This is a genomic window from Clostridium sp. MF28 (genome assembly GCF_002969175.1).
GTDB lineage: Bacteria > Bacillota > Clostridia > Clostridiales > Clostridiaceae > Clostridium > Clostridium beijerinckii.
Genome location: NZ_CP014331.1, coordinates 3,255,553 through 3,313,223, shown reverse-complemented (window position 1 = coordinate 3,313,223; position 57,671 = coordinate 3,255,553). Strand labels below are relative to the sequence as shown.

The window sequence follows — 57,671 nt, the reverse complement described above, 5'->3', positions numbered from 1 at the left end:
TTATTGTTTTAGGAGCTCAATGGGGAGATGAAGGAAAAGGAAAGATGACAGATTACTTAGCAGAGGAAGCTAATGTAGTTGTTAGATTTCAAGGTGGAAATAATGCTGGTCACACAGTAGTGGTTGGTGATAAAGAATACAAATTGCGATTAATACCATCTGGAATTTTATACGAAGATAAATTAAATGTTATAGGTAATGGAGTAGTTGTAGATCCAAAGGCTTTATTTGAAGAAATAGAATACTTAGAAGGTGTTGGAGTTAAAATATCGCCTGAAAAGTTAATAGTAAGCGATAGAGCACAGCTTATAATGCCATACCATAAGGTACTAGATAAATTAAAAGAAAAAGCTAGAGGAAAAAATGATATAGGTACTACAGGTAGAGGAATCGGACCTTGTTATACAGATAAATTTGAAAGATGTGGAATCAGAGTTTGTGATTTACTGCATGAAGATGTTTTTATAGAAAAATTAAGAGAAAATGTTGAAATGAAAAATGCTTATATTACTAAAGTATTAGGTGGAGAAGCATTAAATTTTGATGAGATACTAGATGAATACTTAGGTTTTGCTAAGAAATTAAGACCATTTGTTCAAGATACATCAGTTAAGGTATATGATGCAATTAAAGCAGATAAGACAGTTTTATTTGAAGGCGCTCAAGGAATGCTATTAGATATTGATTATGGTACATATCCGTATGTAACATCATCTAACACAACTGCAGGAGGCGTTTCAAGTGGTTCTGGTATAGGACCTAATATGATTACTAATGCAGTAGGTATAACAAAAGCATATACTACAAGAGTCGGTAAAGGACCATTCCCAACAGAATTACTTGGTGAAACTGGAGACTGGATTAGAGAAAAGGGACACGAATATGGTGTAAATACAGGAAGATCAAGAAGATGTGGATGGCTTGATTTAGTTATAATTAAAACTGCAGTTAGAGTGAGTGGATTGACATCATTAGCTGTTACTAAGATTGATACTTTAGCTGGTCTAGAAAAAATCAAAGTATGTGTTGGATATAAATTTAATGATACAGTTATAGATTACTTCCCAGCAAGTTTAGAAGACTTAGCAGAGTGTGAACCAATTTATGAAGAATTTGATGGCTGGGATGATAGTGTAGCTGATGTTAGAAGTTATGATGAATTACCTGAGAATGTTAAGAAGTATTTAGCAAGAATATCAGAATTCACAGGGACTAGAATTTCTATAGTTGGAGTTGGACCAAAGAGAGATCAAACTATGAGAATAGATAATCTATAGTTTAGTATTATGCTCGGGTATTGACTTTATGTTTTGTATAAAATATAATTTTATTGTAGACAATAATTACATAAAGTTATATTAAAGAAGGTGAAAGTATGATAACTAAAGATATGACAATTGGTGAAGTAGTTAGTGCAGATCAATCTAAAGCTCAAGTTTTAATGAGTTTCGGAATGGGATGTGTTGGATGTCCATCAGCTCAAGCTGAAACTATAGCAGAAGCTGCAACAGTACATGGATTAAATCTAGACGATTTATTAGAAGCATTAAATAGATAAGATAATTATTTTAAAAGGATTTTCTTTTTAGGGAATCCTTTTTTACTTATTAAAAAATATATTTATATCGTTTATGTTTTTTATGTGTAATTTAATTTTTGTGATTATAATAGATTATAAGATTAAATAATTCATTAACAATATTATTGATAATTTTTTATAATAATAAATATAAGATATAGTAAAGGAGGGGAGGAGTTGTAAATCAAAATAGATGCCATTTAGCTATAATTTATTCGTTAAATAAAAATGTTTCAAATTTAGCTTGAGATTTATTTTTGCATTTTACAATTGTTAATTATGAGTAAGAAGTTTACAAAAAAATATGAAATACATTATTATGAAGTAAATTCTAATTTAAGATGTAAATTGTCATCTATAATAGATTTTATATGTGATGTAGGCACTCAACAATCAGAAGCCTTAGGTGGAGGAATTGATTACTGTACGAAAAATAACTGCGCTTGGGTATTTTATAAATACGATATAAAAATGTATAGATATCCAATGTTTGGTGAGGTAATAAGCGTCACAACAGAAGCTATAGGCTTTAAGAAATTCTATGGATTAAGAAAATATACAATTAATGATGAGAATAATAATGTTATAGGGGAAGCACTAGCATTATTTTTTCTAATTAATATAGATAAAAGAAGGCCAATGCGAATACAAGATGAACAATATCATATATATGGAGTAGATGGTGATGTTGATTACGATATAAGCATGGATAAAATAGAAAGAACAAATGATGCACAATACTATAAGCAATTTAACATAAGATACAGTGATATTGATTCTAATAACCATGTTAATAATGTCAAATATGTTGAGTGGGCAATGGAAGCTGTTCCTCTCGATATCATTAATAATTATACTCTTAAAAGAATTAAGGTAGTATTTGAGAAAGAAACAACATATGGGGATAAGATTTCATCAACTGCTGCTATAAATGTAATTGATGAAAATAGTTTAAAATCATATCATACTATAAAAAATGGTGAGGGAACTGAACTAACGCTATTACAAGCAGATTGGAAAAAATAATAAAGGTAAATATAGAAAATTAGCTGTTGCAAGAATCTAGGTAATATTAATAATTACGACAGCTAATTTTATAGTATTATTTTTATAGATAAGTTAATAATTTTTAGCTATTGGCGGCGGACTTAGCTGCTAAATATCCAGAACTCCATGCCCACTGAAGGTTGAAACCTCCACAATCTCCATGCACATCTAAAATCTCTCCACAGAAATAAAGATTTTTAACTAACTTAGATTCTAAGGAAATATTATTTACTTCAGATGTATTTACACCACCAACTGTAACTTGTGAATTGTTAAAGCCATTAGTGCCAATACATTTAAAATCCCATTTTTTAAACTTATCAATTAATTTGCTGGTAGTTCTCCAATCAATACTACTGCACGGTATATGTATATCTTTTATCCCAACATCTTTTAAAATTGTAGAAATTAATTTTTTATTTATAACCCCAATTAGGGCTGTTGATATCTCTCTGTGACCAAACATAGAAAAATGTGTGGTAAAGAAACTTTCAATATCATCTTTACTTTCTAGTGGAAACATATCTATTCTTATAGTTACATTTAGATTTTCATAGAGAGCTTTAGAAGCATAAGATGATAATTGCATTATAGGGGGGCCTGAAATTCCATAATCGGTAAAAAGTATTTCACCAAACTCTGTTCGAATAACTTTATTATCAACTAAAATAGAAGCAGAGCCATCAAATTTTACTCCTGATAGAGCTTTTAAATAAGGATAATCTAATTTTAATTGAACAATGCCAGGAATAGGCTCTATAATACTATGACCCAATGACTTGCATAGTTTATAGCCAGATCCATCAGAACCTGTTTTAGTAGCTGATTTCCCACCACAGCTTAAAATAAGTTTTTTACAAGAAAAATTTTTAAAGTCATCATTATTACTTGTTAAAATAAAGTTATTTTTTTTACTTGTAGAATCAATTTTACAATTTGTATATAGAGGTATTTGTCTATCCTCTATTGCCATTCTGAATATATCTATTACAGAAGAGGCCTGAAGAGATTTTGGATACATCTTTCCGTTTTCCAATTCAATTAATGGCAATCCTAGAGATAAAAATGTGCTTTCAGTATCTTTAACAGTAAAGTTATCTAACGCCGCTTTAAAGAAATCTTGATTTTCACTATGGAAACACCCAAATGGGCGAGATATATTCTTATTAGTAATATTACATCTTCCATTGCCAGTTACAAGAATTTTTTTGCCAATTCTATCGTTGCTCTCAATAATTGCCACATCAAGTCCAAAATCTTTGGCTATTATTGCAGCCATTAGGCCAGAGGCACCACCGCCGACAATCATTAAATCGTGATAAATCATTATAACAATCACTCCCTATGTATGTTTTATTGACCATATAAAATTAAATCACATATTTTACCCAGTGCTAAAATAAACTGAATATTTTAAGTATACCATTAATTTATTAATTACTACTAAAATAAAAGGATTCAAATCATATTATTCAATATTTTATAATACTTTTAATAAATTTTATCATAGTAATATTAAGGTTAAAAGAAAGGAATACTAAAAATGAGGTGATTTTATAATGGAAGTAAAGGTAATTAATATGAATTCGGGAGATTTCGAAAGAGTATTTAAAGTGATCAGAATGAACTTTGATAATATAATGGTTAATTATCCCAATATGAGTGGGGTAAAGAGTTTTTCTTTTAATGATGTGGAATGTATAAGTGAAAGTGATATAGATAAATTTTTAATTAATAATAGAAATTTCTTGAAAATTAAATTAAAAAGAGGGATATCAGTACTTTTTTACAATGCACTATATGAATCATTAAAGTTAGAAATTAAAGAAGAGGTAAAAAATCTAAGTATTTTAAGAGATAAATATAAACTGTACAAAAGTAAAGTATGGGAAAAGGAAATGCTGTTATTTATAAATAATAAATTTCCTTTAGAAGTTAAGCTTCAGGAAAAAATTTTAAAAAGAATGGATATAGTATAAATATTAATAAAATAGATAAAGAAGATTTTTTAGAAATATGTTGTGGTGAAATAAAAAATATTGAAGAGCAAATTAATTTAAAAAAAGATCTTTTATCTAGTCTGAAGGAGGCTAGAGATTATATTTAAGGAACCTCTGAAATGTAGATATAATGCCACTTTATTAAAAATAAATAATATAAAAATAAAAAAAATGAAAAAATGTGTTGACAGGGAATCTAATTTTGGGTATTATAGTCTATGTGGTCAGCAGCTTGAATAACTCAAGGACATCTAGTTAAGACATTTAAGCGAAAGACAATATAGCATGGCTCCTTGGTCAAGCGGTTAAGACACCACCCTTTCACGGTGGTAACAGGGGTTCGATTCCCCTAGGAGTCACCATTTATATCTATCTTATGGGCGCATAGCTCAGCTGGGAGAGCACCTGCCTTACAAGCAGGGGGTCACAGGTTCGAGCCCTGTTGTGCCCACCATAAGATGGCTCAGTAGCTCAGTTGGTTAGAGTGCCGGCCTGTCACGCCGGAGGTCGAGGGTTCGAGCCCCTTCTGAGTCGCCATTTAAAATATGCTGGCATGGCTCAACGGTAGAGCAGCTGACTTGTAATCAGCAGGTTGTAGGTTCGATTCCTATTGCCAGCTCCATTTTAAATAAACATAACAAAACTTAATATGGCTCCTTGGTCAAGCGGTTAAGACACCACCCTTTCACGGTGGTAACAGGGGTTCGATTCCCCTAGGAGTCACCATTTTATCTATCTTATGGGCGCATAGCTCAGCTGGGAGAGCACCTGCCTTACAAGCAGGGGGTCACAGGTTCGAGTCCTGTTGTGCCCACCATAAGATGGCTCAGTAGCTCAGTTGGTTAGAGTGCCGGCCTGTCACGCCGGAGGTCGAGGGTTCGAGCCCCTTCTGAGTCGCCATTTAAAATATGCTGGCATGGCTCAACGGTAGAGCAGCTGACTTGTAATCAGCAGGTTGTAGGTTCGATTCCTATTGCCAGCTCCATTTTAAATAAACATAACAAAACTTAATATGGCTCCTTGGTCAAGCGGTTAAGACACCACCCTTTCACGGTGGTAACAGGGGTTCGATTCCCCTAGGAGTCACCATTTTATCTATCTTATGGGCGCATAGCTCAGCTGGGAGAGCACCTGCCTTACAAGCAGGGGGTCACAGGTTCGAGCCCTGTTGTGCCCACCATAAGATGGCTCAGTAGCTCAGTTGGTTAGAGTGCCGGCCTGTCACGCCGGAGGTCGAGGGTTCGAGCCCCTTCTGAGTCGCCATCAAAGAACAAGTTCTTATAGACTAGAACTTGTTCTTTTTTTATTGTTTAAAAAATTATAATCAAGTCAGATCTGTGGGTAAATTTTGAAAGTATTATAAGAACAAGTTATTAAAGGGAATTTAAATATAAATAAGATGTTAACACAGAATAACATAGTTTGCGAAACAGATTTTTCAAATAAATATGATTTATAATATCAATTTGTAGTAAAAATGAAAACTCTAATATGATAGTCATTAAGAGAATAAATATCATATTAGAGTTTAGTTTATTTAGATTATCTATTTTTTTCTAAATTTTTCTTAATCCTTATATCTTCAGAATAAAATTTGCAGAGCTTAAATTCTCCAATTAGTCTAGAAGCGATTCGCTCGCTATACTGCTTAGTTATTCCTGGCAAAGTTAAATTGGTTGAGATAAGCATTTTCTTATTAGCAAGAATTCTCTTGTTAATTATATTAAATAATTCAGTTACTGAAAATTCATTGAGGTGTTCTGCGCCTAAATCATCTATAATTAGTAAGTCACATTCTAGTAATAGTGATTCTAAACCTGAGTCATTATTGAATCTTATTTCCCTTAAATTCTTAATTAACTCATCAGAGGTTTTATAAATTACTAAGAATCCCATATCTAACACAGCTTTGGCAATACAATATGATAAATATGTTTTACCACTACCTGGATTTCCGAAAAATAATAAATTTGTTGATATTTCTGAAAAGCTAGGAAGATAGTCTTTTAATATATATTCTAAATTATTCTCCATGTTTTTTTTAGGAGAATATTTTTCATCTCCAAGTTTATGACTTGAAAACAAATTTAAATCAAAATTATCAAAGTTATTATACGATGTGGTATTTTCTAATTCTGAATTTTTATAGTATAACTTAATCAACCTTTGTTTATAGCAAGTACATTTTATATTGCCTATAAAGCCTGTATCCTTACATTTATTGCATTGATATCGCAAATTTAAATATTCAGGATCATAACCTCTTTCAACTAACATTTCGCACTTTTTTATTCTTAAATCTGTTATATTTTCCTTATAATCATCTATTGTCTTTTCACTATCTTTAGATTTGAGAATTGATACTGCCATTTTTAAAGATAATCGTTGAATTTTATTATCCAATTCAATAATCTCAGGATATTTCTTTGATATTTCTTCTTTCCTAAATTTCAAATTTCTAGCTTCATCTTCTCTAAGTTTATCATATATTTTTAAAATTTCTGTTTGATAACCTTTAATCATCGCTATCCCATCCTAAAAGTTTTTTTTCTAATGAATCATAGTCATACTCTCGAGCCTCAAAGTTATTAAATTTGAGAGATGATTTATCATTATTATTAGTAGTATAAGTTTTTTGATACTTATTATTTTTTGGATTTTTATTATCTTTAAGAGCTATATCTTCCAAAGTTCTAATATTATTTTTATTCCAATTACTTAAGATTCCATCGATATACTTGAAATCCGCCCTATTCAATCTTTCAAAGCATACATCACAAGCTTTAAATATAATTTCGTTTGAATACTTATAAATAAGAAGCCATTTTTCTATTAAATCCTGTTGTGGTTTCATTATGTCTGTATTATTTATACCTAAGTAAGTGAGAATTTTTCTTATATTAATCCACTTATCCTCTGCTTTTTTTATTAAGTTCTGAGCTTGCTCGATAGTAGTTATTTTTTGATCATGCCAAGCTATAGCAACCTTTTCTATATATCTAGAATCGCTTTTTCCCTTTGATATACAGTATTCCATTAAAATCAGAATTAATTCAGATGAAAAACCGAATTCCTTTTGCCAATTTAAGTAAAGTGACATTTCGTTTGGCGATAGAGGTCTAGCTAGAAGAGTTTCAATATCCTTTAGCATATCTTTAGTATTTGTACTATCCAAAGCTTCTAATAAGTCAATTTGTTTAGTAGATTTGGAGGGTTCTTCAACTAAATCTACGAATTCTACATTAAAATTACCCATCTTATCTATCTGAGTTAGCTTTATAGCTCCTTGATCATTCCAATAATTAAATGCATTCATAATGTCTGATTCTAACAAATTAAGCGAGGAAGCTAGTATTGATGAGCTAACGCCTAATTCACCTGAAATAGTATACTTTAGCATCAATAAATAAACTTTTACAAATTCGCCTCTAGCCTGTGGCATGTATTTTTCTATAAATACATTGTTAACAGGAGTGAACCCTAGAGATCTATTCTTTAACATAAATGTGCTCATTCCGTTTACTACCTACCTTTCAAAGTTTTTAATATATATTATAAAAACAAAACTCTATCTAATAATATTAGATTAGCATAATCGTTTATAATGTAAGTTATATAATAACCTAATGTATGTAAAATAATTATAGCATATTATCACCTTAATAAAGCGAAATATTAATCAACTAATACTTGGGATTAATTACTTTTATATAAGATTTGAGAGAATATAAAGAGCACGCATTTGTCTTTATAAGAAATTAACTAATTTAATAAAACAAATGCATGCTTCTAAATATGGATAATATTCATTAAAATAAATAATCATATGATGAGTTTATTTATATTTACAATACCTTCACCTTGAATTTGATTGGATATCTCATCAATAGGATCACATGCAACCTTTAATAAGGAAATCATATCTTTGAAAGTTATTGATGGATTTTTCTCACATAATAACGCACATAATCCGCTAATATAGGCTGTAGCAATAGATGAGCCTGTAAAAGTTTTATATGGTACTTCAAGTTTATTTGGGTAAACCTTAATTCCGTTTTTTTCTGAAATATAGTTATTATCAGAATTTAAAGATATAACACTAACGCATGCAGCAGATAGATCAGGTTTTAATAATTTACCATATGGTCCTGCAGAAGAATAAGTATAAGGCTTCATTATGGAGGTAGTTGAATTTAGACCACCTATAGTGATGCAGCTTGGTAGCGTAGCAATTCCCATAATAGAATTTTTTTCACTCAGGTTACTTCCGCTAGGAACTATCGGAATTAATCCTTTTGATATAGCATACTTAAATGTCAAATCAAAGCAAGAGATAATGAATGTATTATGAGTTAAAAGTTCAAAAGGCAAACATAATACCTTTATGTTATTTTCTTTAGATATATTAGATAAACTTTCTATAGAATATAATATATCCGAAGCAAATCCTTTACCGAGTTTATCAAATGCCTTGTAACAGAATAGCTTACTTTTATTACAAATTCCTTTATACATGTTATTTGATGAGATACCACTACTACACAAAATTCCGGCCATGGAGGTACCATGTCCATTATCATCATAAGGATAGCGAAAGTTATTAATTAAATCTTCAAATAACTCTATTTTAGTGCTAGGGGAAGTTAGGTCTTGATGAGGAAATATTCCGCTATCTACAAGTCCTATTCCTACTCCTGCACCAGATAAACTAAACTTTTCCGAAAAGTGGATTTTATTTGCAGTAGTCACGCTCATTCCGCACAAAAACAGGTATTCATCCAAGTAAATTTTTTTTATTTCAGGATATTCAGAAATTCTATCTATGCCTCTTGAATTTAGTTCGGCACTTATAATATTAGAGGATTCAATAATGTGATGTACAGTACCTTTATATGAACTGATTTTTTTTACTATTGAGGATTGAAAGTCTTTATATTGTATAAGTATTCTATAACTTTTATAAGCATTTTTTGATATATAATCTTTTAGATTATGGTCTAGCTTACTTTTAGATGAAAACATATATTTCTCCAAAATATTATTACTTCAATATATTATATGAAAAAGAATTTTATTGTTAATAAAAAATGAAGGATTAAAAAAATTTTTGCTATACAATATTTCTTCATCTATTGAATAAATATTGTATAGCAAAAATTAAATAGTAGATTGATTATTAAAAATAAATACAAGTATGAAACTTGAATAAAAATAATAATCAATCTACCATTTAAAAACTGTAGGTCTCCCCTATGTCTATAATTTTTATAGCTTTATCATTTAAATTTAATAATGATTCTTCAGTTTCCTGAAAATTCTCTAATGAAATTTTAAAAGTTTTATAATGAATTGGTATCATTGTAGGGCAAGACATCATTTTAAACATTTCATAACTCTGTTCTGGCGTACAATGCATATACGAAAATCTATCAGGTTTATAACAACCTACAGGCATTAATGCAACATCACAGGATATATTCTTAAAATTATTGGTGAGAGCTGTATCGCCTGCGAAGAACACGCTTTTATTTTCTCTTTCGATTAAATATGAAATACTTTCATCATCATGTCCAAAATAGAAGCGTCTCCCATCATGATTAGCTTGGTAAGCAGTAATTTTTATAAAGTCATCTCTATATACATCTCCAGGATGTAATAAAAATACATTTTTAAAACCAAGCAGTCTAGCAATACGAGTATATCCTTTTGGAACAATAAAGACAGCATCTTTATTTAATTTTTTTAGAGATGAAAAATTTAAATGATCCATATGTCCATGTGATAGTAGTATATAGTCTACTTTTAAATCATTTATGTATACTGGTTTTTTTACAAGTCTCTTAAAATATCCTAAGGAATTGGAAAATACAGGGTCAGTTATAATAATTTTATTTGATAGATTAATAATTGTGGTAGCATGACCAAACCAATTAATTGAATTTTTCATAATTTTATCAGATTTTATTTCAGCGCTTTTTTTTACATATTCTTTTATATTGTTAATTGTTAAATGGAATAAAAAATTAATGTTAGAAAAAAGATTCAAGTCCTCTCCGTCCTCTCCTAATGATTCCACTTAAATATTACAATACCAGCAATCATAATAGCAATACCTAAAAAATGATTTAATGAAAATCTAAGTCGTTCACTGCCAAATAACCCAAAGGCATCTATAAGTGCAGCAGCAAGTAATTGGGATATTAATATAATACCAATACCGAAGGTAGGTCCCATTGAGCTAACACTTTTTATTACGGTAAAGGTTATAACAACCCCTAGTGCGCCACCTAATAAATAAAGCTTGTTGGAATCCTTCAAATTAGAATAATTACCATCACCTAAAAATAAAAAAATGATAAGGCTTAAGACAAGGGCAATTATCTGAACTAATAATGTAGTTTCCCATACTCCGATTTTCTCACCTAGTCTGGTATTAAATACACCTTGAATACTCATAGCAATTCCAGAAATTATTGCACATATTATTCCAAACATAACATCACCTCAGAATTATTATTCCCCTAAGAATATTAAATATTATAAAAAATAAAAATGGTGTTATGTAATTAGCATGAATGCATTAATTAAAGTATAACCAAGTTGTCTAAATCCTTAATAAATTGATTTTGTATTTGAGATTCTGAAAAACCTAATGTCAATCCTAGACTTAATAGGTCTTCAAATAAAGTTAAGTAGTGATCTATAGATGGGAAAGCAATTAAATCATTTATGTCAATATATAGGTTTAGAAACTGATCACTTAAACAATAGTCATTAGGTGCCATAGATACTGCAATTAAATCTGTATATTTATGATCAATACCTAGTGTTAAGACTTGAGAAATACAAGTTATATATTTATCGAATATAGCACTGATGTTAACAGGTCTAGATTTTTTTAGTAAGTAGCTAAAACAATTAGTTTCACTAGCTAATGCACCAAGAGAGATTTCAAATTCTAGGTTTTTGCGTACTCGCAATTTGTGGGAGTCTAGCTCTTCATTTATAGATAAACTATCATTGTATTTTTTTTGTACTTTAAATAGTGGCTGAATATTCATAGTGAATCCTCCTACATTTCTAATAATAATATTATTTTACAAAATCTTTAAAATAAATGAAAGTTCGGAAAACGACTACAAAAAAATATTTTTAGAAAATTCGAAATTAAGAGATTATTTTTAAATTAATTTTACTTTCAAGGAAAATATAACTATAGATTTAGAGTGATTTTAAAAAATATAAAAAAAGACTGTACTGAATATAAAAATTCAATACAGTCCTAAAAACATAAACTAATTGGATTGTTTAACAGGCGATTTATTATGATAGTAAGAACGCTTAAACTAAAATTCTTTCAAAATATAAGATTTTAAGGGAGTATTCTTTTTTACCGTAGGAAGCTTCCATATTTCAACACTCTTAATTCTTAATTTAACAAGGTTATCAGTATTATATATCTCAGGGAAATTTAGCTTTACATCTTGCTTTTTATAGTCCTTAGGAAGATAACCTAAATTTGCAAGTGAAACAAAACTATCTCCAAAAGACTTAACAGTAAATCCGTTAAGTTCTAATATATCAAAAAGACTACGAGAAAGTCTCCTTATATAACCTTTATCGTCTATTTTTAAATTTATACTTTTGGTAGGCTCAAACAAATAGACTAAATCACTTGCATCAATTCTAAAACTCTTATAAGGTGCTATAATTTTATCAACAACTGGATATAATTTATCCAAATTTGGATTTTCAATAGATGTTAATAAGACAAAAGGCATAGGTGAGTTTCTATTTGCTCTGAATTTTTTTGACATATTCCTTTGTATTGGTGATATTACTTGATAGGTTTCCTCATCAAATAATGCAACTATATAGTACTTCATGATAAACCTCACAATCTCAATATATTGTATTAATAAAAATCTTAGTAAATTATAACACAATAAATAGAATAAAAGAATAGAAGAATAATTAAATAGTAATTATAAGAATAATTAGGTTTTTAAGGATATTTTTTCAATAAAAGAAATATTTATTCCAGTAATATATGTTTTAAGGGATATAATTACAACAAAACCATAAGAAAAATTGTGTTGTAACACATATATAGTTAAAAAAGTGTTGATGGACTGAAAAAATGTATTTAAATAAATTTAGTTTATGATATAATAATTAAAGTAGATTTTAATTATAAAATAGGTTAATAATGTAAAATAATATATATGATAATATAGATTTTAATAGATAGGGTGAATTCAATGGAGAGATTAGTTATAAACGGCGGAAACTTGCTAGAAGGTACTGTTGATATCAATGGGGCCAAGAATGCAGCAGTAGCAATATTACCAGCAGCTATAATGGCAAGTGATGGAAAATGCATAATTGATAACATACCAGATATTGAAGATGTACACTGCTTGGAAAGAATACTTAGAAGCTTAGGTTGCGATATTATTAAGATAGATAACAATACTTTAGAAATAGATAGTTCTAATGTAAATAATTTTGATGCGTGCACGGATGATGTTAGAAGAATGAGAGCTTCATATTATTTCATTGGAGCTTTATTAGCACGATTTAAGAAAGCAAGAGTAGTTCTTCCAGGAGGATGTTCAATAGGGGTAAGACCAATTGACCAACATATAAAAGGATTTGAAGCTTTAGGAGCTGATGTGTTTATAGAGCACGGAGCAGTTAATGTTAAAGCTGATAAGCTAGTAGGCGCTAATATATTTTTTGATGTAGTTTCAGTAGGAGCAACAATAAATGTTATGATTGCGGCAACATTAGCAGAGGGGGTAACAGTGCTAGAAAATGTAGCAAAGGAACCTCATGTTGTTGATGTTGCGAATTTCTTAAATTCAATGGGAGCTGACATAAGAGGCGCAGGAACAGATGTAATAAGAATTAAAGGAGTAGAAAGTCTAAAAGGCTGTTCTTATAGCGTAATACCAGATCAAATTGAAGCTGGTACATTCATGATAGCAGCTGTTGCTACAGGTGGAGATGTTTATATAAGAAATGTTATACCAAAGCATTTAGAATCAATTACAGCTAAGCTTACAGAGATGGGGGCAGTGATTGAAGAAGGTGATGATTGTATTAGAGTTACCGTGAAGTCACCACTTAAGGGTGTGAATATAAAAACCACACCATATCCAGGATTTCCAACGGATATTCAGCAACCAATGTCAACATTGCTAAGTATTGTACCGGGAAGAAGCTTAATTACTGAATCTATTTGGGAGAATAGGCATAAACACATAGATGAATTGAAAAAGATGGGAGCCAATATTAAAGTTGAAGGCAGAGTTGCGATTATAGATGGAGCGCAAAAATTGACAGGCGCAGTAGTAAAGGCAACAGATTTAAGAGCAGGTGCTGCCATGGTTATTGCGGGATTAGTTGCAGAGGGAACAACTGAAATAACTAGTATAGAGCATATTGATAGAGGATATCCTCATATAGAAAATAAGTTTAGAGCTTTAGGGGCAGATATTAAGAGAATAGAAGTTGATGAATAGTATAAATTAAAGGGGAGGAGATTGGAATGATATTTTGTTCTTTATATAGTGGCAGTAGCGGTAATAGTATGTTTATTGCCTCAAATAAAGCTAAGATATTAATTGATGCAGGACTCCCAGGTAAAAAAATTGATTTAGCGTTGCAAGAAATTAATGAAAATCCAAAAGACTTGAACGGAATTTTTATAACTCATGAGCATAGTGATCATATCAAAGGGGTTGGAGTACTGTCTAGAAAGTATGACATTCCTATATATGCAAATGCTGATACTTGGTCTGCTATGGAAAGCTTAATTGGAAATATAAAAGAGCATAACATAAAAGTAATTGATAAAAGATCATTTACTGAAATAGAGGATATGAGTATTAAAGCATTTAATATTCCGCATGATGCAGCCGCGCCAATGGGGTATACAGTTAGCTCAGGAGAAAAAAACATAAGTGTAGCAACTGATTTTGGAACTTTTACAAGAGAAATTTATGATAATATAAAAGATTCAGAAGTTATTCTTCTTGAAAGTAACCACGATGTAAATATGCTTAAGTTTGGACCATATCCATATCCTTTGAAACGTAGGATATTGAGCGAAATAGGACATTTATCTAATGATGATTGTGGGAGTGCCATAGTTGAACTATATAAATGTTCAACTAAGAAAAAGATTATTTTAGGGCATTTGAGTAATACTAATAATCAACCAGATTTAGCATATCAAACTGTTTTAAACGTGCTAAATGAAAATGGAATTAAGCTAAAAGAGGACATAATATTAACTATGGCAAACAGACATAATCCTAGCAGTTATATAGAGATATAGTTTATTTGAGCTTATAATTTATAGAAATATATTATATATAATCAATGAAGATTTAAGGGAGGACTTAAAAATGAGTTTATATACAAATTGGACTGACATGGTTGTTGACTATGTAAAAACTAAGGGAGAAAATGCTTTCTGGGAAGAATATAGTAAATTAGAAAAATCAATATATAAAGATTTATTAGCTAATCATAAAAGTGTTAAAAAGACTACAATAAATGAATTAGCTAAAGATTATGATTCCACAGTAGAATTTGCTATGGGATTTATGGATGGTATTAATGATAGTTTAAAAACTCAATATGATCTTGAGACTATAGATGCTGATACAGAAATAGTACTTGATATAAATCTAGAAACTTTATATTTGAATATGCTAGATGCAAAAGCAGAATATTTATACACATTACCACAATGGGATGGAATATTCTCAGTGGAAAAAAGAAATGAAATACAAAAACAATACAAGGAATCTAAGATAGTAAGAAATCTAGATAAGGTTGGAAGAAATGATATGTGCCCATGTGGAAGTGGGAAGAAATATAAGAAATGTTGTGGAAAAGATAAATAATATAATTACATATAAGTAAACTCTATGTTTAGAGGAGTTTACTATTCAATGTAGTAAAAAACCCTAGTTTAGATAGGGTTTTTTTCTTTATTAATGGTTTCGTGAAAAATAACAATTCACAAAAATCAATATAGTTGGTATAATTATGTTATACAAGGAATTGTAGTAAATAAATAGTAATGCTATGAAAGCACAAGTATGGATTTAAAAAATCTGTATTTAGTGCTTTATTTTTTTATTAAAAGTAGATATAAGAATAATATATGGGGGGATTGCTATGAGTTTAAAGCTTAAATATCTGTTGAATAGAAATCTAAAGGAACATTCAGAAAAAGTATTTGAAGGAATATCAAATGGAAGAAAAAAGGCATTAGATAACTGGTTTAATGACAAGTGGGCACAATTAGAAAATATTAAGAATTCACTTGTGGCATTAGAAGACAATGATAATATAGTATGTAATTATTTAATTGAAACCGTAAAAAAGCATGAGGACTTTTGCGAAATATTTGTTTTAGATGAGAAAGGAATAGTATCAGTTTCTTCGTGCAAAGAGCATATTGGATTAGATATGAGTGATTTACCTAATCTAAAAGCTGGATTAGAAGGTAGGCCTTTAATGTATGGACCATATATTGATAAAAGAACCCTACATACTGATATAAGTAATAAGAAATTTGCTGATGATGTTACATTAATGTTTTCCAGTACATGCAAAAATCACAGTAATCAAATTAGAATATTATGCTGCAGAACACTAAATGATGATATGAGCAACGTAATTCAAGATGAGGATACTCATATATATAAGGATTCTGGAGATAATTACTTATTTATGGTGAAGACTAGCAGAGATATTAAGCCCGGAACAGCAATATCTAGAAGCAGATTTGAGGATAATACATTTACTTTAGGTGAGAATCTTAAAGATGGAGTTAAAACAAAGAGTTGGGGTACAGTTAGAATTAAAGAGCATACCGAATTTGAAATAATTTTTAATGATCCGGCTACAAGTAAATTACATCGAGGAGTTGAAAATACAATTCGAAATGGTGAAAATCTAGATTGTTGGCCTGGATATCCAGATTACAGACATATAATGGTGGGAGGTAAGGGAACATTAATAAAACCCCCGAACTGTGATGAGGTATGGGGAATGATGTGTGAGGGTGATATAGCTGAGATATATAATTTTCAAAGTATTAATTTAAAGATGCCAATATCTATATCAATAATATCAGCAATTTTAATTGCAGTAAATTTTATAGCAATTAAATTATCACCGAATAATAGTATATTTACATCTATAGCAATGTGGATTATATTATCACTGTTTTCGTTATTAATATCTAAAAGAATGATTTCATCCCCTTTAAGTAGAACGATAAATATATTACAAGATATTGCGGAAGGCGAAGGAAATTTAACCAAAAGAGTTGAAAAAATGTCATCAGATGAAATCGGAGAGCTGTCGCGATGGTTCAATAAATTCATAAATAATCAGATGAGCATGTTATATAGAGTGAAAAGATCAGCTAAAACTACAAAAAAATCAGTAAATATAGTTTCTAATATAACAAGCGAAGTTAAAAATGGAATGGGAGTCATTGAAAATACAGTGATAACTTTACTGGAAAATTCTAAAGACCAAAATCTAGTATTCCAAAATACAAAAAACAAATTTTCAGATATTACAGCATCTATTCAGGAAATGGATAGTCTTATATTAGAAGTATCAGGTATAGTTGAAGGAACTAATGAAAGTGCAGCATCGGCACAAAGCATATCAAAAGAAGTCTTGAGTAATATGGAGGATTTAGAAAAGACCATCGAGAATACAGTAGAATCTATAAGTACTTTACAGGGATATTCACAGGAGATAAGTGAAGTAATTAATGTTATAAGAAATATAAGTAAGCAGACACAACTTCTAGCGCTTAATGCATCAATTGAAGCTGCAAGAGCAGGAGAGAGTGGAAAAGGATTTTCTGTAGTAGCGGAAGAAATATCTAAGCTAGCACTAGAAACAGAAAGTGCTACCAAGTCAATAAGTAATGTCATTAATCAAGTCCAAAAACAGACACAAGCAACATTTGAATATGCAGAAGAGATAAATACTAAGGTAGATATATCTACAGCGAGTGTAAAAGAATCTATTCAATCATTTGATCATATTAATGATGATGTAAATATAATAGCTAATGCGATGCAGTCAATATCAGAAATAACTTCGACCCAGAGCCAAAGTGTTGGGGATGTTATGAATAATTTAAGCACTATGGCAGATAAAATAGAACAATCTACCGAAAATAGTTCAAATAAAAGTGAAGAATCACTGTCTATGGTTAAAAAAATATTATTAGAAATAAGACAACTAAAGCAAGCAACCGATGTACTGGAATATTCGTCAGATAATTTAAATGAGATGGTTGGATCATTTAAATTAAAGTAAAAAATAATATAAAATATAATTAATATCATGCTTTTGTTAATGTAAGAGGAAACTAATAGTAAGTCTTAATTATTAGGGAATTTTTAATCTATCATTTGGAAACATTATTTGCACGCAGTTTTTTTGATAGCATGTTAGCAAAAGCATGGTTTAATAATTAGAGGATAATCAAGTCAATACAATTAAATTTCTATAAAGCAAATTTTTTAGAACATACATATTAAAACTGTACAAATAATATAAAGAACTTTATCCATAGAATTAGAATAAAATGTGGATAATTTTTTTTATGAACTTTAAAATGTGGATTATATTTTTATATTTAGAGAATTATCATACCATTTGTGTAAATAATAAAAATATATTATAATTTTATATAGTTGCAAGTGCAACTATATAAGTTGTGATTAGGTTTATGAATGTTGAGTTATTATATATAAACTCTATTTTTACAGCTAGATAAAACATGTATAAACAGAAAGGATAAAACATATGGAAAGTACGGATAAAAAAAGATGGTTAATATTATTTACTACTGTACTACTGACATTTATGTCCACACTTGATAGTAGTATAGTGAATGTAGCACTTCCTGTAATGTCGCAGAGGCTTGCAGTAAGTATGGCATCTATAGAATGGGTAGTAACGAGCTATTTAATAGTTATTGTAGGAACTATTCTTATATTTGGAAGATTAGCTGATATTAAGGGTAAAACTTCAGTTTTTAAATTGGGTATAATTATTTTCACGATTGGTTCACTTTTATGTGGATTATCTAATTCATTAGTAATGTTAGTCTTCTCGAGAATATTGCAAGCAATTGGAGCTGCAGGAACCATGTCTACAAGTCAAGGAATTATAACTCAGGTTTTTCCAAGAAACGAAAGAGGAAGGGCGCTAGGATTAAATGGAACTTTTGTAGCATTAGGTTCAATGATAGGTCCACCAGTAGGAGGAATAATTGTATCGATTTTAAGTTGGCAGTATATTTTTTTAATAAATGTGCCTATAGGAATTTTGGCATTAGCTTTAGCAATGAAGACACTTCCTAAAAATTCTAATAATTCAAATGAAAAATTAGATATAAAAGGTGCAACTTTATTTGGATCAACTATGGTACTTTTATTCAGTGCTTTAACTTTTGGCAAGGAAATTGGATATGACAATATAGGAATCATTATATCATTTGTTGTCTCTATTATATTATTTATTTTATTTATAATTGTTGAAAAAAGAATTGATGAACCATTATTGAAACTAGAGATATTTAGTAATTCATTATTTTCGCTCAGTATTTTTTGTGCATTCATTTCATTTGTGGCAATAAGTTGTTCAAATATTATATTGCCATTTTACCTACAATACGTGATGAAACTAGCTCCTTCAGTTACTGGTGTATTAATGATGGTATCACCAATAATTTTATCAGTTGTTGCTCCAATGAGTGGGTATATATCAGATAGAATAGGATCTGAAGTTTTAACATTTTTAGGACTTATTGGAACTAGCCTAGGTTTATTTTTAATATCAACTTTAAATGAATATTCTCACATAGGTGCATTAATTGCCTTTATAGCAATAATGACACTAGGAAATGGGATGTTTCAGTCACCAAATAATTCATTAGTTATGTCTACAGTAGATACAAAAAATTTAGGGATTGCTGGAAGTATAAATGCGTTAGTTAGAAATTTAGGAATGGTTTTTGGAATATCACTATCAACAACTCTTTTATACAATAGGATGAGTAGTCAAATAGGATATCATGTTACAGGATATATAGAGGGAAGAGATGATATTTTTGTATATGGGATGCAATATGTATATGTTGCCGCAGCTATAATATGTGCATTAGGAGCAGTGTTAACAGCATACAGACTATATAAGACAAAATCTAGAATTAAAGTTGAAGCTCTATAAATGAATAGAATGATATCTCTAATTTTTGTTAGTTTAAAACTTAGTATAAAATATAAATAGTATTAAGAAATAAAAACTGTAGCTGAGTAAAGAATTTAGCTACAGTTTTTATTTTTAGTTATAATATAGGTATGCATAAAATAATTAAAGGAGATAACAATGAACATAACGATAATAACAGTTGGTAAAATAAAGGAAAAGTATTTAAGGGATGCTATAGAAGAATATTCAAAAAGATTAGGAAGGTATTGCAAATTAGATATAGTTGAATTGGTGGATGAAAAAACACCAGATAATGCGTCAGAAAAAGAAGAAGAGGTAATTAAAGAGAAAGAGGGGCAAGGAATACTAAATAAAATTAAAGACAATATGTTCGTTATAGCAATGGATTTAGGTGGAAAGCAACTAACATCAGAAGAATTTGCAGGATACATAGATAACTTGGGGGTAACAGGAAATCCCAATATAGCATTTATAATAGGAGGAAGCCTAGGAATCTCAAAAAGTGTTTTAGCAAGAGCTAATTATAAATTATGCTTTTCAAAGATGACATTTCCACATCAGCTTTTTAGAGTAATGCTATTAGAGCAAATTTATAGAGGATTTAGAATAATTAAAGGTGAACCATATCATAAGTAAATGCGAACTTTACTAAAATTGGTAATGAACTATATATGTAAAAAGAATAAAAAATGGTATAATAATTGGGAATAATATTAGAGGTGTATAGTTATGTCATATATAAGAAATCAAATCCAAGAAAGTATACTTAAACCAATAAAATTAATACAAGACAATACATTAAGTGATAATAATTTAACTGATATGATGAATTGCTTAAATTCATTGATTAAGATATCTGAATATATAACCGAAAAAGATGAAGAGATAGGGATAATATGGAATGAAATAATTAATGATATAATTTCAGTAATTCATAGTGCAATTTCAGGATTTTACCATAGTGGTTCTATATGTTTGCGAAGTATATTGGAATTAGCATCTGGCTCATTTTATTATTATGACCATAAAATAGAATATAATTTACTTAAAGATTATAATTACCCTGCGGATAAATATGTAAGCACTTTAGTAAACGACTATTCATTCTATAAAACTGCTTATATAGAATCATTCTATAAAGATATAAGAAAATTAGAAAAATCAGAAAATGATATATCTCAGAAATTAAAAAAAATATATTCTGATTTATGTGATATAGTACACGGTAGATATAAAACATTAACAAAAACAAAGGGGCTTGAAATTAAATATAGTAAATCTGATTATAAACTGTTTGAAAACTATTTTTATAACGTTATGAGTATTATTTCTGTAATGTTTATATTAAGATTTAATTATTATGAAGATGAAGATATAATTAAATTAGCTAATAAAATAAAAGTGGGAGAGTTTAAGAAATGAGTAATTCGTTAGGTGATTATATAGTAGATAGAACAGAGAGTTTAAATGATGATTTTGTAAAAGATTATTTTGTAGATAGAAATGATGGAAAAATTATAAGACTGCTAGATTCAGAACAATATATATTTGAAGGTAGTAGAGGAATAGGAAAAACAATGCTGATGAGGGTTGCAGAAATCCAAGCAAAAAATGACTTCAATAAAGATAGTATTTTAGCAGTTTGGATTAGTTTTGAAGAGTCATTAAACTTAGAGAGAATAAATATAAATGATTCAAAATCAGCAGACCCTTTTTTACAATGGACAATGGGAAAAATTTTATCAGAAACTTTAAAAAAGATAATATCGCTCAAGCCATCTTGTGAAGATGAATTAAGTAAAAGGTTATCAAAAATTTTTAATAATGCTGCAAATGATAAAGTAGAAAAGTTTGGTTATTATACCGGATTATTAAATACATATGTTGAACTTTTACAACAAGGTGATATTGAAAGCAATAATGAACTAAAGGATAAAACACCATCATTAGAGCTGATGAAAATATTGGATAATCCTGCAAGTTTCAAAGAATTTCTATTGAGTTTATGTAAGGAATTTAATCTTAGTAGAATAGTATTGTTATTTGATGAAGCTGCACATGTATTTTCATCTCCCCAACAAGAAAAGTTTTTTACATTATTTAAAAGTTTGAGAAATCCGCAAATAGCCTGCAAAGCAGCAGTATATCCTGGTATAACAAATTATGGAAAATACTTTGAAAAAGGACAAGATGCTAAGGAATTAAGAATTGATTGGATGCCTAGTAATATAAATGATGTTAATTATATAAGGGAAATCCTAAAAGTAAGAATACAGAATCATAATAAATTATATTGGAATAAACTAACTATAAATGATGATATTATAAATACTATATGTGTTTGTAGTAATGGAAATCCTAGATTTGCATTTCATATAATTGATGAATTAGAAAATATAAATGCATTTAAGAAAAAGACAATTACAAATACAGTAACAATAAACGCAATAAGAAAAGTATTTGATAATAAATGGAGAGAATTCAATACTTTACAAGAGAGAATGCCTAAATATAAAATTTATATTAAGGAGGCAGAAATATTTATTAAGGAAGTTGTTATACCTAATTTAAGAGCTTGGAATGCTAAAAGACGAGATGGGAATAAAAAATTATCATCAGGATTATATATCGAAACGGCAGCATATGATAAGATTCATGAAATATTTGATATACTTGCGTATTATAATATTATTACTATTAATTATAGTAAAAAGAGTTTAGGGAAGGGTGGATATTATGGGTATTATATAACATTAAATCCAAGTATACTTTTTTCAGACTTAATAATAAAAGATGTAAAAGAAATATCAGATATGTCTATAGCTATAGAAAATAACCAAGCCTATTTTATGTCTACTACGCAAATACAAGAACTATGTAATAAAGTTAAACTGCAAAATGAGTACAAATGCAGTAATAAAAATTGCACTTTTACAACCAATGATGAAAACTATAATTTTTGTCCTATCTGTGGAGGTAAAATAAAAAAAGAGGAAGAAGTATCTTTGTATAAAATATTACGTTCTCATAGTATAGATAACTTAGGATTAAGTAACTTTATCAAAGACAAATTAAGAAGTAAATTTAATAATATTGGAGAAATTCAAGATGCTTCACCAGATGAAATTAGAATGAAGCAAATACAAGATGTAAGAATTGAAAAAATTAAAAATGCAGTAATAGAATATATGGCAGGATAGAAACTTTAACATATAGAAAATTTAATATAATACATATTAATTAGTAATAATTAAAAGGACTTATATCATTAAATTAATATTGATATGAGTCTTTTTTACATGGACTAATTTTGTCCTTATATATATTGTATGCTATTTTATATAAGAGGTTGGAGGTAATAAATTATGAATGAAGATGATAAGAAAAGAGAAGGTAAATCAAAGTCATATAGGATATTAAATCTTTATGAGAGATTTAACAGAGGGGAAGTTAAGAGTAAGAAGTTTTTAGCAACTATATATGAAGTAGATGAAAAAACAATTCAAAGAGATATAGATGAGTTAAGGTATTACTTAGAAAGTGACGAGGAAAATCCAAAAACCATTGTATATAACAAGAATAAAAAAGGTTATGAAATGATAAATCGTACAGGCTTTAAATTTGCTGATAGAGATATTTTTTCATTATCTAAAGTTATTCTTGAATCAAGAGCTTTTTCAAATCAAGAGATGGATAGAATAATGGATATATTAAATTATCAATGCCAAGATAATCAGTTGTTAAGAAAAATTATTAGTAATGAAAGATTCAATTATGTAGCACCTAGGCACAATAAAAATATAATTGATTTTATTTGGAAGATTAGTATTAGTATCCAAGAACAGAAATTAGTTGAAGTAAAGTATGAGAGACAAGATGGAAATATTAAAGAATATAAATTAAAGCCACTGGGATTAGTGTTTAGTGAATATTATTTCTATTTGGTTGGTGAAATTGTAGGCAAAAGAGAAAATCATCCAATTGTATTTAGAGTAGATAGGTTTCAAAAATATAGTATAACAGAAGAAAAGTTTTCGATGCCATATAAAGATAGGTTTGAAGAGGGAGAATTCCATAAGAAAATACAATTCATGTATACTGGAGAACTAATTACAATACAGTTTAAGTTTTGGGGAGATTCATTGGAAGCAATGCTTGATAGATTACCAACTTCAAAAGTAGTACGATATGACGAGAAGGATAATAGACCAATAATTGAAGCAGAGGTTTATGGAGAGGGGGTAAAGAGATGGTTACTTTCTCAAAAAGAATTTTTAGAAGTAATAAGACCAGTGGAATATAGAGAAGAAATAAAAGAAACCATAGAGAAAATGTTACGGAACTATTCATAGATATTATATTTTGTTGTCATAACAAGGAATTTATAAAAGTATGTGGTAGAATATATAATTATATACATAATATGATAAAATATGTGTAAAAGTAACTATGGAGGGATAATATGAATAATAGTGAGGGAAATAATAAGTTTGAATTAGCATTAACTACAGCATTAAAAATACCAGGAGTGAAAGTAGATAGGACTAGCTTTTTAATAAAAGAACTAAGTAATCATGTTTCGGAAGAAAAAATTAATCAGGCTATTAAATCAAATACAATAGAAGCAGGAATTGATTTGTTTGTATTGGACAAGATAGCAAAAAATATAGTAAGTAAAAGGACAACTCAAACAGCAGGAGCTTCTTTTTTTGCAGGACTACCAGGTGGACTTGCTATGGCGGCAACTATACCAGCAGATACATTGCAATTTTTTGGAGTGGCACTTAAGATTGCACAGGAATTAGCTTATCTATATGGTTTTGAAGATTTATGGAAAGATGATAGTATTGATAGTGAAAGAGTGAAAAATGAATTAACACTTTTTCTAGGAGCAATGTTTGGTGTTGGTGGAGCAAATACTGCACTAAGATTAATTTCAACTAACATGGCAAAGCAAGTATTAAAAAAATTACCACAGCAAGCATTAACTAAAACTATATATTATCCTATAATAAAGAAAATAGCAGCGACAATAGGTTTAAAGATGACAAAGGATACATTTGCTAAAGGAGCATCTAAAGCAATACCTATTTTAGGTGGTGTAATTTCTGGTGGGCTAACATATATGTCTATGAAGCCTATGGGAAATAGATTAAGGGAAGCATTAGCAAATTCAATAAATAAAAATTATACAGAAGAAGATTTGAAAAGTGATATTCAAGATTTAGAAAGAGAGACAGGAGAAGCTATAGATATTGAATATGAAGCTGCAGATACTGAATATAAAGATATAATTGAAGAAGCTTCTATAGAAAAGGAAGAAAGTTCTAATATAAATAAGTTCAATTTAACAGATGAACTTGTAAAATTAAAGAAGATACTTGATGATGGTATAATAACAGAAGAAGAATTTAAAGAAATTAAAAAGGATTTAATACATAAGAGTATGCAGGCGAATTAATGGGAATATATAAATATATATTATGATAGTAGAATATAAAATATAAAATATAAAAGGAATACTTAGAGCAATAAGAGCTTGAGTATTCCTTTTGTTATTTCAAGGAGGTAATAAATGATGATAAAACTATATAAAAAAGACCAATTAGAAGAAATAAAAGCAAGGTATTTAAAGAAAATGCTACAAGAAGCAGAGGAAATAATAGCACTATTGGATGAAAACTATGGAGCTAATAGAGATGTAGAAAAAGACCTAGGGGGATATATAGCACTATTGGAATCAAAAGAAGATGTTGCAGAAATAAAAGCTAATAGTATAAAAGGACTACTTCCAGAGTATACAGATATTATAAAGAGTGATGATGGCATTGATTACTATTCATCACTTTTTCTATTATCCGATGATTATTCCATTGTAGTGTTTTCAACTAAGGAGCTTCATGAAATGTTAATAGAAAAGGAGTTGTAATTGAAATGGCAAAGCAAACTGAAACCAAAATAATAAAAGAAACGAGCTATTGTAAAATCTATAATAAAGTAAGCATAGAAGATGATGATTACTATAGTTGCATAGAGCGAATCGAAGTCAAAGAGAAAAAGCGTGAGGAGATACGATTTGCACTATATAAAGACACTATAAGGGGAGACAACAGATACGTCCCAAGGTCTTTGGATGTTACAGAGATGCAACTATTAGAGCTAATAAAGAAGGCTATACAAAATAAAGTATTTTCAGATGAATTCATTGATATGCTAAAACAAGAATTGAATAATAACAAAAAATCCTAATTGCTAAGTTAATAGTGATTAGGATTTTCTTATAGATTCGGGTGAAATCTATAAGAGTATTTTACTATAAAACTAGACTTATATGTAAGAAAAAATTTAAAGATAGGATGATGAAGTATGTTTAATAAAGAGAATAGTTATGTAAGCAGAGGTGCAAATTCAGCAATAGATATTAGACTACAACTTATAATGTGGAATTTAATTGATGAGCTAAAGATGAAAGTAAAAGTAGATTACTTGCAAATTTTTAGAATATCAAAAGAGGATAATAAGAAAATAATAATAGAACATGAACAGGAAGTACCTAAATACAAAGAAAAATATTCTATAGAGCTTTCAGATATTGAGATTACTGGTGTTATAAAGGTATATGTAATTGATAGCGTTGATTATTCAACTATGATTTTGGCAGAAGAATATTAATAAAATGGAGTAATAATAATGGATAAAGATTTAGTAAATGGAATAGCATTTGAAATTGACGAAAAACAGAGAGTTGGAACAATGAGAGTAGATTGGAATGGTTCAAATGGCAGTATATGCAATCAATGGAATCCAACAAAGCTTCTATTGGAGCTTAAAACAGCCTCGAAAATAGACCTTGGGAAATTACAGAAGGAGCTAAACTTCGTTGAATTTGACCTTCTTTCGAGCTTTCAGAAGGTAGAAAAATACTGTAGTGGTACAGGCTATGACAAAGAGCAACCGTTCAGTATTTCATCAGATTCTTATAATTACGGAATTAAACTAATACCAGTTAAGGACGCTTATAGTTATATATATGTATACCTAAAATAGTATGCCTTTCACGTAATATTAACTATAGCCTATTTATCATCTCTAATAGTCTTTTTAGCTTTCAAATAATAAAGCAATTCTTTTTTATCTTCTATGTTCCAATCTTTAAAATCCTTTAGTAATTCAATGATAGGAATAAAATCTGTATCTTCAATAGCACTACTAAATAAACTATTTTCAGTATCATCAATGAAATAAGATACTGGTGTATTCAAAGTATTAGCAATAATTTTTAGGTTGTCTATTGAAGGGTTACTTCTGCTATTTTCAATATCACTTAAAAATGATACAGAAATCTTTTCATTAGTATCTTTTGATAATTGCTTTAATGATAACCCTTTAGCTTTTCTAATAGATTTTAGCTTATCTCCTAAGTCCATAATAGCCTCCTTAAAATTCCGTAAATAACGTATTAATTTTAGTATAAACAAAACTAAATAAATTGTAAAATCCTTTGTAATTCTGGTAAAATATTATACTTTAAGCGTAAAAATAATTGCTTTATTACGTTAATATCGTATAATGAATTGTGTGGGGGTGTTAAGGTTGGATAATATAGGTGAAAAAATAAAATGTGAAAGGCTTAAGAAGAGCTTAAAGCAATATGAGCTAGCAGAAAAAGCAGGGATTTCAAATACCTACCTTTCGGATATAGAAGTAGCAAGGACAAAACCATCACTAAAAGTATTGGAAAAGATAGCGAAGGCATTAGAGATTAATATCAAGGAATTTTTCTAAAAGGACAATAAGTGTCCATGCTATTAAAGCATAATGGAGTTATCAAATAGCTTTCAAAAAGGAGAGCATTGAAATAATAAATCCAAGGGGGAATATATAATGAAAAAAGTATCAAAATTAATTGCAAGTGTATTATTAGGTGTATCTGTAGTAGCTTTTAGTCCGGTAGTTGAAGCACATGCAGAATGGAGGAACAACAATGTAGGCTGGTGGTGGCATGAGGGCACATTCTACGGAGACTATGTTACAAATGCTTGGCGATTAATCAATTACAAGTGGTATTATTTTGGAGCAGATGGCTATATGTTGCATGATACAATCACACCAGATGGTTACCGAGTAGGCTCAGATGGTTCTTGGATTACTAATAATCCTATAAAAGCAACTGGAAATTCTGCTAGTGTAGACTTAGCGAATTCAAATGCACCAGGAGTGATTCTAGATAATAATAGTTTAAATCTAAAAGTAGGGGAAATTGGCAATGTAAAATTAGTAAAAATAAGCACTAATTATACTGGCAATTCATTACCTCCGACAGTAATATGGTCTAGTAGTAATCCCAATGTAGCTAAAGTTGAGTGGGGAAAAATTACAGCAGTTTCAGAAGGTCAAGCTACAATAACATGTAAAACAACAGATGAAAATATACCAGGGGCTACATGTCTGGTTACAGTTAGTCCATCTATTAATAATCAAAACAATTCTGTACCAGCAGTAATATTAAATAAGCCTAGTATGACTTTAAATGTAGGAGAAATAAAAGCATTGCCTGTACCAACTGTTATTAATAATCCAGCAGATACTAGTGTAAATCATTTAGTGTGGTCTAGTAATAATAACAGCGTTGCGACAGTACAAGCAGGCAGGGTAACTGCGGTTGGAGTAGGAACAGCTACGATAACATGTGCTACACAAGATGGAAACGAAAAACCAGATACTTGTGTAGTAACAGTTAGGTAGGAATAAAAAGCTTTGTGCATTGTGATATAACAATGCATGTAATAATAGGAGTAAGTTATAATGCCAATAAAATCTAAGCGAGAAGTAGTTTGTAAACAATGCGGAAAGAAATTCATTGTTGAATGTAATGATGGAATAACAGTTGAAGAATTAAAAAAGCTTAATGAGAAACTATGCATGAAATGTAGAATTATTAGAATGATAAAAGGCAGATTAAATTAGGAGGAAAATATGAGATTTATATTCGGTTTACTACTAATAATAGGGATTATTTGGTTGCTAATATTTTTAGGAACTTTAGTCGGATTATTAGGTCTTATGGCTATAAGAATAGCTATTATGTTTGGTATACCTATACTTATAATAGGTGGAATATACAAGATGATTAAAAAATAATATATAAATGCAATATGTAAAATGAAGTATTGATGTCTAAAAGGATATTGATACTTCATTTTTATTTTTAGCAATTAAAGAATAAAAGGAGATTATGAAATGCAGGAAATAATGATTTTAGTGTTAGAAGTTATACTTTTAATATTGAAGATGAAGCTAAGTCCTCAAGAGGCTACACGAGAAACGGCTGAGAAGTACAATGTACCATTTTCAAAGCTTTGGGAAGCAGTTCCTAAGAGTTGGAAATAATAAAGTTCCCAAGGATATTCTAAAATTAGATAGCCTTGGGGTTATTATTACAATAGGTATATAGTAATATATACTATAATAGAGATTAGGACAAGTCTGCTAATTTTTTTTGTAAGGGGTGTGAACCAATGAAAAAAGACAACAAAAGAATAAAGGAGTTAGAGGAACATTTAAGCAAAACTGAGAAAAGTGATAGGTTATATAAATTATCAGAAAGAATTAGAGTGTTAATAAATTATTATAAAGGTATGAATAACAGTGATAATGCAAAGAAACATAATATATCAATAAGAACCATAAATAGGTGGGTAAATAGATACGAAGAAAAAGGAAAAGATTATATTGGCAATGTGGATTATACAGGACGTACACCGAAGATAAATGAAGAACAAATAGAAGAAATAGAAGCTTTATTGGAAAATAATCCATTAAAATTAGGATTGAATTATTCAATCTGGAATGGTTCGTTGTTAAAAAGATATATTAAAAATACACTGAATATAGAAGTTAGTAAAATATATTGTGAAAATATATTAAGTAAGAGTAAGACCATTTTTAAAGCTAGCAACTATGATGTGAGAAAAAATAATGAACTCATAAAAATAATCAATGAATTAATAATGGAATATGAATCGAATTCTAATTATAGCGTTTGGTATTTTGATACATACTATTTGGGAAGAAATATATTGAAGGATATAAATATTACTAAAAAGGAAGAAGATAAGGATGACATCAAAAAGAAAGAAGAAGAGCTTGAAAGAATGCTTAAGGGCAATAGTATATACATATATGAAAAGTATATTATATATGGATTTTGTAACTTAGGAGCAGAATGTCCATTTGAATATGATATTAAAAGTAATATTAATAAAGAAACTTTTATTGATATTGCAAAAGAATTTGTAAATGGAAAGAAGCAAGAACTTAATGAGAATACAAAAGTAATGATAATTATGGAAAGCAACAATGTATTTAAAAGTATAATGACTCAGGATATAGAAGCCAAAGTAATATTTCTTCCAAAGAACTTAGCAAATATGAATAAGATTAATTTAGTTTGGGATAAAATATGTAAAAGTAGCTTTAATATCATGGGAAAGCCACGTAGGCAAATTCAAGATGAATTTGAAATTTTAATAAATAAAATATTCTGAAACAGGACAAATTAAAATATAATAAGTAGATGAAAAGACAGAAATTATTATAATAAGTAAATAAAGTTGAAAATAGGTGAAAAATCCGTTTGTAGAAGCATACATACGGATTTTTTTTGCTTTTAAAAAAAAATTAATTAGTCTCTAATTTGGAATGATTTCTAGATTAGAATTTGATTAATTTTTGATATATATCGGTATTTTGAATGAGATAGAAATATGTAATATTATCAAATTGTAAGGAAAATAACTTCAAAAAAGCAGTATTACATGGAGGAATAAAAATGAGGATAACATGATTTTGATAAGATTACAAAAATAAGCAGTAAAATTGCTCTATGAAAATTGAATATTGATGGAAACTATAAAAATTTTAAATATTAGGAGGAATTAATATATGAAAAAAATGAGTTTATGTTTAGTAAGAATATGGATGAAGTATATAGAGCTTTTATAAATAAAGATTGGGTTAGGGAAGACCACTATTCTGATTGTAATGGTGTTTATAGATTTTGTGCAGTAGCGAAATACAAAGGACTGAATGAAAAAAATATAAATGAAGCTGTTTTGAATTTAACTAAGAAGTTATATAAACTTCCTATAATTCCATCAAGAATATTTGTATCTGATTATGAATTAATTGAAGTAGAATGGGCTGCTAGAGATTATCAAATTGTTAATGACAAAATGCAATATTTAAAGTTATCATTAGAATTTGCAAAATTTTTAGATGAATGTGGTATTGATGAACTTATGATTAACTCTGGAGCATATAATGATGACCCAGAATTCTTTAAAGATTCTTTTAATACAAAATTCAATACAAATCCCAAATTTAATATTGAATGTTTTGGTCATAAGAATATTGAAATGCAATATTGTCTTTAAAAAATAATTGTATTCACAAGATTAAATATGACATTAAATGGGGGAATTGAAATGAACAAAAGTGTTATTTTGAGATATGATAAAGAAAGTTTTATAAATAGTTGCATAGATGGATATAAAGTTGTGATAAAAAAGAAAGGTATCCGCTTAGATGAAGTAAAATTGATAAGAAATACATTAGAGGCTGAAGGTTATTATGTAGAGCATTTTAAGCTTGATGGCTATGATACTTTAGAAGTTCAAGGCGGAATGGATGTTATGCCATGTGTGGAATCAATGCATGAGTTGGTGAAGGAAGTCAAATCAGAAGAAAGCTATTTAATAGATATATTTTATAATAAATTGAAATTCATTGATGTTGAGATAAGTTTGTATTTATCAGGATTATATTAATTAAAAACAGTATTAGGGCACTTATTTGAGTGTTCTAATAGAAAAAATTTAGAGGTGATTAAATGCAGAATAATATAACTATTATGAGAGACATATTTGATAGAAAGAATGTAATAGAAAAGGTAGTATTTTGGGATACTTTTAGTGGAGAAATGGAAAGCGTTAATTTTCCAGAAGGAGAAACCATTTTAACTATTGTAAAGTTTAAGTCGGAAGAAATGTATGGAAGAAATTTAGGAAATATAAAAGTTGAATTTATATGTGAAGACGATAAAGGTAATAGTTTAACTCAAATGTTCATTCTAAAAGAAGGTAAAAACAATAATTTTGCTAGATTTATCTTTCAAATTTTGGAGTGTGATTTAGAAGATGAAATTAATTTAAAAGATTTAGAAGGTAAAAAAATTATTGCTACTGTGGCACATTATTATAATGAAAAAGGGATTGGATATGCAAACATAGTGTATTGCAGACCTATAGAGGCAGAATAAGTAAGCATATTTTTTAGGAGTGTGAAATAACATGGCAGCAATGAAGAGGGCAAGAGAAATAATATATGATGATAAAAAGATTGAGAATAATAGTAATCTTTCAATTAGCACAAATGATAATAACAATATTGAAAAAATAAAAAATGAAGCAATGTTTGTTAATGATGAAGGTGATTTTCCAGTAAAAGTGGGGATGATAAAACGAAATATTGATACAAATAAATATACATCGCAATTGGATTTTTCATTTAAAGGAATCAATCATAAACTAGATGTTGAAAGGGGAAGCTATTTAAATAGAAGGAAGATAATGGAGCTTCAAAATTATGGATTGGATGTAACAGAAGAAAACGTCTTGAAATTAATAAGGCACTTACGATATACCGAAAGTAATGCTTTAGTAACGTTGGTACATTCTAGATTAGGATTTGATAAACTTGATGAAAAATATGTATTTAAGCATTATTTAGGGGTAAATACTCCGTCATCATATAGTGGGAAGTTAGATATAGAGCCTAAAGGAAACTATGGAAAATGGTTCACAACTATAAATCAACATGTAGTGAATAATATTCCACTTGAAACAATGTTAGTAATTGGGTTCTCATCTGCAATCGTAGGACTTTTAAGTTTGATATCTAACTCAGATTCCTTATTAGTTCATACCACAGGAGATAGCACTACAGGAAAAACTACTGCATCAATGCTTGCAATATCAATATGGGGGAATCCTAGTACAAAAATTAGTAATGGACTGGCTACAACTTGGAATGCCACGGAAAATGCAATGTTTAGCAATATAGTGGGCAATAGAGGTTTAGCGGTATTATTTGATGAAGTTTCAATGAATGATTCTCTAGATTTTACAAAGCATATTTACAAATTTACAGGGAATAAAGATAAACACAGGCTTGATAAAGAATCTAAATTAGAAGAGCCAGGAGAATGGGGTACTACTATTATATCGAATGGCGAATTTTCGATGATTGGAAAAGCTAAAAAAAATACTGGAGCAAAATTAAGGATTGTTGAACTTAATAATGTTGAGTGGACAAAGGATGCTGAAAGTGCAGATGTGATTCAAGAGACAATATTAGATAATTATGGACATGCGGGGATTGAGTTTGTAAAATTGTTACTCAAAGATGGTGTAGAGAAAATATATGAGGAAATAATGGAGCTGAAGAAACATACAATAGAAAAAATGAAAGAAGAGGGCATAACAGATAAATTTGTTGAGAGAAGAGCTTGGAAATACACAATACTTATGTATACAGTTATAAAGGTAAAAGAGCTGCTATCTATTCCTTTGCATGTTGAAGATATTTGGACTTTTCTAATTGAGAATGAAAAGGAATCAATGTCAACAAGGGATTTAAATAAAAATGCTTTTGATTACTTTAAGGAACTATTAAACATAAACTATAAAAAATTCTTACGTTCTGATTCTAAAGAAGCTATGTCTGATGATGAGGCAAAAGATTCAACATTTGAGACTATGGGAAAAATCAATGTATTATCCAATAAGGACTATAATGAAATTTGTATCTATCCAACTACATTTAGGAAAATTATGGATAATGGAGGGTTTGAAGATACAAAAACAATACTAAAAACTTGGAAAGAAGAGGGTATTTTAGATTGTGAAGCAGATAGATATACCAGAAAAAGAATAATTATTCAAAGTGGTGGTACTGTTTCGGTTTATGTTATAAGAATTAGTAAAGATGATTTAGTTGAAAATTTAGAAGATAACTAATGTGCATTTTCATGGGAAAAATCCCATGTACTTTTCATAAACGTGAAGACGAAAGTTGTTGATAATAGAGGAATTCAGACTAAGTTTCACGTTTTCCCGTTATATTTTTATTATTAATAATAAAAAGGATTTTTAATTAAATATAGTAGTATTTCTATATATATTTTAATATAAAGTATTAATAAATTTTTACGGGAAAACGGGAAAATAGGTTTTAAGTTGAGTAATAGACTAGTGTTCAATAAATTATATAACGGGAAGATTACGGGAATATGCACGTTATATATACGGAAAATCATTAAAAATTTAGTTAGAATTAATTAGAAATAAACTCATAACTAAAAATAAATAAATTAAAGGGTGAAGTAAAATGGCTGAATTAAGATTAATTGAATATAAAAGTAATGAAAAAATATGGAGCTAGGAACGCTTGACAGAAATGAATTTATAGAAGTATTGATTGCAGTAAACCCTGTTTATAACTGGTTAGAAGATAATATAGACCGTATTAGTTACAAACTATTAAAAGGATTCATAACTAATATAGTTCCATTAGGTAAAGCCGGGAAAAAGTATTTCAAAGTAATTGCACATAATAGGAATGGTTTTATTAAAGAGCTATGGAAAACGTACAATAAAATTGAAAAATTGTATCAAGAAGGAGACTTGAAGAAAAAATCATACATGGAGCTAGAGAACTTAGGTTATACAGGAATATTTTTAGATGAAAAATATCCAGTAAATGATGTACTTAAATACTTAAACCAAGAATAATACTATTAGCGAATTTAAAGAATACGTAAATATATATTATAAATCAGATACTAGAGGGGATGATTAAATATGAAAAATAAAAGAGAAGAAGCAACTGTAAAAGAAATAATTGAGGTGATTTCTGAAATCATTCTTAGGACTAGTATCAAAAAATTTAATGATAAGGATGTGCAGGAGGATGTCAAAGTTAGTAGCAATATATTGTCGTGTTTCAACGATTGAACAATCGGAGGATGGCTACAGTATTGATGAGCAAGAACGCTTGCTAAGTAAGTATTGTGAGGATAATGATTATACAATATTTAAGGTGTATTCTGATAAAGGAATTAGCGGTAAATCCATTAAAGCACGACCAGCAATGAGAGAAATGCTAAAAGATGCAGATGATAAAAAATTCGATATGGTCATAACATGGAAAATTAATAGAATAGCAAGAAATATGCTGGACTTACTTAAAATAATAGATTTGCTGGAGAAGAATGACATATGTTTTAAATCATATTCTGAAAACTTTGAAACAGAAACACCTATGGGAAAATTCTCACTTCAAATGATGGGTGCTGTTGGAGAGCTAGAGCGTGGAACAATAGCTCAGAACGTAAAAATGGGAATGATGGCTAGGGCTAGAGAAGGTAGATGGAATGGTGGAATAGTGCTTGGATATGATGTAAAAGAAAGAGAGAATTCAGCTAATAAAAAAAGAAGGGATACAGAGCTTGTAATAAATGAAAAAGAAGCAGAGGTTATAAGAGCTATCTTTACTATGTATTCACAAGGTAATGGTTATAAGGCTATAACAAACTATATTAATAAGTTTGGTTATACAACTAAGAAAGGTAAATCTTTTTCAGTAGGCTCAATAAAAGACATATTAACGAATCCAATATATATAGGAAAGATTAGATATAATGTAAGACCTAATTGGAGCGACAAAAGAAGAAGAAACAAGAATCCAAATCCATTAATTGTAGATGGAATTCATAAGCCTATAATAGAACAAGAACTTTGGAATAAGGTTCAAAAACAAATTGAAGCTAATAAGGGAAAGCCATCTAGAATATATGATGGAGAATTTCCTCTAACTGGTATACTAAGGTGCCCAGTATGTGGAACTGGAATGGTGATTTCTAGAAGTATAGGTACAAGAAAAGATGGGACAAAGCGTAAGAGAGAATACTACTGTTGCGGTGCTTGGAAGAATAAAGGGACTGCAGTTTGCCATAGTAATTCAATCAATGTTGATAAAGCTAATCAATATGTGTTTGGTAAGCTATCAGAACTATTAAATAATGATAAGCTAATCAAAGATATAGTAGCTAATATAAATACAACAAGAAAAGTTATGGTTAACCCTTCAAAGGAAGAGCTAGAAAAGATTTCGAAGGAGCTGGAAAAGGTAGAAGCTAAGAAGAAGAAAGTCTTTGAAGCCTATGAGGACGAAATAATAACTAAAAAAGACTTCTCAGGGAGGATGTTAGACATAAAATCTAGGGAAGAAATGCTCCAACAGGAGGTAAACAACCTAAAGAGTAACATACTAGACGATGGTGTACAAGAGGTCTCGTATGAGTTTGTAAGAGATATACTGTCAAGTTTCAGTAAGATGCTATCAGAGTTGCCTTCAAGGGAACAACAAAAGAGACTACTACACATGCTGATTTCCAAAATAACAATAAACAAAACTAGAGATATAGAATCAATAGAGCTTAATATCAATGATAACTTAATAATGTACCTAAGTAATGGGGGAGAACCAAATCCAGATGGAACTGGAGGAGGTTCTCCTTCTTATTTTGTTTATAGAAGAAGGTTGATGATAAATCCTGTAAATATAAAGATTTGCATATAAAACTATTGACATAGCATGTAAAAAATGCTATTAATATAATTGTGGTTACGGCTGTGTGGCTACAAAAAGCAAGAAAGAAGGAATCAATATGCCTGTTGATGAAAGTAATAATTTAAATAAAGAACATACGATAAGAATACGTGTTGATGAAGAAACAAAGGAAAAACTAAACAAAATTACAGAAGAAAAGGATACATCAATTTCTGAAATAGTTCGTCAAGGTATTGAGCAACAATATAATAATATTGATGGTGCAGAAAACTATTTACAATACAGACTTTATGGATTTAATAATCTAATTCTTACGGATAATTTTAAATATAGTATAGATAATGAACTTATAAAAAATATAAGAATTAGTGATAATGTGAAAACTATGACTGTAGAACTTAAAGATAATATCCGTTATGAAGAGAATAGTCAAACAATAGAAACTTTTTTAAATCACATATGCTTTAATTTAATAATTAAAACGGAGGCAGATATTTATCAACCAGTACGTGTATTAGAAGTGATTAAAGAAAGTGGTTCTATTATGAAATTGAAGGATAAAATACAAATGAAAGAGAGTGTTACATTCATTCGTAATTATCCAGCAAGAGTTATTTACGACAGAGTTATGAACTCAAGAACTGCTATTGATAAAAATTTTGTTAAATATGACCGTATTTTTAAAACACTACACAACCCTAATCCGATAGCCAATTCATGAGTTTATATCAATTTTTAATGGAGTTATTATCAAAGGGAAAATCTAAAGTTGAGCAGAGAAATGTGGTAGATTATATTAAAGATAATAAAAATAGGTATGAATTTGTTTATTTTAAACCTACTAGAAGAATTAATCGTAATTTTGAAGAAGATTGTTTTACTTATATACGTAACGAAATTGGACACAGTGAAGAAACAAATGATTTGGAGTTGTATAAAGAATTAGGGTCTAATATAAGCCAAAATCTAATTAAAAATTTAATATTAATCATTAATGATGCAATTTTGGAATCAGAAGATTAATTTTGCTAAATGAAAAATAAGAGTAAATGGAGCATTAATATAAAGTACAGCTATGAATATGAAGAAGAGCTAAGTTTTGTGTAATTAAGCTCTTCTTCTTTAATTTAAAAATAATGTTTATAAACAAATAAGAAAATACATATTTGTATAATTTGAATTAATTACTATGGTTATGTAGAATAGTAATAAAAGGTAATTCATATTATGTTTTGGGAGGATATATGAAATATATAATTAAGTTAAAAAAAATTATAATGTTTATTATTGATTTATTTGAATCTTGGATAAATTACTATCATGAAAAAAGAATTATAAAATATGTAGCATTAGCGAATATGCTTTTTATAATTATATTGGATTTACTAATAATGGTAGCGACATACTCAGTTTTATATATAACAAATAAGACATTATTTATGTCACCTCTACAGCTATTTATGTTTTATATGATTATTTTATTAATAATAACATTTCAAAATATTTTTGATGTAGATTACAATATTGCTTTTAAGATAAAAGTACTAATATTTTCGGTTTTTGATGGACTAACTATAAAACAATTGTTAAAGAATGTTGGCATATTCTGTGGAATAAGTATTGGTCTTTTTACATGGCTAATAATTTCAGTAAATAAGTATATAACAGATTTTAATATAGCGAAAATTAATGAAGAGAGCATGTTACAGTTAATTGTTATAATAGTCTTAATATTAACTTTTATTATATATGTATATTCAATTAATAGTTCGTATAGTAGAAATAAAAGAAAACTTATATTATATGGAATATCAGCATTAGTAACGTTTATAAGTACTATTAATAACATTACAGAAATACTAGATTTTAAATTTGTAACTTCAATAATAGGATTAATTTTGTCAATTGATAGGTTCGCTAATGCTTATAGTGGATTGATGGAAAGTTATAGTAAAAATAATGAGTGTAACCCTGAAACTACGAAAGAATTTTGCGAAGAGAAAAATTTAACATTTGAAGACCTTATACTTATAACTAAAAATTTCTTTAGTAAATTGATTAGTCTCATTAAAAATGTGTGGTATAAATTTAAGCCTATGGAGAATAAGAAAAAAATTCAATTAATATTATATATTATATTTGCACCAATAATTGCATTTATTGTTGAAGGACTTATTGTAAGTATTTTAGGTTATGGTGGTAGCTTTATAGAAGGAATTTTTCAGTATATATTCTATAAGTTGAATTATGAAACTTACGGATTAGAAGGTGTGTTATGGGATATACCTAGAATTATATTTAAATTAATAGGAATAATTATATATATTGTTGCTTTTATTATTTGTATCTCATATATCATAGGTTCAATTTTAAATATGATAAATGGATTAAAAGATAAAAAGAAATTTAAAGAGATTAAAAAAGAAATTGAATCACTAATTATTAGTATTTTTATATTCAATTTTATAATTATTGCTCCATTTGCAATTTTTAATATTGTAAATAGTCTTATATCTTTTATTTTTAAATTGATACTATATATAGATTTATGTATTTTGATTATATATATCATAATTTGTATGATAAATTGTCTTATTAATGTAATGAGTTATTTAATGAATAAGGTAAAAGAGAAATTAGAGAAGTATAAACAAGATAAATAAGGTAGTTCTAGGTTAAAATTAGCAGTTTTTATTCTAAAATAGTAGCACTTGCGACTGATACGGTGAACCATATCATAAGTAGACATAAAAGAAAAATAAATTAAATCAATAAAAAATAGTAGTTACGTAATTCGTATCTGCTTTTTTTATTATAGTTTATATTAATATTAATAATAGTATTGTAAATAGCATAATTATAAGTGTTGATATAAATATAGAAACTTTAAATATATCTTAAATTAAATAAGGAGGAATAGAAATAAAGAAAAACCTTACAAGTAAAAATAATTGCTTTTATAAGATAATGGAAGGAAAAGTTATATTATCTTTAAAAGAGGAGGGATTTTAAGCTTTAATTGTCTATTATGGAATAAAATAGATAAAATAATAGTTGAAAAGTATACCTTAGAGGTATACAATAAATGTATACGGTTTAGGTATACATTTAAGGAATATGTTTGGGAATATGGTTTTACAGATTTCATAGAATGACATTGGTGAAACCGTATAATTAAAGGGAGGTGTATTTATGTTTTTCAAAACTACAGAACAACATGAAAATTTGAGAACAAAAATAAGAGAATTTGCTGAAGAGGAAGTTAAACCTATTGCATTTATGTTGGATCAAGAAAATAAATTCCCTTCGGAAGTAGTTCAAAAGCTAGCTGATATGGGAGTGATGGGTATTCCGTATTCAAAGGAGTATGGAGGAGCTGGCCTAGATGTGATCAGCTATGCGATAGCTGTCGAGGAATTATCAAGAGTTGATGGTGGGACAGGAGTAATCTTATCTGCACATACATCATTAGGAACATATCCAATTGCAGCTTTTGGAAATGAGGAGCAAAAACAAAAATATTTAGTACCATTAGCAAAGGGTGAAAAGCTTGGAGCATTTGGTTTGACTGAAGAAAATGCAGGTAGTGATGCAGGAGGAACAGAAACAACTGCTGTACTAGAAGGAGATTATTATATCTTAAATGGCGAGAAAATATTTATCACTAATGGTGGTGAGGCTGATATTTATATTGTTTTTGCAGTAACTACACCAAACATTGGTACACGAGGTATTAGTGCATTTATCGTTGAAAAGGGATCAGAAGGTTTTAGTTTTGGTAAGCATTATGATAAGATGGGAATTCGTTCATCAGCTACTGCAGAGCTTATTTTCAATGATGTAAAAGTTCCTAAGGAAAATTTATTAGGTAAAGAAGGCGATGGTTTCAAAATTGCTATGTCTACATTAGATGGTGGACGTATCGGTATTGCTGCCCAAGCTTTAGGAATAGCACAAGGTGCTTATGAGAATGCCTTAGAGTATTCAAAAGAAAGAGTTCAATTTGGTAAACCTATTTGTCAGCAACAAATAATAGCTTTTAAATTAGCTGATATGGCTACAAAACTTAGAGCAGCAAGATTCCTTATTTATAGTGCAGCAGAGCTTAAAGGAAATCATGAGCACTACAGCATGGAAGCAGCAATGGCTAAACAATATGCTTCTGATGTTTGTCTTGAAATTGTCAACGATGCTCTTCAAATCTTTGGGGGAAGCGGATATCTTAAAGGTATGGAAGTTGAGCGTGCCTATAGAGATGCTAAAATCTGCACTATATATGAGGGAACTAATGAAATCCAGCGTGTTGTTATAGCCGCTAATATTATAGGAAAAATGCCAAAAACAGAGAGTGTAGCAAAAACTTCAAGGGAACCTGCAACAGGATATCGTAAGAAGGTAATTTATAAAGATGGTACACCTGAAGAAAGAGTAAATTCTCTTGTAGAAGCTCTTAAGAAGGATGGATATGATTTTTCTGTAGGAATTCCTATAGATACTCCAATAAGCAAGGCAGAGAGAGTAGTTAGTGTAGGACAAGGCATAGGAGAAAAGGAAAATATGCATCTTATAGAAAAGCTTGCAGTTCAGGCTGGTGCAGCAATAGGTTCTTCTAGACCAGTAGCTGAAACTTTAAAATATGTTCCAATTGATCGTTACGTTGGTATGTCAGGGCAAAAATTTAAAGGAAACCTTTATATTGCATGTGGTATTTCAGGTGCAGGTCAACATTTAAAAGGTATAAAGGATGCTTCTACAATTGTTGCAATTAATATAAACCCTAATGCAAAGATTTTCAAAAACGCAGATTACGGCATAGTTGGTGATTTGATGGAAATACTACCTCTACTTATTGATGCTTTAGACAATGGTGAACCAAAGAAAGAGGCTCCACCAATGAAAAAGATGAAGAGAGTTATTCCGAAAAAAGTCACTCCAACTTGGAAACATTATGTATGTAATGGATGCGGTTATGAATATGATCCTGGAGTAGGTGATCTAGAAGGTGAAGTAAACCCAGGAACACTTTTTGAAAATTTACCTGAAGAGTGGACTTGCCCAGCTTGTGGTGAAGAAAAAGATATGTTTATAGAAGTTTAAAACAGGTAATAAATAAATTTTTTGTTTAAAGGAGGATTAGCTATGTATTGTGTTAGAGAAGTAACTGAAGATCTTTATTGGATAGGGGGAAATGATCGTCGTCTAGCTCTTTTTGAAAATGTTCATCCTATTCCAAGAGGTGTTTCTTATAATTCTTATTTACTTTTAGATGAAAAGACAGTGCTATTTGATACTGTAGATTGGTCAATTTGCAGACAATTTCTTGAGAATATTAAGGGAGTTTTAGGAGATAGAGACTTAGATTACATGGTCATTAACCATATGGAACCTGATCATGCAGCGTGTATTGAAGAAATTGTTATCCGCTATCCTAATGTAAAGATAATATGTACTGAGAAGGCATTTTTATTTATGCATCAGTTCGGTTTCCAAATAGAAGATAAGGTAGAACAAGTCAAAGAGGGAGATACTATGTCATTTGGAAAGCATAATGTTGTATTTGTTTCTGCCCCTATGGTACATTGGCCAGAGGCTATGGTAACATATGATACTACAAATGGAGTGCTGTTCTCAGCTGATGCTTTTGGTTCATTTGGTGCATTAGATGGAAAGCTATTTAACGATGAAGTAAATTTTGATCGTGATTGGATTGATGATGCTAGAAGGTATTACACAAATATTGTAGGTAAATATGGGCCTCATGTTCAGGCTCTTTTAAAAAAGGCAGGCACTATAGATATTAAGATTATCTGTCCGTTACATGGACCAGTATGGCGTAATGATTTTGGATATTTACTTGATAAGTACGATAAATGGAGTAGCTACACACCTGAGGAAAAGGGCGTGATGATTGTTTATGGAACAATGTATGGTAATACAGAGGCAGCAGCAAATGAGTTAGCAACAAGATTGGTTAAAAAGGGGATTACCAATGTAGTTATGTATGATGTTTCCAAAACTCATGTTTCGTATCTGATTTCTGAAACATTTAAATATAGTCACGTTGTGTTAGCATCAGTTACTTATAATTTAAAGATTTATCCACCAATGCTGGACTATATAATGGATATGAAGGCATTAAACCTTCAAAAACGTACTTTTGCTATTATTGAAAATGGATCATGGGCGCCTCAATCAGGTAAATTAATGCGTGAATTATTAGAAGAAATGAAAGATATGACTATTTTGGATAATGAAATTTCAATTAATTCTAGCATGAAAGAAAGCGATGAGGATTTAATGGAATCTATTGCTGATAGCATTATTGAATCAATGAAATAATACAGAAAAGATATGAATTTTAATCAACTCGTAAATTATAATAACGAGTTGATTAAAATTATAATAAAGATAATAGCACTTAAGATTAGCTTGAAGGTTCATAATGTTGAGACATATTATTAAAAAATCAATTATATAGGATAAAGAAGTTAATTCATAATATGTATTTCAATAAAAAAATGAATCTGAATGTGTTATTATCCAGATTCATTATAGATATTAAAAATATAGTTTCTTATTTCCTATATTTAATGGGTTCTTATATGTTTAATCCTATTCTTCTGTTTTCGATAATCTCCTCTAACTCATCAGCAGCTTTGATTACATCTTCTTGAACAATAAGCTTACCGCCTGTTATATTAACTAAATCTTCTTTTAAAACTTTAGTGACAACTTCACTTCCATCTATAAAAGGAGATATTGCAACATGTAGTGGCAGACCTAATGATAGTCCAAATGCAGCATCGGCTAATGCTTGCTCTTCAAGCCATTGTGGTGCTGATAATACAAGGGGAAGTTGAGGTATATCTATACCCAAGTTTTCAGCAAGTTCAGTTGCTACCATTTCTAATCTTCCAATAGCTAGACATGGACCAAAGTTTAATACTGGTGGAATGCCTAGGGATTTGCACACATCTCTTAGATTATCACCTGCAAGATCAGCTGCTCCAGGAGACATAAGACCAACATTTTCAAGGCCTCCAGAAGAACATCCGGCTGAAAGAACTAAAATATCTCTTTTTATTAATTCTTTAGTTAGCTCAACAGTAAATACATCATGTCCTTTAGCTGTTAAGTTGGAACAGCCTACAACACCAGCTATCCCTTTGATTTTTCCTTTTACTATTAAGTCAATAAGACCGCTCCAATTTCCACCTAGGAACTCTTTTAAAGATCCTTCACTAACACCAGTTACAACATCATCATGTCCATGATCTTTAGGAATGTCTATTGTGACGTTATTTCTTCTGTTCTTATAACTTTCTAATGCTTCGTAAATGATCTTTTCACTAATTTCTTCAGCGTTTCTCATATCAAAATTTATATATTCAGCATTTTTCTTCTTAGCAACATCATCTATACAGATAGTTTTTACATTAAATTTCTCAGCTACAGGTTCAAGTCCTGGTATTGTACAGTTAAATTCTGAGACAATTAAATCTATAGCACCAGTTGCGAGTACGGCTTCACTTGTATAATTATTTCCAGCATGGCCTGAAAAAACTTCAGTATAATGCTCTCCTCTTAACTGTAGATCTTGGCCTACGCATGTACAGCCAACTAATCTAAAGCCCTTTGCACCTAATTTCATTGCTCTTTTTGTGACATTCTCATCAATTAATTTATCTTGAAGATGTGCAATATCAGAATGCTGATGACCTGTAATCATTATGTTGATATAATCCTCATCTATTACTCTAAAGCCAACTTTAGCTTGTCTGATTTTTGGAGCACCTAGCATAACATCATTTAAAAGGTTAGTTAACACTAGACCATATATTCCAGTAGCAATTCCAAGTTGAAGTGAATTAAGCAGCATATCTACAGGATCACTATTTAGATTTGTTGAAGTTTTTACTAGAGCATCAAAAACTTCGGATTTTGCACCGCCAGGTAAAATATTTAATTCCTTCCACTTATGATATCTTGGAGCATAAGCTAATTTTTCTACCAATTCCATTTTTTCAAATCTTGGTTTATATAAATCCCTAAGAACTTCATCAGCTACTTTAATTGCTTTGGCATTTATATCTGATTCAACAATATCAAAGATTTCAGCAAGCTTATCCAATGTTTCTGGGCTTTTTATTTTTAAATTACCTTTTCCTTCACCAATGTCTTTAAGGTTTCTTGCTGTAGTTTCCACTACGTGAAGGTAACATGCGGAACCTGCTGCTATCGCTCTTAAAAAGTTTCTTGATACGATAGTATCAGCATCCGCACCACATACACCTTTAGGTGATTTAGGTGTTATCTTACATGGACCATTCGAGCAGAGTTTGCAACAGACTCCTTCTTTTCCGAATTTACATTTTGCTTTTTGTGTTTCAACTCTGTTGAATGATGTTTCTAGATCTTCTTTTGATGATAAAAATTCACATAATTTACAATCTGCTGATGTGCACATTGACATATTGATCATCTCCTTTAATTTTATATTTAATATTTAACCAAAAGTATACTAAAGAGGTATAGTTTTAAGCAAATATAAAAGGCTTTCGCCTCTTATATTTACATGTATAAAGTTACCATGGATCATTCTTTAGTTTATCAAAGTTAACCTTTTCTAGTTCATTTATCATTGTATTTTGAATATTGTATAAAGCCTTGTGTATAGAACAGTGACCAGCTTTATTTGCACTACAAGCCTTGCCATCGTAAACGCATCTAGTCACAATAATTGGACCTTGTATAGCTTCAACCACATCTTTTAAGGTTATATCTTTAGGCTCCCTAGTTATAGCATAACCACCATTAACACCTCTATAAGACTTTAATATTCCTGCTTGAGTTAACTTTCTAGTTAGTTTTAATAAAAATCTAAGAGGAATATTTCCTTTTTCAGATAGAGATTTTGCATCAAGTTTGTTATCTAAACCTTCTTTGGATAGCATAAGTATTATTCTAAATGCGTAATCAGATTCTTGATTAATATTCATAAAATTTACTCCTTAAAGTATACCCATTTGGTATAATTTATCATAGTACAATTTTTTGTAATTGTCAATGTTTAGGTTATTGCGATATCGCAATTAAATAGAATGAATAATAATATACATTAAAATAAAATTCATGAGTGTCTTTTAACATAATGATTATAAAGGGAATACTATATAAGTAAAGCAATTTATTTGAGGTGAGGCTTATGTTTGGATCTTTTATAACAATGCTTACTGGAATTCGTATACTGAAAAATATGAATAAAAGTTTATTGGGAATTATTAAATATGAAAAGCCAATAGATAAAGGAATAGAGATTGCTGGTTATGATTATGATTCGGTACAAGATATATTTTATAGTAATATGAATGCATGGCAAAGAAATATGGGATATAGTAGATTGTATGATGAAGCATCAGCACCTTTTGGAATGATAGTAGATTGTGAACCAATCTATTTTAAATATAATAATAGAATATGGTTAATCGAATTATGGAAAGGTCAATACGATTTGAATACTGGATGTGAAGTCGGTGTGTATACAGCCGAAAAGCCTATATTAAACTTACCAGAAGTATATAAGTATATGTTTTATAATTGCGCTAGCGATGAAGATAGATTAACAATCTCTCTTTCGCTAAAAAAGAATGGAAAAACACTTTTTGCGTTAGATGATAAGCATTGGTGGTTAGCAGGCTTTAAACTTGGTGAATATTCAGAGCCTTCTGAATTAGTGATGTATTTAAATATTACTTTAAAGGATGAAGAAATGTGCAGTTCCTTTGTAGAAGCAATAAAAAAGATAGGATATGAAGAAAATAAGGAGTTTATTGTAAATGGAAATACTGTAGGTTTAACATTTGATAAACCGCACACTACTCAACCTATTACAAGGACAGAGCAGACTGATAAGATCATACAAATGAAAAATAAACTGTTATGCGATAAATATAATGATATTACTAGAGTATATAGTAATTTAACAGATAAAATAAATGCAATTCAGAAACAGGCACCAGAAATTTATTCAGAAATAGTAGATAAAGCAGTATTGAGAAAATATTTGAGAAGCATGAAAAATACTGAAACTGAGTAACGTAATATTAGGAAGGCAGAATATATATCCTGCCTTTACGTTTATATTGAGTCATAGCAGTTATAACTGCCATTGGCTCTTTTTTTCTCAGCATTCTTACTTATATAAGAACCTTCTATAACTTTATTATATCCTTTTTTGGATACAATAGATTTAATATAATCTAGATGAGGACATCTATCATAATGATAATTATCATTTGTCATGCAAGATGATAAATGTATCACAACATCTTCTTTATTTATGTTATTTTTTAACTTAAGTTTTTTCGAGAGATGTTCTAATTTAGTAGCAATACTTTTTCCGCAGCATCCTCCACAGGTAAAGGAAATATATCTGGTTGATTCGTTGTAATTTTTAAAAACGTCATCTCTGTTGTAAAAGGCATTTGTACAGGCAAATCCACTACAACGGTTATGAGCAATGTCGCACTGGATAATAACTACATATTTTTCATCCATTAAATTTTATCCCCCTTTTTAAATAAATGATTAGTAACTGTATATATAAGTTGTATATAGAACAATTATATAATTAATTATATCTCAATAAAAGTATATATAAGATATTAAATATAATTTAGTATAAGTAACAAAATAAAAGCATTATACATTGGTAAAAAAAGTTAAATAAATTTATAAAAAAAGGATATGCAGCGTTAAATTATCTACTACAGATCCTTTTTATAAATAAATAATATTAATTTATGCGAATAATGCGACAAATACTAAAGTTAAAGTACTTACAAGTTTTATAAGTACATGGAGTGATGGTCCAGCAGTATCTTTAAATGGATCACCAACTGTATCACCGACGACACTAGCTCTGTGGGCTTCGGAATTTTTACCACCGTGCTCTCCTAATTCTATAAGCTTCTTAGCATTGTCCCATGCACCACCACCATTATTTAAGAAGAGAGCCATTATAACACCAGAAATGGTTGTTATCATTAGGAATCCAGCAGCAGCTTCTTTTCCTAGAAGAACTCCAACGATTATAGGGGCAGAAATTACTATGATTCCAGGAAGAACCATCTCCTTTAGAGCACCTTTTGTAACTATATCAACACAGCGAGCATAATCAGGTTTTGATGTTCCCTCCATTATTCCTGGTATTTCTTTAAATTGTTGTCTAACTTCAAGTATTACATATTGAGCAGCCTTACCAACAGCTCTAATAGCTGTAGAGCTAAATAGAAATACTATCATAGCGCCTATAAAGCCACCTATAAATACTTCAGGTTTACCTATATCAACTGAAAACCATGAATCTAAAGGTTTTCCAAGAAGTTTTTTAACTTCATCTAGGTATGCAGAGAATAATAGAAAAGTAGCGAGTGCAGCTGAACCTACCGCGTACCCCTTTGTTAATGCTTTTGTAGTATTACCGCATGCGTCTAATCTATCAGTTATATTTCTAATTTCTTCGGGAGCTCCGGACATTTCTGTAATTCCACCAGCATTATCAGTAATTGGACCAAATGTATCCATGGCAAGAATATATGTGCAGGTTGAAAGCATTCCCATGGTTGCAATTGCTGTACCATACAAACCTGCATTTGCAACATTAGGCAATGCCATTTCGCTTAATCTATAAGATATAAATATACAAATAGATATACAAACAACAGGAAGTGCAGTTGATTCCATACCAACTGATAATCCAGTTATTATATTAGTTCCAGCTCCAGTTTTAGAAGCAGTAGCTATCTCTTTAACAGGTTTATGCGTTATTGAAGTATAATAATCAGTTAAAACTACAAATACATAGCTAAGCAGTATTCCAGCAACCGCACATCCATATAGATAGATATAGTTTACTTGCCCACCAGTTGTAAGTGAACCACTTAACATATCTTTAACTACGAAAAATAATATTACTAAATTAATTATGGAAGTTATAACAAATCCGCCTTTTAAAGCTTTCATAGGATCATCATTATCATTCTTAACTTTAACAGCAAAGATACCTATTATTGAAGCGATGATACCAAGGGCACGAGCAACAAGCGGAAATAGTATTCCTTTCCATCCAAATATAGGGTAAAGTCCAACGCCTAGAATCATAGCACCTATATTCTCAGCGGCTGTAGATTCGAATAAGTCCGCACCTCTACCAGCACAATCACCTACATTATCACCAACAAGATCAGCAATAACAGCAGGATTTCTAGGGTCATCTTCAGGGATACCAGCTTCAACCTTTCCGACGAGATCAGCACCAACATCGGCAGCCTTTGTATATATGCCTCCACCAAGTTGAGCAAATAACGCGACGAAGGAAGCACCAAACCCAAATCCAACTATAAGAGAGGGGGCTTCTTTAATTAAAGTATCGTTTCCAGAAATACCTCCATAGATAAGAAATAGGGACGCTACACCTAAAAGAGATAGGGAAGTAACAGCTAGTCCAGTAACAGCACCACCTTTAAGAGCTATTTGAAGAGCATTGTTTAATCCCTTTTTTGCGCCAGCAGCAGCTCTTACATTAGAATTAACAGCCATATACATACCAATATAGCCAGATAAAGCTGAGCAGAATGCGCCTGTTATAAAAGCTATACCTGTATGTAAAGATATAGATATGGCAGAGCTTGGACCTTTTGATGCATTGCCGAAATAGTTAGAAAGTATGATTAAAAATAAAGCAACAATGGATAAAACAAAGATGGTTTTATATTGTCTTTTAATGAATGCCATAGCACCTTCCTTAATGTAAGTTGATATTTCTTGCATTTGGCTAGTGCCTTTGTCTTGAGAAAATGTATACCTGACCAAATAAATGATTGCTATAAGTGAAATAATTATAACACTATAAATAAGCATAAAATATGGTACCATTTAAAACATCCCCTTTATTTTTTATATAAATTTGTTATACATATATATTATACAACAAAATATTCAGAAAATTCAAAAATTTTCAACTTTTTCTATAATATATATTATGCTTAAGCATAATAAAATAAGCAAAGTAAATATATATTTATAGAAAGTTTGGAGAAACCTCTAAAATATATATTACCTTGCTTAGTAGTTAGTAATAAAATCATAGTATTTTAATTTATAGTATTATCTATCACTGTTAAGTGTAATGAATTTTAAGTTTAGAACTTAGGATCTATTTCATCCCTTTGAATTCTTCGTAAATCTTTTAGTCTTAGATGAGTTTTTTCTCTAATTGCACTCCAATGTTCTCCGTCAATCATCATTTTTTTTGCCTCATTTTTTAGAGATTCTTTTTCTTCGTAGCTCATAAATTATAACCTCCTTTTATTTCATTTATACAAATTTAGTTTATCATTAATAAAATTATCTATTCGTCGTTTATAAAATTTAATATAATATGAAATTCAATTGAATTTTACATTATGGTATTTATGGAATGTTGAAGCCTACTATTGCTATCATTACAAACTAATGTAATGATTTGACTAGAATGTATATTAATTAACTGAATGTATAAGTCAAGAAGAATAATTTATAATGTTGAAAATAAAAAAATTTATATAAAAAGCAAACTAATAGTTTCATAAACGATATAAATCTTATGGTTGAAAAGGGAAGTTTGGTAAGCAGTGAAGCAGATAGAGAGTTTAGTAATACATTAATAGATCTTATATTAGATAAAGAAGTAATTGGTAGTGGTGAAATATATAGATCAAATAAAATATAGCGATTATATTCATAAAAACAAAGGAAATATTGGTGTTATATTTAGAGATGAAGGTTTTTATGAAAGATTTACAGTAGAAGAATATATGAGATATTACACAGAAATAATTGACTCAAAGTCTAATTACAGAGAAATAATGTTAAAGTTCTCATTGCTAGAGATTGCAGATAAGTAGTTAATATGCTAACATACTTCATTATGGGAATGAAGATTGCTTACACAGGACATTTTATTATTATAACAACATTAGTAGTTATATGGTTTATATAACCTGGATGGGTAATAGGAATTTTAGCAGAAAATCAGGCTAGTGCAGAAATCATAGGAATGCCGTTTTTCATGGTTATATTTTTAGCGGGTACTTCAGCAAAAATGAATAATATAGCCGGAATGGCAGCTAATTTTTTACCTAACTATAGCATGCAAGTATTACCAGGCAGAATTTTTACTAATGAACCTTTAAATATAAATTTTGCGTATAATATATTAGTAATTCTATTGTGGATTATAATTGGTGCTGGAATTTTTGTTTATGCTTATAAGAAAAAGACTGATTCGATCATCAGTCTTTTTTTAATAGTAACTTAATTTGAATAGTTATTCACCAAGATATGCACTCTTAATACTTTCATCATTAAGAAGAACTTGGGCATTACCTGATTTTACTATATTACCGGTTTCAAGAACATAAGCTCTATGTGCAATGGCAAGGGCCATATTTGCATTTTGCTCAACTAAAAGTATAGTTGTTCCTGATTTATTAATTTCAACAATTGTATCAAAAATATCTTTAACCACAAGAGGTGCAAGCCCCATTGAAGGCTCATCTAATATAAGCATTTCAGGTCTGTTCATAAGAGCCCTTCCAATTGCAAGCATTTGCTGTTCACCACCAGAAAGAGTACCAGCTTGTTGTTTTATTCTTTCCTTAAGTCTTGGAAACTTAGCAAATACCATTTCCATGTCTTTTTTAATTTCTGCTTTATCGTTTCTTAAATAAGCACCTAGTTCTAGATTTTCTAAGACCGATAGCTGAGGAAAAACTCTTCTTCCTTCTGGTACATGGGAAAGACCTAGAGAAACTATTTTATTAGCTGCAACCTTATTTAATTCAGAGCCCTTAAAAGTGACCGTACCAGATTTTATTGGTTCAAGGCCTGATATAGCTCTAAGAGTAGAAGTTTTGCCAGCACCGTTGGCGCCTATTAATGTCACTATTTCACCCTGTTTTACTTCAAGGGAAATGTCCCTTAGTGCATGAATTACACCATAATATAGATTAATATTTTCTACCTTTAGCATTTTTAAGCCCCCTCTCCTAGATAAGCTTCAATTACCTTAGGATTATTTTTTATTTCTTCTGGAGTGCCTTCAGCAATCTTTTTTCCGTAATCAAGGACTGCTATTTTATCACAGATTCCCATAACAAGTTTCATATCATGCTCAATTAAAAGAATTGATATATTAAACTTATCTTTAATCCAATCTATAAGCTTGGTAAGTTCTACAGTTTCCTGAGGATTCATACCAGCAGCAGGTTCATCTAATAATAGAAGAGATGGCTTTGCAGCTAAGGCTCTTACTATCTCAAGTTTTCTTTGTTCGCCATAAGGGAGATTGCTAGCTAACTCATCTTTTTTTCCATCGAGAGAAAAGACTTTTAATAGTTCAATACTTTTATCTATAATTTCAGCTTCTGTTTTCCTAAATTTAGGAGTTCTAAAGATGGAATCAAATATAGAATAATTTATTCTATAGTTAAAACTTACTTTAACATTATCAAGAACAGAAAGATGAGAAAATAGACGTATATTTTGAAAAGTTCTGGCTATTTTCTTTTGTGTAATATTATAGGGTTTAAGACCTTGAATCTTTTCTCCAAGATAAGATATAGTACCTTCAGTTGGAGTATAAACACCAGTTAACATGTTAAATACAGTAGTCTTACCAGCGCCATTAGGTCCAATAAGCCCGACAATTTCTTTTTCATTTATTGTTAGATTAAAATCTGACACTGCCTTTAATCCACCGAATACAATTGATAAATTTTGAACTTCTAGCATTGAATTAAGCCTCCTCTCTATCATCTGATTTTTTCCTTGGTATTAATTTACCAAAGATTTTAAGAGAAATTTCTTTATCTCCGAATAATCCTTCAGGTCTGAATATCATAAGTAGTATTAAAGCTAATGGATATATAACCATTCTGAAATCGCCCATACTTCTCAAAAGCTCTGGTAAGAAAGTCAGCATTATAGCTGAAATAATTGATCCAGACAAAGATCCCATACCACCAAATACAACAAAAGTTAGATAGTCAATTGATTTGTTAAAATCGAAAAGATCTGGTTTTATATATCCAGAATAGTGAGCATAAAGTCCACCAGCAAGCCCTGCAAAAAAGGCAGCTATAACAAATGCCATCATTTTGTATTTTAATGCATTGATTCCCATAGATTCAGCGGCTATTTCATTTTCACGAATAGAAAGCATTGCTCTACCCTGGGACGAGTTAATTATATTTTTTATTATGACTATACTAGCTATCATGAATATAAAAGCAACTGTAAAAGTTGTTTTTGTTGGGATGCCGGTAAGTCCACGTGCGCCACCAACTGTATCAATATTCATAATTACTATTTGGATAATTTGGCAAAAGGCTAAGGTTGTTATTGCAAAATAGTCACCTGTAAGCTTCAGTGTAGGATATCCAACTAATGCCGCTAATATACATGCAACCACAGCACCAATAAGTATTGAAGCAACAAACGGCATATGCGCTTTTTGTGTTATTATAGCTGATACATATGCACCTATGGACATAAATCCAGCATGTCCTAAACATAATTGACCAGTAAATCCAACAATTAAATTTAGGGATACGGCTAAAATAACATTTATTGAAGCGAAAGTAATAATTCCTTTGTAATATGAATTAATAACATTTGCACTTATTAAGCCAAATAGAACTCCATATGTTATTAAAACTCCAACAATTATACAAATATTTTTTTTATTAAATAAATTCTTCATAATTAACACCTACACTTTCACATTGGTCTTTTTACCTAATAGACCAGAAGGCTTAATTAAAAGTATTATAATTAAAATTGCAAATACTATTGCATCTGAGAAGTTAGTTGAAATATAAGCTTTAGCAAAAGTTTCAAGTAATCCTATAGCAATTCCACCAACAAGGGCTCCAGGTATACTTCCAATTCCACCAAGTACTGCAGCAACAAAAGCTTTAAGTCCAGGCATAGCTCCCATATAAGGAGTGATACTAGGGTAAGATATTGCAACTAAGACTCCAGCTATACCAGCTAAGGCTGAACCTATTGCAAAAGTAAGAGAAATAGTATTATTAACATTTATACCCATAAGAGAAGCTGCTTCCATATCTTGAGAAGAGGCTCTCATGGCTTTTCCAACTTTAGTTTTATAAACAATAAATTGTAGTAAAACAACTAGAAAAGCAGAAACTCCAAACATTAATATTGTCTTTATATCAATTTGAATAGTTCCTATATTAATACTCCCAGCATTAATTAAATCCGGAAATGGTTTTGGATTAGATCCAACTAATAATCTCATAGCATTCTGTAGGAATAAAGAAACACCAATAGCTGTAATAAGCAAAGCAATTCTTGGAGAATTTCTTAAAGGCTTATAAGCAATTTTCTCTATAATTATTCCAGATAATGCTGAAACTGCCATAGCAACTAATAATGTTGGAATTAATGGCAATTTTAATGTTGAAGCACAATAGAAGCCTGAAAAGGCTCCTATCATATAAATCTCACCATGAGCAAAATTTATTAACTGTATTATTCCATATACCATTGTATATCCTAATGCTAGGAGGGCATATACGCTACCTAACGCTAAACCGTTAATGATTTGTTGTAAAAATTCCATTGTATATTCCTCCCTTTTTTAATGATTAAGGATTAACTTTATCAGCTAAAACTTTTTTATCTCCATCAACTTTAATAATAGCAGCACTCTTTATAGCGCTTCTATCACTACCAAATTTGATGTTTCCAGTAACACTGTTCATTTCCATTGAAGCCAAAGCATCTTTAATGGCAGCACCGTCTGTCTTTCCGGCCTTTTCTATTGCTTTAACTAATATTTTAGATGTGTCATATGAAAGAGCAGCGAAAGAATCTGGTTCTTTGTTATATTCCTTTTTATATGATTCAACAAATTTCTTTACATTTTCATCTGAGTCTCCAGAGTAGTAGTGATTGATATATAATGCACCATCTACAGCTTTTCCACCAATTTTAGCTAATTCTTCTGACTCCCATCCGTCTCCACCAAGGAATTGAGAAGTTATTCCCATATCTCTAGCTTGTTTAGCAATAAGACCAACAACATTATAGTAATCAGGTAATACTATTATATCTGGATTTAAGCTCTTAATTTTTGTTAATTGAGCCTTAAAGTCAGTATCTTTATCATTATAAGTTAAGAATTCACCAACTTGTCCACCAGCACTTTCAAATTTTGATTTAAAGCTATCGGCTATTCCTTTTGAATAATCTGATCCAGAGTTATATAAAACTGCAGCTGTTTTCTTTCCTAATTTTTCACTAGCATATTTTGCAAGAACCTCTCCTTGGAATGAATCTACAAAACAGCCTCTAAACATATAATCTCCACCAACTTTAGTTATTGTTGGTTCTGTAGCTGTTGGAGTAATCATTGGAATTTGTTTTGATGTAGCATTTGGTGCTACTGCAAGTGTTGCACCTGATGTAACAGGTCCTAAAATTGCGCTTACCTTTTCATCATCAACAAGTTTATTGAAAGCTTGCATTGATGAGTTCGGATCAGCTTGATCATCTTCAAAAACAAATTTAATTTTTTTTCCATTGATTCCGCCTGCATCGTTAACTTCTTTTTCTAATAATTGAGCACCTTCTTTTACTGAAACTCCATAAGTAGATGCAGCACCAGATAATGGTCCAATAGCACCGATTTTGATGGTATCTCCGTTATTTCCACCTCCAGCTGAATTCCCGCTACAACCAGCAAGAAGAGTAATAGCCATAGCAGAGGCTAAGATTCCTGATAGTAAACTTTTTTTCATATATTTATCCCCCTTTTAACTTTAAAAAATAATATTAAAATAATAATTAATTTTATAATACTTTGATAAAATGCTATAAAGTTATCGCATATATTGTTGATATAATAACATATAGGAGTAATTATTACAAGATTGATATTTAATATTTTATATAAAAAATAATAAAATAATTATAAAAACGTTATCATGATTTATAAATTAATCAAAAATAATGTTATGTTGAGTAAAGTTATAGGTTTAAAAAGTGTGAGTGTTTTCAAAATGTTCTCGATTTAAGGATGATTCTAATTTTTGAATAATAGCAGACTAAGATTGTGATTTATAAATAATATTAAATAAGTAAGAAGGTTGATTTATTGATATATATAGACAGTTATTGTTGAAAAGAATAATATTAATACTTAGATTATATTTAAAGTGAAGATGGTGAATTGGTTGAATAAAAAAATAATAAAATTAAATTGCAATAATTATAAAAAGTATTTTTACTATATTAAGTATCCTGTATTTGAAGAAGATTTATGTAAGTTAGAGATGAAATGTCTTTTTGGTAAAACACCAAGTGAGAAGTATTTGTTTTCAGATTTTTATATTAGTGCATCAAGGAGTCCGTTTATAAAAGAAATGATTTCAGTAGTATATGAAGAAGATTCTTTAGAACAAATAATAGACAACATCATAAAAGATAAGCTAGCTTATAACGAGTTTAAGGTCTGTTACTTAAGAACAGAATATAGTGATATAGATTATGAAGAACGTCTTAGAAGTCTTAGCCAGATAGGATTTGTAATAACAGGAGAGCCTGAAATTCACAATCCTAAAGTTATCCTTGGAGTTACACGAATTTGTGGAAAATGGATATTTGGAATGTACGAGAAAAACGATTATAAGTGGCATATTCATGATAATAAGCCGTATTCATATTCAAATTCTTTAAGCGTTAGGGTAGCTAGAGCACTAGTTAATATAGCAGTTAAAAACAATTTAGAATGCAAATTAATAGACCCATGTTGTGGAGTAGGAACAGTTATTCTTGAAGCGCTTTCAATGGGAATTGATGTTGTAGGATGTGAGATTAATAAAAGTATCGCAGAAAATGCTAAGAAGAACTTGGAGTTTTACGGATATGAGAATGTAGTGACTAACGGAGATATGAATGAGATTGAAGAGAAATATGATACTGCTATCATAGATTTACCATATGGACTGTTTACTCCAACTACCATAGAAGAACAAACATCTCTAATTAGAAGTGCACGCAGAATAAGTACTAGATTAGTCATAGTTACATTTGAAGAGATGGATGATTGTATTATTGATGCGGGTTTTAAAATAGTTGATAAATCATATGTATGCAAAGGTAAGTTTAAGAGATATATAAATATTTGTGAGTAGAAAGTTATAAATTTAATATGAAGAAAATTTTAGATTGATTTCTGAAAATATTCTTATTTTGAAGGTATTTTTAGAAGCCTAGTCTATGTATTTTAGCCATTAATTCTTATTTATTAACAAATTCCGGATTATTGTTTCATCATAATACTATATTCTTATATTTTAAATTAGCTAATTAAGTTAAGAATTATTGTATGGATACATTTGCGTTTGTATCCATACATATTTTATTATATGAGTAACTTAGAAAAAAGGGGGATTTATGTATTATGGAAAGAGGGACAATAAATAGAAATCTTGCTCAAATGTTAAAAGGTGGAGTTATTATGGATGTAACTAATAAAGATGAAGCTATAATAGCAGAGAAAGCTGGGGCATGTGCGGTAATGGCGCTTGAAAGAGTTCCTTCCGACATAAGAAAGGAAGGTGGAGTAGCTAGAATGTCGGATCCTAAAATGATAAGAGAAATACAAGAGGCGGTCTCAATTCCTGTAATGGCCAAAGTTAGAATAGGACATTTTGTAGAAGCACAAATTTTGGAAGCATTAAATATTGACTTTATAGATGAAAGTGAAGTGCTTACACCAGCAGATGATAAATATCATATAAATAAAGAAGATTTTAGTGTCCCATTTGTATGTGGTGCAACTAATATTGGTGAGGCATTAAGAAGAATAGGTGAAGGCGCATCGATGATAAGAACCAAGGGAGAAGCAGGAACTGGAGATGTAGTAAATGCTGTTACTCATATGAGAACAATGAATGATCAAATTAAAGAGATACAAAAAGCATCAA

The 57,671-nt window shown here is 29.7% G+C and carries 60 protein-coding genes and 11 tRNA genes (2 of these 71 only partly in view); 52 read left to right on the top strand and 19 right to left on the bottom strand.

Annotated features, from left to right (window positions below; all coding sequences use genetic code 11):
- The 3 genes from AXY43_RS14215 to AXY43_RS14205 all read left to right on the top strand — a co-directional run.
- Positions 1-1,277, top strand: partial view of an adenylosuccinate synthase gene (locus AXY43_RS14215; protein ID WP_012061223.1) — the 3' portion only. It extends 10 nt beyond the left edge of the window; 1,277 of the gene's 1,287 nt are visible here — the last part of the coding sequence; its start codon lies beyond the left edge, outside the window; its stop codon occupies positions 1,275-1,277.
- Between the two features lie 98 nt (positions 1,278-1,375).
- Positions 1,376-1,558: a DUF1858 domain-containing protein gene (locus AXY43_RS14210; protein WP_012061222.1), complete on the top strand. Its 183-nt coding sequence runs from the start codon at positions 1,376-1,378 to the stop codon at positions 1,556-1,558.
- A gap of 300 nt (positions 1,559-1,858) precedes the next feature.
- Positions 1,859-2,605 (top strand): acyl-[acyl-carrier-protein] thioesterase, encoded by a 747-nt coding sequence (locus AXY43_RS14205; protein WP_012061221.1) that lies wholly within the window; start codon positions 1,859-1,861, stop codon positions 2,603-2,605.
- A gap of 103 nt (positions 2,606-2,708) precedes the next feature.
- Here the strand turns inward: AXY43_RS14205 and AXY43_RS14200 are convergent, their stop codons facing one another.
- Positions 2,709-3,953, bottom strand: coding sequence for an NAD(P)/FAD-dependent oxidoreductase (locus AXY43_RS14200; protein WP_105411731.1), 1,245 nt, complete (start codon positions 3,951-3,953; stop codon positions 2,709-2,711).
- A 232-nt stretch (positions 3,954-4,185) separates the two neighbouring features.
- On the opposite strand from AXY43_RS14200, the gene AXY43_RS14195 reads away from it, so the two are divergent.
- From AXY43_RS14195 to AXY43_RS14140, 12 genes are all read left to right on the top strand, one after another.
- Positions 4,186-4,605 (top strand): hypothetical protein, encoded by a 420-nt coding sequence (locus AXY43_RS14195; RefSeq protein WP_243099091.1) that lies wholly within the window; start codon positions 4,186-4,188, stop codon positions 4,603-4,605.
- A 308-nt stretch (positions 4,606-4,913) separates the two neighbouring features.
- Positions 4,914-4,988 (top strand) — tRNA-Glu (locus tag AXY43_RS14190).
- A gap of 16 nt (positions 4,989-5,004) precedes the next feature.
- Positions 5,005-5,080: transfer RNA gene (locus AXY43_RS14185), tRNA-Val, on the top strand.
- Positions 5,081-5,086: 6 nt separating this feature from the next.
- Positions 5,087-5,163: transfer RNA gene (locus tag AXY43_RS14180), tRNA-Asp, on the top strand.
- A gap of 10 nt (positions 5,164-5,173) precedes the next feature.
- A tRNA-Thr gene (locus tag AXY43_RS14175) sits at positions 5,174-5,248 on the top strand.
- 29 nt (positions 5,249-5,277) lie between these two features.
- A tRNA-Glu gene (locus AXY43_RS14170) sits at positions 5,278-5,352 on the top strand.
- A gap of 15 nt (positions 5,353-5,367) precedes the next feature.
- Positions 5,368-5,443: transfer RNA gene (locus AXY43_RS14165), tRNA-Val, on the top strand.
- Positions 5,444-5,449: 6 nt separating this feature from the next.
- Positions 5,450-5,526 (top strand) — tRNA-Asp (locus AXY43_RS14160).
- Between the two features lie 10 nt (positions 5,527-5,536).
- Positions 5,537-5,611: transfer RNA gene (locus tag AXY43_RS14155), tRNA-Thr, on the top strand.
- A 29-nt stretch (positions 5,612-5,640) separates the two neighbouring features.
- A tRNA-Glu gene (locus AXY43_RS14150) sits at positions 5,641-5,715 on the top strand.
- A gap of 15 nt (positions 5,716-5,730) precedes the next feature.
- Positions 5,731-5,806, top strand: a tRNA-Val gene (locus AXY43_RS14145).
- A 6-nt stretch (positions 5,807-5,812) separates the two neighbouring features.
- Positions 5,813-5,889 (top strand) — tRNA-Asp (locus AXY43_RS14140).
- Positions 5,890-6,168: 279 nt separating this feature from the next.
- On the opposite strand, the gene AXY43_RS14135 is transcribed toward AXY43_RS14140, so the two are convergent.
- From AXY43_RS14135 to AXY43_RS14105, 7 genes are all read right to left on the bottom strand, one after another.
- Positions 6,169-7,149 carry an ATP-binding protein gene (locus tag AXY43_RS14135; protein ID WP_023976240.1) on the bottom strand — a complete coding sequence of 327 codons (981 nt, stop codon included), beginning with the start codon at positions 7,147-7,149 and terminating at the stop codon, positions 6,169-6,171.
- On the bottom strand, positions 7,142-8,140 hold the full coding sequence (locus AXY43_RS14130) for a DnaD domain protein (protein WP_023976239.1): 999 nt from the start codon (positions 8,138-8,140) through the stop codon (positions 7,142-7,144). Before AXY43_RS14130 ends, AXY43_RS14135 begins: the two co-directional genes overlap by 8 nt.
- Before the next feature lie 308 nt (positions 8,141-8,448).
- The gene (locus tag AXY43_RS14125; protein ID WP_105411730.1) at positions 8,449-9,648 is read right to left on the bottom strand and encodes a S8 family serine peptidase; all 1,200 of its coding nucleotides are present in this window, start codon (positions 9,646-9,648) and stop codon (positions 8,449-8,451) included.
- A 208-nt stretch (positions 9,649-9,856) separates the two neighbouring features.
- A complete protein-coding gene (locus AXY43_RS14120) occupies positions 9,857-10,672 on the bottom strand; it encodes an MBL fold metallo-hydrolase (protein WP_023976237.1) in 816 nt (271 codons plus the stop codon).
- Positions 10,673-10,689: 17 nt separating this feature from the next.
- On the bottom strand, positions 10,690-11,121 hold the full coding sequence (locus AXY43_RS14115; protein WP_012061214.1) for a DMT family transporter: 432 nt from the start codon (positions 11,119-11,121) through the stop codon (positions 10,690-10,692).
- A gap of 89 nt (positions 11,122-11,210) precedes the next feature.
- Positions 11,211-11,687 (bottom strand): dUTP diphosphatase, encoded by a 477-nt coding sequence (locus AXY43_RS14110; RefSeq protein WP_012061213.1) that lies wholly within the window; start codon positions 11,685-11,687, stop codon positions 11,211-11,213.
- A 285-nt stretch (positions 11,688-11,972) separates the two neighbouring features.
- Positions 11,973-12,512 (bottom strand): hypothetical protein, encoded by a 540-nt coding sequence (locus AXY43_RS14105; protein WP_105411729.1) that lies wholly within the window; start codon positions 12,510-12,512, stop codon positions 11,973-11,975.
- Positions 12,513-12,887: 375 nt separating this feature from the next.
- On the opposite strand from AXY43_RS14105, the gene AXY43_RS14100 reads away from it, so the two are divergent.
- The 14 genes from AXY43_RS14100 (at position 12,888) to AXY43_RS14035 (ending at position 26,967) form a co-directional block, all read left to right on the top strand.
- A complete protein-coding gene (locus AXY43_RS14100) occupies positions 12,888-14,153 on the top strand; it encodes a UDP-N-acetylglucosamine 1-carboxyvinyltransferase (RefSeq protein ID WP_012061211.1) in 1,266 nt (421 codons plus the stop codon).
- A gap of 26 nt (positions 14,154-14,179) precedes the next feature.
- Positions 14,180-14,971 (top strand): MBL fold metallo-hydrolase, encoded by a 792-nt coding sequence (locus AXY43_RS14095; protein ID WP_023976236.1) that lies wholly within the window; start codon positions 14,180-14,182, stop codon positions 14,969-14,971.
- Positions 14,972-15,041: 70 nt separating this feature from the next.
- A complete protein-coding gene (locus AXY43_RS14090; RefSeq protein WP_012061209.1) occupies positions 15,042-15,545 on the top strand; it encodes an SEC-C metal-binding domain-containing protein in 504 nt (167 codons plus the stop codon).
- A 277-nt stretch (positions 15,546-15,822) separates the two neighbouring features.
- Positions 15,823-17,997, top strand: a complete 2,175-nt coding sequence (locus tag AXY43_RS14085) for a methyl-accepting chemotaxis protein (RefSeq protein ID WP_077869928.1) — start codon at positions 15,823-15,825, stop codon at positions 17,995-17,997.
- A 492-nt stretch (positions 17,998-18,489) separates the two neighbouring features.
- A complete protein-coding gene (locus AXY43_RS14080) occupies positions 18,490-19,917 on the top strand; it encodes an MFS transporter (protein WP_012061207.1) in 1,428 nt (475 codons plus the stop codon).
- A 159-nt stretch (positions 19,918-20,076) separates the two neighbouring features.
- A complete protein-coding gene (rlmH, locus tag AXY43_RS14075; RefSeq protein WP_012061206.1) occupies positions 20,077-20,556 on the top strand; it encodes a 23S rRNA (pseudouridine(1915)-N(3))-methyltransferase RlmH in 480 nt (159 codons plus the stop codon).
- Between the two features lie 93 nt (positions 20,557-20,649).
- Entirely contained in the window at positions 20,650-21,342 is a 693-nt protein-coding gene (locus AXY43_RS14070; protein ID WP_105411728.1) for a hypothetical protein, read from the top strand.
- Positions 21,339-23,120, top strand: a complete 1,782-nt coding sequence (locus tag AXY43_RS14065) for an ORC-CDC6 family AAA ATPase (protein ID WP_105411727.1) — start codon at positions 21,339-21,341, stop codon at positions 23,118-23,120. Before AXY43_RS14070 ends, AXY43_RS14065 begins: the two co-directional genes overlap by 4 nt.
- A gap of 165 nt (positions 23,121-23,285) precedes the next feature.
- Complete coding sequence (locus tag AXY43_RS14060) at positions 23,286-24,272, top strand: helix-turn-helix transcriptional regulator (protein ID WP_105411726.1); 987 nt, start codon at positions 23,286-23,288, stop codon at positions 24,270-24,272.
- Between the two features lie 110 nt (positions 24,273-24,382).
- The gene (locus AXY43_RS14055) at positions 24,383-25,381 is read left to right on the top strand and encodes an SHOCT domain-containing protein (protein ID WP_181246111.1); all 999 of its coding nucleotides are present in this window, start codon (positions 24,383-24,385) and stop codon (positions 25,379-25,381) included.
- Between the two features lie 114 nt (positions 25,382-25,495).
- Positions 25,496-25,849, top strand: coding sequence for a hypothetical protein (locus AXY43_RS14050; protein ID WP_242986249.1), 354 nt, complete (start codon positions 25,496-25,498; stop codon positions 25,847-25,849).
- A gap of 5 nt (positions 25,850-25,854) precedes the next feature.
- Positions 25,855-26,169: a hypothetical protein gene (locus tag AXY43_RS14045; protein WP_105411725.1), complete on the top strand. Its 315-nt coding sequence runs from the start codon at positions 25,855-25,857 to the stop codon at positions 26,167-26,169.
- A gap of 117 nt (positions 26,170-26,286) precedes the next feature.
- A complete protein-coding gene (locus AXY43_RS14040) occupies positions 26,287-26,592 on the top strand; it encodes a DUF960 family protein (RefSeq protein WP_105411724.1) in 306 nt (101 codons plus the stop codon).
- 18 nt (positions 26,593-26,610) lie between these two features.
- The gene (locus tag AXY43_RS14035) at positions 26,611-26,967 is read left to right on the top strand and encodes a hypothetical protein (protein ID WP_105411723.1); all 357 of its coding nucleotides are present in this window, start codon (positions 26,611-26,613) and stop codon (positions 26,965-26,967) included.
- A gap of 29 nt (positions 26,968-26,996) precedes the next feature.
- On the opposite strand, the gene AXY43_RS14030 is transcribed toward AXY43_RS14035, so the two are convergent.
- Positions 26,997-27,347, bottom strand: a complete 351-nt coding sequence (locus tag AXY43_RS14030) for a helix-turn-helix domain-containing protein (protein ID WP_242986251.1) — start codon at positions 27,345-27,347, stop codon at positions 26,997-26,999.
- A gap of 166 nt (positions 27,348-27,513) precedes the next feature.
- Here AXY43_RS14030 and AXY43_RS14025 point away from each other — a divergent pair, with 166 nt between their 5' ends.
- The 17 genes from AXY43_RS14025 to AXY43_RS13960 all read left to right on the top strand — a co-directional run bounded on the left by AXY43_RS14025 (position 27,514) and on the right by AXY43_RS13960 (position 42,951).
- Positions 27,514-27,705: a helix-turn-helix domain-containing protein gene (locus tag AXY43_RS14025; protein ID WP_105411722.1), complete on the top strand. Its 192-nt coding sequence runs from the start codon at positions 27,514-27,516 to the stop codon at positions 27,703-27,705.
- A 99-nt stretch (positions 27,706-27,804) separates the two neighbouring features.
- Positions 27,805-28,665: an Ig-like domain-containing protein gene (locus AXY43_RS14020; RefSeq protein WP_105411721.1), complete on the top strand. Its 861-nt coding sequence runs from the start codon at positions 27,805-27,807 to the stop codon at positions 28,663-28,665.
- A gap of 60 nt (positions 28,666-28,725) precedes the next feature.
- A complete protein-coding gene (locus tag AXY43_RS27990) occupies positions 28,726-28,887 on the top strand; it encodes a hypothetical protein (protein WP_181246112.1) in 162 nt (53 codons plus the stop codon).
- 9 nt (positions 28,888-28,896) lie between these two features.
- Positions 28,897-29,061 (top strand): hypothetical protein, encoded by a 165-nt coding sequence (locus tag AXY43_RS27985; protein WP_181246113.1) that lies wholly within the window; start codon positions 28,897-28,899, stop codon positions 29,059-29,061.
- 99 nt (positions 29,062-29,160) lie between these two features.
- Positions 29,161-29,310: a hypothetical protein gene (locus AXY43_RS27980; RefSeq protein WP_181246114.1), complete on the top strand. Its 150-nt coding sequence runs from the start codon at positions 29,161-29,163 to the stop codon at positions 29,308-29,310.
- A 128-nt stretch (positions 29,311-29,438) separates the two neighbouring features.
- Positions 29,439-30,467, top strand: coding sequence for a helix-turn-helix domain-containing protein (locus AXY43_RS14015; RefSeq protein WP_105411720.1), 1,029 nt, complete (start codon positions 29,439-29,441; stop codon positions 30,465-30,467).
- A gap of 414 nt (positions 30,468-30,881) precedes the next feature.
- A complete protein-coding gene (locus tag AXY43_RS14010) occupies positions 30,882-31,355 on the top strand; it encodes a hypothetical protein (RefSeq protein WP_105411719.1) in 474 nt (157 codons plus the stop codon).
- 51 nt (positions 31,356-31,406) lie between these two features.
- Entirely contained in the window at positions 31,407-31,748 is a 342-nt protein-coding gene (locus AXY43_RS14005; RefSeq protein ID WP_105411718.1) for a hypothetical protein, read from the top strand.
- Between the two features lie 62 nt (positions 31,749-31,810).
- On the top strand, positions 31,811-32,239 hold the full coding sequence (locus AXY43_RS14000; protein ID WP_105411717.1) for a hypothetical protein: 429 nt from the start codon (positions 31,811-31,813) through the stop codon (positions 32,237-32,239).
- A 31-nt stretch (positions 32,240-32,270) separates the two neighbouring features.
- Positions 32,271-33,998: a DUF927 domain-containing protein gene (locus tag AXY43_RS13995; RefSeq protein WP_105411716.1), complete on the top strand. Its 1,728-nt coding sequence runs from the start codon at positions 32,271-32,273 to the stop codon at positions 33,996-33,998.
- Between the two features lie 414 nt (positions 33,999-34,412).
- Positions 34,413-34,772, top strand: coding sequence for a hypothetical protein (locus tag AXY43_RS13990; protein ID WP_105411715.1), 360 nt, complete (start codon positions 34,413-34,415; stop codon positions 34,770-34,772).
- 178 nt (positions 34,773-34,950) lie between these two features.
- Complete coding sequence (locus tag AXY43_RS13985; RefSeq protein WP_105411714.1) at positions 34,951-36,621, top strand: recombinase family protein; 1,671 nt, start codon at positions 34,951-34,953, stop codon at positions 36,619-36,621.
- A gap of 55 nt (positions 36,622-36,676) precedes the next feature.
- Entirely contained in the window at positions 36,677-37,333 is a 657-nt protein-coding gene (locus AXY43_RS13980) for a ribbon-helix-helix protein, CopG family (protein ID WP_243099090.1), read from the top strand.
- Positions 37,330-37,635 carry a hypothetical protein gene (locus AXY43_RS13975; protein WP_243099089.1) on the top strand — a complete coding sequence of 102 codons (306 nt, stop codon included), beginning with the start codon at positions 37,330-37,332 and terminating at the stop codon, positions 37,633-37,635. Before AXY43_RS13980 ends, AXY43_RS13975 begins: the two co-directional genes overlap by 4 nt.
- Positions 37,636-37,856: 221 nt before the next feature.
- Entirely contained in the window at positions 37,857-39,275 is a 1,419-nt protein-coding gene (locus tag AXY43_RS13970; protein WP_105411711.1) for a hypothetical protein, read from the top strand.
- Between the two features lie 529 nt (positions 39,276-39,804).
- Positions 39,805-41,709, top strand: coding sequence for an acyl-CoA dehydrogenase family protein (locus tag AXY43_RS13965; RefSeq protein WP_077855769.1), 1,905 nt, complete (start codon positions 39,805-39,807; stop codon positions 41,707-41,709).
- Positions 41,710-41,751: 42 nt separating this feature from the next.
- Complete coding sequence (locus tag AXY43_RS13960; protein WP_012061204.1) at positions 41,752-42,951, top strand: FprA family A-type flavoprotein; 1,200 nt, start codon at positions 41,752-41,754, stop codon at positions 42,949-42,951.
- A 259-nt stretch (positions 42,952-43,210) separates the two neighbouring features.
- Here the strand turns inward: AXY43_RS13960 and cooS are convergent, their stop codons facing one another.
- Positions 43,211-45,085 (bottom strand): anaerobic carbon-monoxide dehydrogenase catalytic subunit, encoded by a 1,875-nt coding sequence (gene cooS / locus AXY43_RS13955; protein WP_105411710.1) that lies wholly within the window; start codon positions 45,083-45,085, stop codon positions 43,211-43,213.
- Positions 45,086-45,197: 112 nt separating this feature from the next.
- The gene (locus AXY43_RS13950; protein WP_012061202.1) at positions 45,198-45,611 is read right to left on the bottom strand and encodes an RrF2 family transcriptional regulator; all 414 of its coding nucleotides are present in this window, start codon (positions 45,609-45,611) and stop codon (positions 45,198-45,200) included.
- A 206-nt stretch (positions 45,612-45,817) separates the two neighbouring features.
- On the opposite strand from AXY43_RS13950, the gene AXY43_RS13945 reads away from it, so the two are divergent.
- Positions 45,818-46,708, top strand: coding sequence for a DUF4474 domain-containing protein (locus AXY43_RS13945; RefSeq protein ID WP_012061201.1), 891 nt, complete (start codon positions 45,818-45,820; stop codon positions 46,706-46,708).
- Between the two features lie 41 nt (positions 46,709-46,749).
- On the opposite strand, the gene AXY43_RS13940 is transcribed toward AXY43_RS13945, so the two are convergent.
- From AXY43_RS13940 to AXY43_RS27975, 3 genes are all read right to left on the bottom strand, one after another.
- Positions 46,750-47,169, bottom strand: coding sequence for a CGGC domain-containing protein (locus AXY43_RS13940; RefSeq protein ID WP_023976232.1), 420 nt, complete (start codon positions 47,167-47,169; stop codon positions 46,750-46,752).
- A gap of 243 nt (positions 47,170-47,412) precedes the next feature.
- Positions 47,413-49,548 (bottom strand): sodium-translocating pyrophosphatase, encoded by a 2,136-nt coding sequence (locus AXY43_RS13935; RefSeq protein WP_017209936.1) that lies wholly within the window; start codon positions 49,546-49,548, stop codon positions 47,413-47,415.
- A gap of 266 nt (positions 49,549-49,814) precedes the next feature.
- Positions 49,815-49,964 carry a hypothetical protein gene (locus AXY43_RS27975; RefSeq protein ID WP_023976231.1) on the bottom strand — a complete coding sequence of 50 codons (150 nt, stop codon included), beginning with the start codon at positions 49,962-49,964 and terminating at the stop codon, positions 49,815-49,817.
- 293 nt (positions 49,965-50,257) lie between these two features.
- Between AXY43_RS27975 and AXY43_RS28485 the strand changes: the two genes are divergently transcribed.
- The 3 genes from AXY43_RS28485 to AXY43_RS13925 all read left to right on the top strand — a co-directional run bounded on the left by AXY43_RS28485 (position 50,258) and on the right by AXY43_RS13925 (position 50,971).
- Positions 50,258-50,383 (top strand): hypothetical protein, encoded by a 126-nt coding sequence (locus tag AXY43_RS28485; protein WP_274596963.1) that lies wholly within the window; start codon positions 50,258-50,260, stop codon positions 50,381-50,383.
- On the top strand, positions 50,352-50,558 hold the full coding sequence (locus AXY43_RS13930; RefSeq protein ID WP_143329411.1) for a hypothetical protein: 207 nt from the start codon (positions 50,352-50,354) through the stop codon (positions 50,556-50,558). The genes AXY43_RS28485 and AXY43_RS13930 overlap by 32 nt, the downstream gene beginning before the upstream one ends.
- Positions 50,559-50,722: 164 nt before the next feature.
- Positions 50,723-50,971, top strand: coding sequence for a hypothetical protein (locus AXY43_RS13925; RefSeq protein WP_087703078.1), 249 nt, complete (start codon positions 50,723-50,725; stop codon positions 50,969-50,971).
- A gap of 9 nt (positions 50,972-50,980) precedes the next feature.
- On the opposite strand, the gene AXY43_RS13920 is transcribed toward AXY43_RS13925, so the two are convergent.
- From AXY43_RS13920 to AXY43_RS13900, 5 genes are read right to left on the bottom strand one after another with little or no spacing between them, the layout of a single operon-like run.
- Complete coding sequence (locus AXY43_RS13920) at positions 50,981-51,685, bottom strand: ABC transporter ATP-binding protein (RefSeq protein WP_012061195.1); 705 nt, start codon at positions 51,683-51,685, stop codon at positions 50,981-50,983.
- Between the two features lie 2 nt (positions 51,686-51,687).
- The gene (locus AXY43_RS13915; RefSeq protein ID WP_012061194.1) at positions 51,688-52,446 is read right to left on the bottom strand and encodes an ABC transporter ATP-binding protein; all 759 of its coding nucleotides are present in this window, start codon (positions 52,444-52,446) and stop codon (positions 51,688-51,690) included.
- A 4-nt stretch (positions 52,447-52,450) separates the two neighbouring features.
- Positions 52,451-53,416: a branched-chain amino acid ABC transporter permease gene (locus AXY43_RS13910; RefSeq protein ID WP_087703077.1), complete on the bottom strand. Its 966-nt coding sequence runs from the start codon at positions 53,414-53,416 to the stop codon at positions 52,451-52,453.
- A gap of 9 nt (positions 53,417-53,425) precedes the next feature.
- Positions 53,426-54,301, bottom strand: coding sequence for a branched-chain amino acid ABC transporter permease (locus tag AXY43_RS13905; RefSeq protein ID WP_012061192.1), 876 nt, complete (start codon positions 54,299-54,301; stop codon positions 53,426-53,428).
- Positions 54,302-54,326: 25 nt separating this feature from the next.
- Positions 54,327-55,481 carry an ABC transporter substrate-binding protein gene (locus AXY43_RS13900; RefSeq protein WP_023976226.1) on the bottom strand — a complete coding sequence of 385 codons (1,155 nt, stop codon included), beginning with the start codon at positions 55,479-55,481 and terminating at the stop codon, positions 54,327-54,329.
- Between the two features lie 435 nt (positions 55,482-55,916).
- Between AXY43_RS13900 and AXY43_RS13895 the strand changes: the two genes are divergently transcribed.
- Both AXY43_RS13895 and pdxS read left to right on the top strand, forming a co-directional pair.
- Positions 55,917-56,876, top strand: a complete 960-nt coding sequence (locus AXY43_RS13895; protein ID WP_023976225.1) for a TRM11 family SAM-dependent methyltransferase — start codon at positions 55,917-55,919, stop codon at positions 56,874-56,876.
- A gap of 269 nt (positions 56,877-57,145) precedes the next feature.
- On the top strand, positions 57,146-57,671 hold the 5' portion of the coding sequence (pdxS, locus tag AXY43_RS13890; protein ID WP_023976224.1) for a pyridoxal 5'-phosphate synthase lyase subunit PdxS. It continues 344 nt past the right edge of the window; only the first 526 of its 870 coding nucleotides appear in the window; the start codon lies at positions 57,146-57,148; its stop codon lies off the right edge, out of view.

Excerpts from the sequence above, each read along its gene's own strand:
- AXY43_RS14210 (WP_012061222.1), top strand. The coding sequence starts at position 1,376 with ATGATAACTAAAGATATGACAATTGGTGAAGTAGTTAGTGCAGATCAA.
- AXY43_RS14205 (WP_012061221.1), top strand. The coding sequence starts at position 1,859 with ATGAGTAAGAAGTTTACAAAAAAATATGAAATACATTATTATGAAGTA.
- AXY43_RS14200 (WP_105411731.1), bottom strand. The coding sequence starts at position 3,953 with ATGATTTATCACGATTTAATGATTGTCGGCGGTGGTGCCTCTGGCCTA.
- AXY43_RS14195 (WP_243099091.1), top strand. The coding sequence starts at position 4,186 with ATGGAAGTAAAGGTAATTAATATGAATTCGGGAGATTTCGAAAGAGTA.
- AXY43_RS14135 (WP_023976240.1), bottom strand. The coding sequence starts at position 7,149 with ATGATTAAAGGTTATCAAACAGAAATTTTAAAAATATATGATAAACTT.
- AXY43_RS14130 (WP_023976239.1), bottom strand. The coding sequence starts at position 8,140 with ATGAGCACATTTATGTTAAAGAATAGATCTCTAGGGTTCACTCCTGTT.
- AXY43_RS14125 (WP_105411730.1), bottom strand. The coding sequence starts at position 9,648 with ATGTTTTCATCTAAAAGTAAGCTAGACCATAATCTAAAAGATTATATA.
- AXY43_RS14115 (WP_012061214.1), bottom strand. The coding sequence starts at position 11,121 with ATGTTTGGAATAATATGTGCAATAATTTCTGGAATTGCTATGAGTATT.
- AXY43_RS14110 (WP_012061213.1), bottom strand. The coding sequence starts at position 11,687 with ATGAATATTCAGCCACTATTTAAAGTACAAAAAAAATACAATGATAGT.
- AXY43_RS14105 (WP_105411729.1), bottom strand. The coding sequence starts at position 12,512 with ATGAAGTACTATATAGTTGCATTATTTGATGAGGAAACCTATCAAGTA.
- AXY43_RS14100 (WP_012061211.1), top strand. The coding sequence starts at position 12,888 with ATGGAGAGATTAGTTATAAACGGCGGAAACTTGCTAGAAGGTACTGTT.
- AXY43_RS14095 (WP_023976236.1), top strand. The coding sequence starts at position 14,180 with ATGATATTTTGTTCTTTATATAGTGGCAGTAGCGGTAATAGTATGTTT.
- AXY43_RS14090 (WP_012061209.1), top strand. The coding sequence starts at position 15,042 with ATGAGTTTATATACAAATTGGACTGACATGGTTGTTGACTATGTAAAA.
- AXY43_RS14085 (WP_077869928.1), top strand. The coding sequence starts at position 15,823 with ATGAGTTTAAAGCTTAAATATCTGTTGAATAGAAATCTAAAGGAACAT.
- AXY43_RS14080 (WP_012061207.1), top strand. The coding sequence starts at position 18,490 with ATGGAAAGTACGGATAAAAAAAGATGGTTAATATTATTTACTACTGTA.
- rlmH (WP_012061206.1), top strand. The coding sequence starts at position 20,077 with ATGAACATAACGATAATAACAGTTGGTAAAATAAAGGAAAAGTATTTA.
- AXY43_RS14070 (WP_105411728.1), top strand. The coding sequence starts at position 20,650 with ATGTCATATATAAGAAATCAAATCCAAGAAAGTATACTTAAACCAATA.
- AXY43_RS14065 (WP_105411727.1), top strand. The coding sequence starts at position 21,339 with ATGAGTAATTCGTTAGGTGATTATATAGTAGATAGAACAGAGAGTTTA.
- AXY43_RS14060 (WP_105411726.1), top strand. The coding sequence starts at position 23,286 with ATGAATGAAGATGATAAGAAAAGAGAAGGTAAATCAAAGTCATATAGG.
- AXY43_RS14055 (WP_181246111.1), top strand. The coding sequence starts at position 24,383 with ATGAATAATAGTGAGGGAAATAATAAGTTTGAATTAGCATTAACTACA.
- AXY43_RS14050 (WP_242986249.1), top strand. The coding sequence starts at position 25,496 with ATGATGATAAAACTATATAAAAAAGACCAATTAGAAGAAATAAAAGCA.
- AXY43_RS14045 (WP_105411725.1), top strand. The coding sequence starts at position 25,855 with ATGGCAAAGCAAACTGAAACCAAAATAATAAAAGAAACGAGCTATTGT.
- AXY43_RS14040 (WP_105411724.1), top strand. The coding sequence starts at position 26,287 with ATGTTTAATAAAGAGAATAGTTATGTAAGCAGAGGTGCAAATTCAGCA.
- AXY43_RS14035 (WP_105411723.1), top strand. The coding sequence starts at position 26,611 with ATGGATAAAGATTTAGTAAATGGAATAGCATTTGAAATTGACGAAAAA.
- AXY43_RS14030 (WP_242986251.1), bottom strand. The coding sequence starts at position 27,347 with ATGGACTTAGGAGATAAGCTAAAATCTATTAGAAAAGCTAAAGGGTTA.
- AXY43_RS14020 (WP_105411721.1), top strand. The coding sequence starts at position 27,805 with ATGAAAAAAGTATCAAAATTAATTGCAAGTGTATTATTAGGTGTATCT.
- AXY43_RS27990 (WP_181246112.1), top strand. The coding sequence starts at position 28,726 with ATGCCAATAAAATCTAAGCGAGAAGTAGTTTGTAAACAATGCGGAAAG.
- AXY43_RS27985 (WP_181246113.1), top strand. The coding sequence starts at position 28,897 with ATGAGATTTATATTCGGTTTACTACTAATAATAGGGATTATTTGGTTG.
- AXY43_RS27980 (WP_181246114.1), top strand. The coding sequence starts at position 29,161 with ATGCAGGAAATAATGATTTTAGTGTTAGAAGTTATACTTTTAATATTG.
- AXY43_RS14015 (WP_105411720.1), top strand. The coding sequence starts at position 29,439 with ATGAAAAAAGACAACAAAAGAATAAAGGAGTTAGAGGAACATTTAAGC.
- AXY43_RS14010 (WP_105411719.1), top strand. The coding sequence starts at position 30,882 with ATGTTTAGTAAGAATATGGATGAAGTATATAGAGCTTTTATAAATAAA.
- AXY43_RS14005 (WP_105411718.1), top strand. The coding sequence starts at position 31,407 with ATGAACAAAAGTGTTATTTTGAGATATGATAAAGAAAGTTTTATAAAT.
- AXY43_RS14000 (WP_105411717.1), top strand. The coding sequence starts at position 31,811 with ATGCAGAATAATATAACTATTATGAGAGACATATTTGATAGAAAGAAT.
- AXY43_RS13995 (WP_105411716.1), top strand. The coding sequence starts at position 32,271 with ATGGCAGCAATGAAGAGGGCAAGAGAAATAATATATGATGATAAAAAG.
- AXY43_RS13990 (WP_105411715.1), top strand. The coding sequence starts at position 34,413 with ATGGAGCTAGGAACGCTTGACAGAAATGAATTTATAGAAGTATTGATT.
- AXY43_RS13985 (WP_105411714.1), top strand. The coding sequence starts at position 34,951 with ATGTCAAAGTTAGTAGCAATATATTGTCGTGTTTCAACGATTGAACAA.
- AXY43_RS13975 (WP_243099089.1), top strand. The coding sequence starts at position 37,330 with ATGAGTTTATATCAATTTTTAATGGAGTTATTATCAAAGGGAAAATCT.
- AXY43_RS13970 (WP_105411711.1), top strand. The coding sequence starts at position 37,857 with ATGAAATATATAATTAAGTTAAAAAAAATTATAATGTTTATTATTGAT.
- AXY43_RS13965 (WP_077855769.1), top strand. The coding sequence starts at position 39,805 with ATGTTTTTCAAAACTACAGAACAACATGAAAATTTGAGAACAAAAATA.
- AXY43_RS13960 (WP_012061204.1), top strand. The coding sequence starts at position 41,752 with ATGTATTGTGTTAGAGAAGTAACTGAAGATCTTTATTGGATAGGGGGA.
- cooS (WP_105411710.1), bottom strand. The coding sequence starts at position 45,085 with ATGTCAATGTGCACATCAGCAGATTGTAAATTATGTGAATTTTTATCA.
- AXY43_RS13950 (WP_012061202.1), bottom strand. The coding sequence starts at position 45,611 with ATGAATATTAATCAAGAATCTGATTACGCATTTAGAATAATACTTATG.
- AXY43_RS13945 (WP_012061201.1), top strand. The coding sequence starts at position 45,818 with ATGTTTGGATCTTTTATAACAATGCTTACTGGAATTCGTATACTGAAA.
- AXY43_RS13940 (WP_023976232.1), bottom strand. The coding sequence starts at position 47,169 with ATGGATGAAAAATATGTAGTTATTATCCAGTGCGACATTGCTCATAAC.
- AXY43_RS13935 (WP_017209936.1), bottom strand. The coding sequence starts at position 49,548 with ATGGTACCATATTTTATGCTTATTTATAGTGTTATAATTATTTCACTT.
- AXY43_RS27975 (WP_023976231.1), bottom strand. The coding sequence starts at position 49,964 with ATGAGCTACGAAGAAAAAGAATCTCTAAAAAATGAGGCAAAAAAAATG.
- AXY43_RS28485 (WP_274596963.1), top strand. The coding sequence starts at position 50,258 with ATGGTTGAAAAGGGAAGTTTGGTAAGCAGTGAAGCAGATAGAGAGTTT.
- AXY43_RS13925 (WP_087703078.1), top strand. The coding sequence starts at position 50,723 with ATGGTTATATTTTTAGCGGGTACTTCAGCAAAAATGAATAATATAGCC.
- AXY43_RS13920 (WP_012061195.1), bottom strand. The coding sequence starts at position 51,685 with ATGCTAAAGGTAGAAAATATTAATCTATATTATGGTGTAATTCATGCA.
- AXY43_RS13915 (WP_012061194.1), bottom strand. The coding sequence starts at position 52,446 with ATGCTAGAAGTTCAAAATTTATCAATTGTATTCGGTGGATTAAAGGCA.
- AXY43_RS13910 (WP_087703077.1), bottom strand. The coding sequence starts at position 53,416 with ATGAAGAATTTATTTAATAAAAAAAATATTTGTATAATTGTTGGAGTT.
- AXY43_RS13905 (WP_012061192.1), bottom strand. The coding sequence starts at position 54,301 with ATGGAATTTTTACAACAAATCATTAACGGTTTAGCGTTAGGTAGCGTA.
- AXY43_RS13900 (WP_023976226.1), bottom strand. The coding sequence starts at position 55,481 with ATGAAAAAAAGTTTACTATCAGGAATCTTAGCCTCTGCTATGGCTATT.